The organism is Chryseobacterium sp. JM1, assembly GCF_000737715.1.
In the GTDB taxonomy this organism is placed as follows: Bacteria; Bacteroidota; Bacteroidia; order Flavobacteriales; family Weeksellaceae; genus Chryseobacterium.
In genome coordinates this window covers 1-57671 of the sequence record NZ_JPRN01000014.1, presented here as the reverse complement: position 1 = coordinate 57671, position 57671 = coordinate 1, and the positions used below count along the sequence as shown (strand labels likewise).

51 protein-coding genes and 1 rRNA gene (1 of these 52 running past the window's edge) are annotated in these 57671 nt (G+C 38.2%); 29 read left to right on the top strand and 23 right to left on the bottom strand.

The window, feature by feature from the left end; all coding sequences use genetic code 11:
• On the top strand, positions 1 to 1018 hold the 3' portion of the coding sequence (locus IW22_RS19380; RefSeq protein WP_034729984.1) for a T9SS type A sorting domain-containing protein. 35 nt of this gene lie to the left of the window's left edge; the window shows 1018 of its 1053 coding nt (coding positions 36–1053); the start codon falls outside the window, past its left edge; the stop codon is at positions 1016 to 1018.
• Positions 1019 to 1285: 267 nt separating this feature from the next.
• On the opposite strand, the gene IW22_RS19375 is transcribed toward IW22_RS19380, so the two are convergent.
• Complete coding sequence (locus IW22_RS19375) at positions 1286 to 2827, bottom strand: serine hydrolase (protein ID WP_034729981.1); 1542 nt, start codon at positions 2825 to 2827, stop codon at positions 1286 to 1288.
• A 96-nt stretch (positions 2828 to 2923) separates the two neighbouring features.
• Here IW22_RS19375 and IW22_RS19370 point away from each other — a divergent pair, with 96 nt between their 5' ends.
• From IW22_RS19370 to IW22_RS19355, 4 genes are read left to right on the top strand one after another with little or no spacing between them, the layout of a single operon-like run.
• Positions 2924 to 3346 (top strand): hypothetical protein, encoded by a 423-nt coding sequence (locus IW22_RS19370; protein WP_034729978.1) that lies wholly within the window; start codon positions 2924 to 2926, stop codon positions 3344 to 3346.
• A gap of 34 nt (positions 3347 to 3380) precedes the next feature.
• The gene (locus IW22_RS19365; protein ID WP_034729976.1) at positions 3381 to 3878 is read left to right on the top strand and encodes a metallophosphoesterase family protein; all 498 of its coding nucleotides are present in this window, start codon (positions 3381 to 3383) and stop codon (positions 3876 to 3878) included.
• A gap of 2 nt (positions 3879 to 3880) precedes the next feature.
• Entirely contained in the window at positions 3881 to 4405 is a 525-nt protein-coding gene (locus IW22_RS24200) for a Smr/MutS family protein (RefSeq protein ID WP_410492867.1), read from the top strand.
• 18 nt (positions 4406 to 4423) lie between these two features.
• Positions 4424 to 5140 carry a DUF3822 family protein gene (locus IW22_RS19355; protein WP_034729969.1) on the top strand — a complete coding sequence of 239 codons (717 nt, stop codon included), beginning with the start codon at positions 4424 to 4426 and terminating at the stop codon, positions 5138 to 5140.
• Between the two features lie 59 nt (positions 5141 to 5199).
• On the opposite strand, the gene IW22_RS19350 is transcribed toward IW22_RS19355, so the two are convergent.
• Positions 5200 to 6438: an outer membrane beta-barrel protein gene (locus IW22_RS19350; RefSeq protein ID WP_165571913.1), complete on the bottom strand. Its 1239-nt coding sequence runs from the start codon at positions 6436 to 6438 to the stop codon at positions 5200 to 5202.
• Between the two features lie 118 nt (positions 6439 to 6556).
• Between IW22_RS19350 and IW22_RS19345 the strand changes: the two genes are divergently transcribed.
• Positions 6557 to 7129 carry an RsmD family RNA methyltransferase gene (locus IW22_RS19345; protein ID WP_034729963.1) on the top strand — a complete coding sequence of 191 codons (573 nt, stop codon included), beginning with the start codon at positions 6557 to 6559 and terminating at the stop codon, positions 7127 to 7129.
• Here IW22_RS19345 and IW22_RS19340 read toward each other — a convergent pair.
• Positions 7126 to 7476 (bottom strand): winged helix-turn-helix transcriptional regulator, encoded by a 351-nt coding sequence (locus IW22_RS19340; protein WP_034729961.1) that lies wholly within the window; start codon positions 7474 to 7476, stop codon positions 7126 to 7128. The two genes, IW22_RS19345 and IW22_RS19340, sit on opposite strands and share 4 nt — an antisense overlap.
• A gap of 86 nt (positions 7477 to 7562) precedes the next feature.
• Here IW22_RS19340 and IW22_RS19335 point away from each other — a divergent pair, with 86 nt between their 5' ends.
• Positions 7563 to 8162 carry a nitroreductase family protein gene (locus tag IW22_RS19335; RefSeq protein WP_034729959.1) on the top strand — a complete coding sequence of 200 codons (600 nt, stop codon included), beginning with the start codon at positions 7563 to 7565 and terminating at the stop codon, positions 8160 to 8162.
• Positions 8163 to 8383: 221 nt separating this feature from the next.
• On the opposite strand, the gene murI is transcribed toward IW22_RS19335, so the two are convergent.
• From murI to IW22_RS19310, 5 genes are all read right to left on the bottom strand, one after another.
• Positions 8384 to 9214 (bottom strand): glutamate racemase, encoded by an 831-nt coding sequence (gene murI / locus IW22_RS19330; protein WP_034729948.1) that lies wholly within the window; start codon positions 9212 to 9214, stop codon positions 8384 to 8386.
• Positions 9215 to 9380: 166 nt separating this feature from the next.
• A complete protein-coding gene (hemW, locus tag IW22_RS19325; RefSeq protein WP_081873984.1) occupies positions 9381 to 10505 on the bottom strand; it encodes a radical SAM family heme chaperone HemW in 1125 nt (374 codons plus the stop codon).
• Between the two features lie 51 nt (positions 10506 to 10556).
• A complete protein-coding gene (locus IW22_RS19320) occupies positions 10557 to 11507 on the bottom strand; it encodes a PorP/SprF family type IX secretion system membrane protein (protein WP_034729942.1) in 951 nt (316 codons plus the stop codon).
• A gap of 51 nt (positions 11508 to 11558) precedes the next feature.
• Complete coding sequence (locus tag IW22_RS19315) at positions 11559 to 12632, bottom strand: RluA family pseudouridine synthase (RefSeq protein WP_034729939.1); 1074 nt, start codon at positions 12630 to 12632, stop codon at positions 11559 to 11561.
• 73 nt (positions 12633 to 12705) lie between these two features.
• Positions 12706 to 13800 carry a PASTA domain-containing protein gene (locus IW22_RS19310; RefSeq protein ID WP_034729935.1) on the bottom strand — a complete coding sequence of 365 codons (1095 nt, stop codon included), beginning with the start codon at positions 13798 to 13800 and terminating at the stop codon, positions 12706 to 12708.
• A gap of 155 nt (positions 13801 to 13955) precedes the next feature.
• Between IW22_RS19310 and IW22_RS19305 the strand changes: the two genes are divergently transcribed.
• From IW22_RS19305 to IW22_RS19290, 4 genes are all read left to right on the top strand, one after another.
• On the top strand, positions 13956 to 14939 hold the full coding sequence (locus tag IW22_RS19305) for a D-alanine--D-alanine ligase (RefSeq protein ID WP_034729932.1): 984 nt from the start codon (positions 13956 to 13958) through the stop codon (positions 14937 to 14939).
• Between the two features lie 133 nt (positions 14940 to 15072).
• Entirely contained in the window at positions 15073 to 15537 is a 465-nt protein-coding gene (gene coaD, locus IW22_RS19300) for a pantetheine-phosphate adenylyltransferase (RefSeq protein WP_034729930.1), read from the top strand.
• Between the two features lie 86 nt (positions 15538 to 15623).
• The gene (locus IW22_RS19295; protein WP_410492866.1) at positions 15624 to 15926 is read left to right on the top strand and encodes a four helix bundle protein; all 303 of its coding nucleotides are present in this window, start codon (positions 15624 to 15626) and stop codon (positions 15924 to 15926) included.
• A 50-nt stretch (positions 15927 to 15976) separates the two neighbouring features.
• The gene (locus IW22_RS19290) at positions 15977 to 16609 is read left to right on the top strand and encodes a trimeric intracellular cation channel family protein (protein ID WP_034729928.1); all 633 of its coding nucleotides are present in this window, start codon (positions 15977 to 15979) and stop codon (positions 16607 to 16609) included.
• A 66-nt stretch (positions 16610 to 16675) separates the two neighbouring features.
• Here the strand turns inward: IW22_RS19290 and IW22_RS19285 are convergent, their stop codons facing one another.
• Both IW22_RS19285 and IW22_RS19280 read right to left on the bottom strand, forming a co-directional pair.
• Positions 16676 to 17245 carry a hypothetical protein gene (locus IW22_RS19285; RefSeq protein WP_034729926.1) on the bottom strand — a complete coding sequence of 190 codons (570 nt, stop codon included), beginning with the start codon at positions 17243 to 17245 and terminating at the stop codon, positions 16676 to 16678.
• Positions 17246 to 17320: 75 nt separating this feature from the next.
• Positions 17321 to 17815: a dihydrofolate reductase gene (locus IW22_RS19280; RefSeq protein WP_034729924.1), complete on the bottom strand. Its 495-nt coding sequence runs from the start codon at positions 17813 to 17815 to the stop codon at positions 17321 to 17323.
• Between the two features lie 73 nt (positions 17816 to 17888).
• Between IW22_RS19280 and IW22_RS19275 the strand changes: the two genes are divergently transcribed.
• From IW22_RS19275 to IW22_RS19255, 5 genes are all read left to right on the top strand, one after another.
• Positions 17889 to 18494: a LemA family protein gene (locus tag IW22_RS19275; protein ID WP_034729922.1), complete on the top strand. Its 606-nt coding sequence runs from the start codon at positions 17889 to 17891 to the stop codon at positions 18492 to 18494.
• A complete protein-coding gene (locus IW22_RS19270; protein ID WP_175548923.1) occupies positions 18494 to 18922 on the top strand; it encodes a TPM domain-containing protein in 429 nt (142 codons plus the stop codon). Before IW22_RS19275 ends, IW22_RS19270 begins: the two co-directional genes overlap by 1 nt.
• Positions 18903 to 19721 (top strand): TPM domain-containing protein, encoded by an 819-nt coding sequence (locus IW22_RS19265; RefSeq protein ID WP_034729918.1) that lies wholly within the window; start codon positions 18903 to 18905, stop codon positions 19719 to 19721. Before IW22_RS19270 ends, IW22_RS19265 begins: the two co-directional genes overlap by 20 nt.
• Positions 19722 to 19909: 188 nt before the next feature.
• Positions 19910 to 20431, top strand: a complete 522-nt coding sequence (locus IW22_RS19260) for an NAD(P)H-dependent oxidoreductase (protein WP_034729916.1) — start codon at positions 19910 to 19912, stop codon at positions 20429 to 20431.
• Between the two features lie 3 nt (positions 20432 to 20434).
• Positions 20435 to 22321 (top strand): monovalent cation:proton antiporter-2 (CPA2) family protein, encoded by a 1887-nt coding sequence (locus IW22_RS19255; protein ID WP_034729913.1) that lies wholly within the window; start codon positions 20435 to 20437, stop codon positions 22319 to 22321.
• A 1-nt stretch (position 22322) separates the two neighbouring features.
• Here the strand turns inward: IW22_RS19255 and IW22_RS19250 are convergent, their stop codons facing one another.
• Positions 22323 to 23150: a head GIN domain-containing protein gene (locus IW22_RS19250; protein ID WP_034729910.1), complete on the bottom strand. Its 828-nt coding sequence runs from the start codon at positions 23148 to 23150 to the stop codon at positions 22323 to 22325.
• A 59-nt stretch (positions 23151 to 23209) separates the two neighbouring features.
• Here IW22_RS19250 and IW22_RS19245 point away from each other — a divergent pair, with 59 nt between their 5' ends.
• Entirely contained in the window at positions 23210 to 25351 is a 2142-nt protein-coding gene (locus tag IW22_RS19245; RefSeq protein ID WP_034729907.1) for a M3 family metallopeptidase, read from the top strand.
• Positions 25352 to 25588: 237 nt separating this feature from the next.
• Positions 25589 to 25966: a YchJ family protein gene (locus IW22_RS19240; protein WP_034729904.1), complete on the top strand. Its 378-nt coding sequence runs from the start codon at positions 25589 to 25591 to the stop codon at positions 25964 to 25966.
• A gap of 42 nt (positions 25967 to 26008) precedes the next feature.
• Here IW22_RS19240 and IW22_RS19235 read toward each other — a convergent pair whose 3' ends face one another.
• Together IW22_RS19235 and IW22_RS19230 are read right to left on the bottom strand one after the other, a co-directional pair.
• Positions 26009 to 26509 carry a peptidylprolyl isomerase gene (locus tag IW22_RS19235; RefSeq protein WP_034729901.1) on the bottom strand — a complete coding sequence of 167 codons (501 nt, stop codon included), beginning with the start codon at positions 26507 to 26509 and terminating at the stop codon, positions 26009 to 26011.
• Between the two features lie 115 nt (positions 26510 to 26624).
• Entirely contained in the window at positions 26625 to 26876 is a 252-nt protein-coding gene (locus tag IW22_RS19230) for a VF530 family DNA-binding protein (RefSeq protein ID WP_034729898.1), read from the bottom strand.
• Between the two features lie 119 nt (positions 26877 to 26995).
• Here IW22_RS19230 and IW22_RS24485 point away from each other — a divergent pair, with 119 nt between their 5' ends.
• The 3 genes from IW22_RS24485 to IW22_RS19220 all read left to right on the top strand — a co-directional run bounded on the left by IW22_RS24485 (position 26996) and on the right by IW22_RS19220 (position 31570).
• On the top strand, positions 26996 to 27148 hold the full coding sequence (locus IW22_RS24485; RefSeq protein WP_165571912.1) for a hypothetical protein: 153 nt from the start codon (positions 26996 to 26998) through the stop codon (positions 27146 to 27148).
• A 177-nt stretch (positions 27149 to 27325) separates the two neighbouring features.
• Positions 27326 to 28531, top strand: coding sequence for an exonuclease SbcCD subunit D (locus IW22_RS19225; protein ID WP_034729895.1), 1206 nt, complete (start codon positions 27326 to 27328; stop codon positions 28529 to 28531).
• A gap of 3 nt (positions 28532 to 28534) precedes the next feature.
• Positions 28535 to 31570 (top strand): AAA family ATPase, encoded by a 3036-nt coding sequence (locus tag IW22_RS19220; protein WP_034729892.1) that lies wholly within the window; start codon positions 28535 to 28537, stop codon positions 31568 to 31570.
• Between the two features lie 52 nt (positions 31571 to 31622).
• Here IW22_RS19220 and IW22_RS19215 read toward each other — a convergent pair whose 3' ends face one another.
• The gene (locus tag IW22_RS19215; protein WP_034729889.1) at positions 31623 to 32648 is read right to left on the bottom strand and encodes an LLM class flavin-dependent oxidoreductase; all 1026 of its coding nucleotides are present in this window, start codon (positions 32646 to 32648) and stop codon (positions 31623 to 31625) included.
• 107 nt (positions 32649 to 32755) lie between these two features.
• Between IW22_RS19215 and IW22_RS19210 the strand changes: the two genes are divergently transcribed.
• Positions 32756 to 33562: a hypothetical protein gene (locus IW22_RS19210; protein ID WP_228384074.1), complete on the top strand. Its 807-nt coding sequence runs from the start codon at positions 32756 to 32758 to the stop codon at positions 33560 to 33562.
• 268 nt (positions 33563 to 33830) lie between these two features.
• Here IW22_RS19210 and IW22_RS19205 read toward each other — a convergent pair whose 3' ends face one another.
• A complete protein-coding gene (locus tag IW22_RS19205) occupies positions 33831 to 35972 on the bottom strand; it encodes a S9 family peptidase (RefSeq protein WP_034729883.1) in 2142 nt (713 codons plus the stop codon).
• 604 nt (positions 35973 to 36576) lie between these two features.
• Between IW22_RS19205 and IW22_RS19200 the strand changes: the two genes are divergently transcribed.
• From IW22_RS19200 to IW22_RS19190, 3 genes are all read left to right on the top strand, one after another.
• A complete protein-coding gene (locus IW22_RS19200; protein ID WP_034729881.1) occupies positions 36577 to 37089 on the top strand; it encodes a YceI family protein in 513 nt (170 codons plus the stop codon).
• A gap of 159 nt (positions 37090 to 37248) precedes the next feature.
• Positions 37249 to 38076 carry a 4,5-DOPA dioxygenase extradiol gene (ygiD, locus tag IW22_RS19195; RefSeq protein WP_034729877.1) on the top strand — a complete coding sequence of 276 codons (828 nt, stop codon included), beginning with the start codon at positions 37249 to 37251 and terminating at the stop codon, positions 38074 to 38076.
• 290 nt (positions 38077 to 38366) lie between these two features.
• The gene (locus tag IW22_RS19190) at positions 38367 to 39536 is read left to right on the top strand and encodes a carboxypeptidase-like regulatory domain-containing protein (RefSeq protein WP_034729872.1); all 1170 of its coding nucleotides are present in this window, start codon (positions 38367 to 38369) and stop codon (positions 39534 to 39536) included.
• 35 nt (positions 39537 to 39571) lie between these two features.
• Here IW22_RS19190 and IW22_RS19185 read toward each other — a convergent pair whose 3' ends face one another.
• From IW22_RS19185 to hutH, 3 genes are all read right to left on the bottom strand, one after another.
• Positions 39572 to 41065: a S8 family peptidase gene (locus IW22_RS19185; RefSeq protein ID WP_034729870.1), complete on the bottom strand. Its 1494-nt coding sequence runs from the start codon at positions 41063 to 41065 to the stop codon at positions 39572 to 39574.
• A 117-nt stretch (positions 41066 to 41182) separates the two neighbouring features.
• Entirely contained in the window at positions 41183 to 41629 is a 447-nt protein-coding gene (locus tag IW22_RS19180; RefSeq protein WP_034729866.1) for a GNAT family N-acetyltransferase, read from the bottom strand.
• Positions 41630 to 41765: 136 nt separating this feature from the next.
• The gene (hutH, locus tag IW22_RS19175) at positions 41766 to 43256 is read right to left on the bottom strand and encodes a histidine ammonia-lyase (protein ID WP_034729863.1); all 1491 of its coding nucleotides are present in this window, start codon (positions 43254 to 43256) and stop codon (positions 41766 to 41768) included.
• Between the two features lie 136 nt (positions 43257 to 43392).
• Here hutH and IW22_RS19170 point away from each other — a divergent pair, with 136 nt between their 5' ends.
• Together IW22_RS19170 and uvrC are read left to right on the top strand one after the other, a co-directional pair.
• Positions 43393 to 44154 (top strand): hypothetical protein, encoded by a 762-nt coding sequence (locus tag IW22_RS19170; protein WP_034729860.1) that lies wholly within the window; start codon positions 43393 to 43395, stop codon positions 44152 to 44154.
• Between the two features lie 262 nt (positions 44155 to 44416).
• On the top strand, positions 44417 to 46213 hold the full coding sequence (uvrC, locus tag IW22_RS19165) for an excinuclease ABC subunit UvrC (protein WP_034729857.1): 1797 nt from the start codon (positions 44417 to 44419) through the stop codon (positions 46211 to 46213).
• Between the two features lie 49 nt (positions 46214 to 46262).
• On the opposite strand, the gene IW22_RS19160 is transcribed toward uvrC, so the two are convergent.
• The 4 genes from IW22_RS19160 to IW22_RS19145 form a co-directional block, all read right to left on the bottom strand.
• On the bottom strand, positions 46263 to 49139 hold the full coding sequence (locus IW22_RS19160; protein ID WP_034729855.1) for a T9SS type A sorting domain-containing protein: 2877 nt from the start codon (positions 49137 to 49139) through the stop codon (positions 46263 to 46265).
• A 74-nt stretch (positions 49140 to 49213) separates the two neighbouring features.
• Positions 49214 to 49972, bottom strand: coding sequence for a hypothetical protein (locus IW22_RS19155; RefSeq protein ID WP_034729852.1), 759 nt, complete (start codon positions 49970 to 49972; stop codon positions 49214 to 49216).
• 23 nt (positions 49973 to 49995) lie between these two features.
• Positions 49996 to 51078, bottom strand: coding sequence for a PorV/PorQ family protein (locus IW22_RS19150; protein WP_034729849.1), 1083 nt, complete (start codon positions 51076 to 51078; stop codon positions 49996 to 49998).
• Positions 51079 to 51095: 17 nt separating this feature from the next.
• Entirely contained in the window at positions 51096 to 51980 is an 885-nt protein-coding gene (locus IW22_RS19145) for a DMT family transporter (RefSeq protein ID WP_034729844.1), read from the bottom strand.
• A 395-nt stretch (positions 51981 to 52375) separates the two neighbouring features.
• Here IW22_RS19145 and IW22_RS19140 point away from each other — a divergent pair, with 395 nt between their 5' ends.
• Both IW22_RS19140 and IW22_RS19135 read left to right on the top strand, forming a co-directional pair.
• Positions 52376 to 54004: an acyl-CoA carboxylase subunit beta gene (locus tag IW22_RS19140; protein ID WP_034729841.1), complete on the top strand. Its 1629-nt coding sequence runs from the start codon at positions 52376 to 52378 to the stop codon at positions 54002 to 54004.
• A gap of 126 nt (positions 54005 to 54130) precedes the next feature.
• Positions 54131 to 57124 carry a zinc-dependent metalloprotease gene (locus IW22_RS19135; RefSeq protein WP_034729837.1) on the top strand — a complete coding sequence of 998 codons (2994 nt, stop codon included), beginning with the start codon at positions 54131 to 54133 and terminating at the stop codon, positions 57122 to 57124.
• 406 nt (positions 57125 to 57530) lie between these two features.
• Here the strand turns inward: IW22_RS19135 and rrf are convergent.
• Positions 57531 to 57638, bottom strand: a 5S ribosomal RNA gene (rrf, locus tag IW22_RS19130).
• Between the last annotated feature and the right edge of the window lie 33 nt (positions 57639 to 57671).

Genomic DNA, 57671 nt, shown 5'->3' with positions numbered 1-57671 from the left:
GCTTTTAGCGGGAAACAAATTGTATTCTCAAGCTTCAGCCAATGTATTTATTGAAAATCTTGGAACACCCAATCCAATGGTTATTGACGGTAATACGATGTATATCGGTATTTATTATCTGGACAAAGTCGTAAAAGTAAATCTTGATGATCCCAGTGCACCGCCAGTTGATGTGGTAACCGGAGTGAACCGTCCTTATGGTCTTGCCTTAAAGGATAATATTCTATATGTTTCAGAATTTGGTGCGGGTAGACTTTCAAAAGTTGATCTTACCACTTCTCACCCAATTCCGCAGGTCATACTGGGTGGAATAAGCAGTCCGCTTGGTCTTGAATTCGTAGGAAATGAACTGTATATGGCTCTTGAAGGAGATAATAAAATTGCTAAAATAGATGTAAGCCAGCCTAATCCTCAGCTTATTGATGTGATCCCGGCAAAATCTCCGTTTGAAATCGAGATTATTAATAATGTGATTTATTTTACGGAACGGTTTGAAGGAAAACTTTCAAAATTCGATATGACTACATCAACCGGTCCTACTACGATAGCACAGGGATTAAGCTACCCATCAGGTCTTGCTTTCCATGGAAAAGATCTGTTTATCTGTGAAGCGGGTGCTTCTAAAGTGTCTAAAATTAATATCAATCAGCCCAATTCAACGGTTTCCACGGGTCTTGTTTCTACCGGATTTGATTATCCTTCCGGGTTAGCTGTGAAAGACAATCTCATCTATGTCACTGACTTTTTTGCAGGTTCTGTCTTAAAAGCAGACTTGGCCGCTTTATCAGTTTCAGATCAAAAAAACCGTGACCGCAAAACATCAATTTATCCCAATCCGGCTAAGGAAACCTTAAAAGTTATGAATGCTCCGTCACAGGATTATAAGATTTTCGGGATGGTTGGAAACCTTGTACTTTCAGGAAAACTGGAACGTGATTCTATTGACGTAAGCCAGTTGACAAAAGGGGCTTATATTATCCAGATCGGGGATGTTATTAAGAAATTTATTAAGAATTAAAAGGCTGGAAGCTGGAAAAGGGAGGTTTGAAGTTACGATTAGACTTAATAGTTCATACAGTCATTCTTTCTAGAATCTAAGTGACTTCTTTCTTCCACTTTTTACTCACATATCATCTATTACATCGGAAGAGCTCCACCGAATATTGGAGCTCTTTTTTTAGGATTTGGCTAAAGTCTGTTTGCCTGTGATTAATAAAAAAACGGGCTAAAGCCCGTTCCTATTGAATATTATTAAGTTATTTAATTAATTTAAATGTATCCTTATTTATCTTCTCAGATCCAGATCATCAAAATCGAAGCTGAAGTCGGTGACATCTGAAATCGGTTTTAATTTGGCAGATTCTGCTTTTCCGGTTTCATCATAATTAAAAACAATGTAAGCATCGGCATCATAGCTTCTGTCGTCCCACTTAACGATGAATGAATTGTTGGAATAAGGAAGGAGTTCTCCTTTCAGACGCGGAGAATTTTTACATGAAATTCTATAGGTATTTCCCTGCTGCGAAATTTCTACATCTCCAAACCATTGATCATTGTATTTTCCTACGAACTGCTCTGCTTTCGGCTGAAGATTTTTTTCTTTTTTAAAGGCATCGGATTTAGCAAAGGCTTCTTTTTTCTGCTTATCATACTCAGCATTAACTTTCGTCATTCTTTCTCCGTAAGTTTTCAGCCAGTTTCTGTCTGCCACTCCAAGGTAAGAATCTTTCACCGTATTGGTGATCGAGTTGAAAGCAGCTCCTGACTGCTGGTTGGTAAGCACTACAATTCCCAATTTCAAATCCGGGATTAGTGTAAACTGGGTAACCGTTCCGATAAGACCTCCTGTATGCTGAATCTGCTTATGTCCTTTTACATCACTCAGGAACCATCCCAATCCATACCCGTAAAAGCTGGTATCATATGGATTTTTCATAGCCACTCTGTCCGGAATCTGTAAACTCCATAACTGTTGCACATTTTTATCGGAAACCAGTTTTTTTCCGTCTTTCGTGGTAAAATTATTTAAAAGACAATCTGCCCAAGTCGTCATATCTTTAATGTTACTCATAATTCCTCCTGCTGCATTTCCTGTTTCATTCCAGTCGTGTGGAACGGCAATAGCTTTTCCATCTACAGGAGCATGAGCATCGATCTTGTTGGCTACAGCTTTGGCTCTGCTATAACTACCAAAACTTGAAGTCATACCAACCGGTTTCATAATTCTCTGCTCGATAAATTCCGCCCAGCTCAGTCCGGAAATCCTGTGGATCACTTCTCCGGCAACGATAAACATCACATTATTATAGTCTAATTTAGTTCTGAAAGGATTTTCAGGTTTCAGATATCTGACGTTGTGAATAATATCATTAACGGTCATACTTCCACCTTCAGGAAAAAACATCAGGTCGCCCTGCCCCAAACCTAATCCGGCTCTGTGCGTGATAAGATCTTTTATGGTTACATTTTGAGAAACATAAGGATCGTACATCTGAAATTCAGGAATATATTTTGAAACTTTATCGTCCCAGTTCAATTTTCCTTCATCCGCTAAAATAGCCAGGGCAGTACAGGTAAAACCTTTTGAGTTAGAAGCGATTCCTACCAATGTATTATCATCCATCGGTTGTTTGGTGGCTAAGGAGCGTTGTCCGAAACCTTTGGAATAGATCACTTTTCCATCTTTTATGATCCCAACGGACATTCCGGGTACATCGAAAGTTTTTAAGGTATTCTGGATCAGTTCATCCAATTTTTTTTCTTCAACCTGAGCATTGAAGAGCCCTACCGCTGCGAGAAAAAGTAAAAAAGAAAATTTCTGCTTCATTTTTTTTAATTTTCTCAAATTTAGTAAATATTCAGCGACCCAAATTTTGTAACAGAGAAAAATTTATCTATTTTCCCTACTTTCAATTGTATCTGAATGAAAAAATCAGTTTATAGCCTTTTATTCGTATGTTTCGCAGTTCTTTCCTTTAAAAGTCAGAATAAGATTGATGCTTCATTTCTCTTCCACACATGGAAGCTGGCAAAATTAGATAGATTGACTTACATCTATAAAAGTCAGAAAACTTTTGATCAAAAATGGGGTGGAATCCGGTTTAAAAAGAATGGAACAATTGTATCACTTAATGCGGAACCGGCATGTGCCACGGCAATAATAGAAAGAATTGAAGCTGACAAATTAAAGCTGTATCGCCATCGTGGAATCTGGGAAATGGATTCTGACACCACCATCATCATAACCAACCCCAAATTTCCAGCAATTAATGGTAAATTTATAGTATCAAAACTTCCGGATAATAGCTTGGTGTTAAAAAGATTTATTAAAATAGCTGAGAAATAAATCTTTCCTAACTTTGCACAAATTTCAGATCTTCATGACAAAAATCCTTCTGCTTTCCGATTCCCACTCTTATATAGATGACCGTATCTTAGAATACGCGTCTCAGGTCGATGAAATCTGGCATTGCGGAGATTTTGGAAGCATCGAAGTTATTGAAGAACTGGAAAAGATAAAGCCATTAAAGGGAGTTTACGGAAATATAGACAACGCAAAAATCAGGGCAGAGTTTCCTGAAGTGAACCGTTTTTTCTGTGAAGATCTTGAAGTTCTGATGATCCATATCGGAGGTTACCCAGGAAAATATACGCCGCTCACCAATAAGGAAATCTCTGAAAAGGCTCCGAAGCTATTTATTTCAGGACATTCTCATATTCTGAAGGCGATGTTTGATCAAAAGAATAATCTTCTTCATCTGAACCCGGGAGCCTGCGGAAAACAGGGATGGCATAAGGTGAGAACCATGATGCGCTTTGTGGTGGAAGGCGATGAAGTGAAAGATCTTGAGATCATTGAACTGGGACCGAAGAACTAATTTTGAAAATAATAAAAGAAGAGGCACAATACATGAAAATCGGGGACAAAGTTTCTGTGGTAGATGAAAATTTAAGCGGGACAATCACTTCTGTGAAAGGCAATATCGTTGTTTTTAAAGATGAATATGGATTCACCTATCAGTATTCAAAAGAAAAGCTGGTTCCAAAAGATGCCGATCTTTATGAAAACATTCGCGTAGTTAAAAAAGCAGAACCGAAGAAAGTAGTTTCTAAAAAGCATCAGAAAAATCACATGGTTCTCGACCTGCATTTTCATCATATGGTTAAAAATCCCAGTGATTATGACAGTTTTGAAAGGCTGTTCATTCAAAAAGCAAAATTAATGGAAGTCCTTGATTTCTGTAGAAAACATAACCTGAAAAGGTTAGAGATCGTGCATGGCATTGGTGACGGAACGCTGCAGAGAATGGTTATGGATGTTTTGGAAAGCCAGTCGGATATTGATTTTTACAATAAGGAAATACTTCACCATCAATCAGGTGCCGTTATGATAGAATTTCACTAAATTTGCATCAATTGAAATATGAACGTACTTAATTTACTTTTTACCAAAGACGGATTAATCTGCCAGATTGCAAAGAACAAAAGCATTCTGGAGGAAAAGTCTTATTTCGTTACTGAAGAAACACCGGAAAATCTCATCGAGGATAGACTTGATGAAATTCTTCTTAAACAAAGGTTTGAAGAGATCCATGTGATCTCTGCACTGAATCATTTTACCCTGATGCCGGAAGGGTTTTCAGAACATGATGCGGGGTTTGAACTGATTGCCTTCAATGCTCCTGCAGACAAGGAGAAAGAAGAGCTGATGCTTTCTGTGAATAAAAGATTCGGAGTACAGTTTTATTATACGTTCCCTAAAAACTTTTATAAGAAAATAAAAGAGCTGGCGGTTCCGGTTCATTTTAATTTTTCGGGAGAGAAGTTTTTAAATTCTATCAATAATAAAAACAATAAAGAAATTCATATCAATTTATACCACAACCAGTGTGAGTTTTTTGCCATCGATAACAGGAAGGTGATTTTATACAATAATCTGGATGTGAATTCTGAAGTAGATTTTCTTTATTTCGTGATGTTTACCCTCAGTAAAATTGGCTTTGGAATCAATGAAACCAACTTTTATGCGTACGGTGAGACTACGGAAAATGAAACTTTTATTTCTGAACTTCAGAAGTTCGTCAAGAATATGAAAATTGTTTACGACAACGTTCCCAATAAGAATTTTATCCTTAATTAATCATATAAAAAAAGGTACCGTTTGAAACGGTACCTTTTTTACATTCTTTATGTGTTTAATTAAAATAGAGTGTATCCTAATATAACAGAGAAGTTTTTGTAGTCTGCAGAATACGTACTGCTGTCATCTTCAAATATACTTCTTTTCGTGTGCATATTGAATTCTACACTGAATCTGTCATTGTATTTATAACCTACTCCAAATCCGAAATTGGCCGCAGATCCTATCTTTATTTTTTCGTCAGCAAACTGATACCTTTGGAATACCGCTTCAGATTCTCCCACAGGGATATCAAAAATAAATGAAGCATTGAAGAACAATTTAGATTTCTCACTTAGAAATGCGTAATATCTAACACCAACAGGAATTTCAACTGAAGAATATTTTACGGTTGCTTTGTTTGATACAGTTTCACCTAAAATCGTAGTAGTAGGAACATCTTTTTCTGTCTTCTTGAAATACTGATAAGTAGGTTCTAATATAATTGCCCATTTGTTATTGTTAAACGGCATTACATATTCAAGCTCTACCCCGATTCTGAAATTCGTCTGGCTTCCAAAATCTGATGAGAAAATATCTGCTTTTTTCTGATTGGTAATCTCTAAAGATGAAAAGTTCGCTCCCGGTCTTAGCGACACATGGAAAAAGCTCTTCTTCTCTTTTTCCTCAAAACTCTTATAATCTGCGTTTTTACAGCTGTTGAATTTGATGAAAAGATCTCTCAAATCACTTTCTCTGTATTCAAGACCTGATATTTGCGAAGCTTTAACGTTTTCACAGTTTGATAAAGCTTGTAGTTGCTTGATGTATGTATTATTTTTAGCAATACTTGATCCTGAAATCATGTATCTTTTAAAAACCAACGGTTCTTTTGTATCTTCTTTCTGATAGAAAAAACGTTTTATGTTTTCATTACTGTATCCATATAAAGTATATTCTCCCTCAACAATAACTTTAAGAAGGACCGTCTTTTTAGTGTATGAAGGTTTTTCCTCATCATCCAAAGAGCTGGTATCATCACTGGACATATCAATCTCCACCTCAGATCTTACGTATTTTGCCTTTCCATCTACTTCAAATTCTTTTATAGCATCAATCCCTACCAGCTTGGAAACTGCACTGTTATCCTGCTTGAATTCTATCTGGATAGGAGACCTGTTCCAGTCCATATTTTTAATCAATCCTTCGACCTTGCTGCCGTCATTGTTAATAATATAACCTTTTTCAAAGTTATTTTGCGCAGATAATTGTACGCATAAAATGACACCCAATAAGAATGTCAACAATTGTTTGTTCATAATCATTATTTTTTCAACCGCGAAAATAACCATTATCAACCGACTATAGAATATTTTCTGACTAAATTATTTTTATTAGCCAACATTTAGTAATTTCGTTGCCTAATATTTTTTCAGTATGTACAGAATAATCTCAGGCAAGTGGAAAGCCAAAAAAATAGCCGCTCCTAAAAATTTTGACGTAAGACCTACAACAGATTTTGCTAAGGAAGCGCTATTCAGCATCCTGGAAAACAAATATGACATGCAGTCTATTTCGGTGCTTGATCTTTTTGCAGGCATCGGTTCTATCACTTTCGAATTTGCATCCAGAGGATGTCAGGATGTCACTTCCGTGGAACTGAATCCAAAGCACACAAGTTTTATTAATTCTACGGCTTCAGAGCTGGATATGTCTCAGCAGGTGAATGTTCAGCGAGGTGATGTTTTCGACTGGCTTAAAAAATTCAGAAACAAGAAAAGTTTCGAGATCGTATTTTCTGATGCTCCTTTTGAAATGGAAGAGAAGAAATATTACGAACTGCTGTCTTTAGTTCTGAACAATAAATATGTGAAGGAGAACGGTGTTCTGATCATAGAACATCAGAGCAGGATGAAATTGGAACACCCCAATTTAGTAGATACCCGAAAATACGGAAATGTAAGTTTCAGTTTTTTCGAAGCAAATAAAGAAGATAATCAGGAAATTTAATTCCTGATTATTTTTTTTACGGAAAGATCCGGCGCAGCAATTCCCCAATTCGTAATCGCTTCAATCACCGGGAGCAGTGTTTTTCCGAAATCCGTCAATGTATATTCTACCATCAAAGGTGGCTTTTCCGTATATACTTTCCTGTTGACGATATGATCTTCTTCCAGCTGTTTCAGCTGCAGACTTAAGGTTCTCTCTGTAATCGTAGGAATTAATTTCCTTAATTCATTATATCTTTTGGCACCATCCGTCAGATGAAATAAAATTACAGCTTTCCATTTCCCTCCTATAAACTTCATCGTAACGCTGGTGCAGCACGGATATTCTTTGTTATCTATTGTATACATTTTTATACTATCCTTTTTTACCGTTATTGCAAAGGTAATAAACTTAAATTACTTTTGTAACTATAAAAATGATAGTACAATAATTTATGAATTTTTTAGAACAAATGAAAAAGAGGTATACCGTAAAAAAGTATAATCCTCAGGGAAAAATAAGTGCAGAGCAGATTGCAGAATTGAAAGAGATTCTTAATTTAAGTCCATCTTCTATCAACAGCCAGCCATGGAATTTTATTTTCGTGAATACGCCCGAGCTGAAGGAGCAACTGGCCGAAGCATCTTATTTTAACAAAGAAAAAGTATTGGAAAGCAGCCATGTGGTTGTATTCCAAATGATGAAAAATCCGGAAGAATTTGAAAGACAGATCGAAGAAAACCTTCCTGAAGGTTCCGTGAATTACTACAGAACTATGGTAAAGCCCAACGGCGAAGAGGCTATCCGTTCGTGGTTTGGGCATCAGGTTTATCTATCGCTGGGTGTATTTCTTTCCGCATGTGCAACGATGGGAATTGATTCTACTCCGATGGAAGGAATTGAGCCTGAAAAATATGATGCTATCCTGAAAAATGATTCTTACGAAACACTTTTCGCTGTTGCGATTGGTGAAAGAGCAGACAGTGACAGCAATCATCCGGCAACAACACCTAAAAGAAGGCTGAATCGTGAAATGGTTATTTTAGAATCTTAAATTTTTAATCGTTAGTAAGGAAGCCAGAAGCTCGAAGAGGGAAGTTATTGAAGTCCAAAGATAGAAATACAGGGTGCCTTTATTAATCTTTTTAAAACTACTTCAATACATTTAAGTGGGATTGTTGAGTACTTACTACCCAACAGTAACTTCCATCTTCAAGTCATTGATGATATTTCCTCGAAAAATAAAAGCTGTTTCAGGAGAAACAGCTTTTTGTATTATAGTACTTTCAGTTCAAGATCTATGGTCTTTCCGAAGAATTTCTTGGAGATTTTCTCAAAGTTTTTCGTCAGATCCGAAAGATAGAAATGGTAGTTTGGTTTTGGATTATGATCATTCAGAAGGTGGTATTTATCCAGGATGATCTTCAGATGATTGGCTACAATATTGGGAGAATCGATTACTCTGACTCTGTTTCCGTAATACTGCTTGATCTCATCGATTAATAATGGGTAATGCGTACAACCAAGAATTAGGGTTTCAATATTTTTCAGCTTTTTATTGCTCAGATAATTATAAATGATCGCATGCGTGATCGGGTGATTCTTGAATCCTTCTTCAATGGCAGGAACCAGCAAAGGTGTGGCAAGTTCATCTACTTTGATCCATTTATTCTGCTTTCTGATGCTTTTTTTATACAGTCCTGAATTCACCGTTGCTTTCGTTGCAATTACGCCTACATTATTATGAATCTCATAGGCTACTTTTTCAGCAACCGGATTAATAACGTCAATGACAGGAACCTTTCCGTTCACCGACTGCATCACTTCGTTCAAAGCATTGGCTGTAGCTGTATTGCAGGCAATAACAATCGCTTTACAGTTCTGCTGAAGCAGGAAATTGGTGATCTTGGTAGAATATTCAATGATCGCGTCTTTGGACTTTTCACCGTACGGAAGGTGCTTGGTATCTCCGAAATAAATCAGGTCTTCATGAGGGAGAAGTCTTTTGATTTCTTTGGCTACGGTAAGTCCTCCCACCCCACTATCGAAAATACCGATAGGCTGGCTTGGTGAAAGATGTGAATAGTCTTGTTTTTTAGTTTTCAAGTGAGCTGAAATTTTACACAAAAATACGAAGATTTTTAGATTTCTGTATTCCTGATTCCGGACTTTATTTGTACAATACTAGTTATTGCGCTTAGATATTATGCTTCGACTTCGCTCAGCATGATATCACTAATACTGTTTTGTTTTGAAAAGTATTCAATTGTACTTAAACAATAAACAGATCAGAAGCAATTCCATCCGCCATAAACCAATGTTTTTCCGGGATTTTAAGGTGATTGTTTTCTGTAATCAGAATACCTTCTTCTAGCTTAGATTGTATCTCACGTCGGAAATGTTCAAGAGTCTGCTCGCTGAACTTACTGTTAAGGCTTTCAATATCTACACCCCAGATTGTTCTCAACCCGATCATGATCATTTCATTAAACTGATCGTTCTGTGACAGGATTTCTTCTTCTTTGGCAAGAATACCACCATCAAGCTTTTTAATATACTGCTGGTTATTGGCTACATTCCAGCTTCTGACATCAAATCCGTTGTAAGAATGTGCGGAAGGACCTATTCCAAGATACTCTTTATACTTCCAATATGAAGAATTATGTCTTGAATAGAAGCCTGGTTTCGCGAAATTGGAAACTTCATAATGCTCAAATCCGTTGTCTTTTAAGAAATCCGACAGATAATAGAACTCTCTATTCTGTTCTTCTTCCCTCGGACTGGCGATTTTTCCTTTCGCTATCCAGTTTTCCAAAGCCGTTTTCGGTTCAACGGTCAGGGCATATGAGGAAATATGGGGAACTTCGAGGGCTATGGTTTTGTTTAAATTCTCTTTCCAGATCTCCAGATTGGAGGTTGGTGAGCCATAAATCAAATCGATGCTTAAATTTTCAAAGCCAAAATCCTGTGCTCTTTTGATGGAACCTTCTGCTTCGGAAGCGTTATGGGCACGGTTCATTAACCTTAAATCTTCATCAAAAAAACTTTGGGTACCGATAGAAAGTCTGTTAACCGGAGATTTTGCAAGTTGCTGAAGAAAATTTTTATTCAGATCATCGGGATTGGCTTCTAAGGTAACTTCAATATCCCGGTCAAAACTGAAATATTTTAACACTTCATCGATCATTGAGCTGATCTCATCTGCAGAAAGAATAGACGGTGTTCCGCCTCCAAAGTACAGTGACTTTAAGTTTTTATTCTGCAGTTCGTCTTTTCTCAGACGGATTTCGGTCTTCATAGCACTGATCATTTCATCCTTAAAGTTCAAAGATGTGGAAAAGTGAAAATTACAGTAGCTGCATTTCTGTCTGCAAAACGGGATGTGAATGTATATCATAAAAAAAGCTCTGAAAATTTCAGAGCTCAAATTTATTTAAATTAAATCAGATTAATATCTATATCCTCTATGATTAATAAAGTTATCGAAGTTATAACCTAAGCTCAACATAAAGCTGTTTCCACCATACGTCTGGATATCAGACATTCCGATGTTATAAGTTGCTCCAATCATTAATTTATTAATTCTTACTTTAACAACCGGTGCCACCTGTAACTGCTGGCTGTCGAATCTGTTCTGTACCGTTCTGTAGCTTACACCGGCAGAGAATGAATTGATGTCGTTAAAGAAAGTTGCCATTAAGTTGTAGTCGATCATTCTTGTTGAATTCGTATTCAGGTTGATCAACGCTGATGGCGTTACGTAGATATTGTCAGCAAAATGCCAGTCATATCCTAAGTTTAAGAAGAATTTAATTGGTGAAGGCTCGATTCCGTTTACGATAGCCTTGTCATTGCTTAACGCGATATCATTTACAGAGATTCCTGCAAAGATGTTTCTGTACGTTGCAGCTGCACCAAAGTTGGCATAAGCCATAAAAATATTCCCTTCTTTCCCGATCAACAATGGATCGTAACCATCTTCAACATTCACTGAAGTATAGTCGAAGTTCATATTATAAAATGAAACACTAGTACCGAAAGAGAATTGGTCTTTTCTTTCTCCTTCACTGCTTAGTGGAATAAAGTATGAAGCTCCCGCTGTAATACCGCCTGCAGAAATAGGTCCATTACTGTCTCTGAAAATAGAGAGCCCTGCTCCCACTCTGTCGAAGATGTTCCCGTTGATTCCTATAGACTGCGTATTTGGAGAATCGCTAAACTTGTCAAATTGTTTGTGGTAATTAGCATTGAGCTGTACGTAATCGGTCTTTCCGTACTGAGCTGGGTTGAACAGAAAATCACCATCCAAAAGATATTGCTGATAGTATGGTAGTGATTCCTGTGCTTTGTATGCATTTGACAAAAGAGCTAAACATACGATAGCATATAGTTTTCTCATAACAAATCTTGATTTCAATTCAACAAATATAAAAAAATTCTCAATATATTTTTAGTTTTCTAAATAATTTCTCCATTTTTTTACAGCATCCGCCATATCTTTGGGCATTGGGCTCTCAAAATATAATTCCTTTTTCGTCGTTGGGTGTATAAACCCTAAAGTGTGGGCATGGAGTGCATGCCTTGGAAGAATTTCGAAAACATTTTTTATAAACTGCTTATACTTAGGTATATTCACTCCTCTTAGAGGCGTATGACCTTCATATCTTTCGTCATTAAACAGCGTATGGCCAATATGTTTGAAATGAGCACGAATTTGATGCGTTCTTCCTGTTTCAAGTTTACATTCTACCCATGTCATATATTTGAAACGCTCCAATACCTTGTAATGCGTCACCGCATGCTTTCCATGGCTTCCGTCTTCATAAACCGACATCTGCATTCTGTTTTTGGGATGTCTCCCGATATGCCCCTTAATGGTCCCTTCATCTTCCTGAGGATTTCCCCAGACAAAAGCCCAGTATAATCTTTTTGTCGTTCTGTTAAAAAACTGTTTCGCTAAAAAGCTCAGTGCATATTCATTTTTTGCAATCACCAGAAGTCCGGAAGTATCTTTATCAATTCTGTGAACCAGCCCTACTCTGTCCAGATCAGATTTTTCACCGCTCTTTTCGAAATGGAAAGCCAGTGCATTTACTAAAGTCTTATCCCAGTTTCCGTGTCCGGGATGCACTACCATTCCCGGTTCTTTATCCACCACAACCAAATCATCATCTTCATAAATGATATTTACAGGAATATCCTGAGGAATGATCACATTTTCTCTCGGCGGATGAGCAAGAAGCACTGAAATCTGGTCACCGGGCTTCACGCGGTAATTTTGTTTTACCGGAGCTCCGTTTACCACTACATTTCCGGCTCTGCAGGTTTGAGAAATTTTATTCCGCGAGGAGTTTTGTCTGTATATTAATAAGAACTTATCAATCCTTAACGGCTCCTGGTTTTTATCGACTTTGATGTTTACATGCTCATAGAGTCCCTTATTTTCCTCATCAATATCGATGTTCTCGAGACTGTCGGACTCTATTAATTCTTCATCTAAAAAGTCTTCGTTATCTTCTGCCATTGTTTTATCTTTTTTACGCAAAAGGCCCCAACATTTTGCAGTTGAAGCCTATATTTTATATAATAAATCGTTATTATTCTACGACTACTTTTTTAGCTTTTGGCTTTTGAGCCGGTTGCTGAGTGGTTCCTGTGGTAGCCGGTTTATTTCCTGAACCCTGACTGCTTGATGCAGTGGATTTAGGTTTTTCAGCTGTAGTTCCTGCAGGCTTAGGCCCGGTAGCTACGCTGGTCTTAGCCGGTTCTGTTTTAGCCGGTTCCACTTTAGGAACTTCTTTTCTAGGAACAGGTACTGCTGCAGGCGGATCATAGCTTGGTTCCGGATGGTTGGGAACTTCGTCATAATGTACCGGAGGCAGTGAAGTATCTACCTTCATACGGTAAATCGCATTCAGCTGTTCTACTTTCGCTCTCAGTTCAGCAGGAGTTCTCTTACTGGCCCAAAGGTCAATCTGCATTCCCTGGTCTCTTACATCACCTGAAGCCGGATCCTGATAATAGATAATATCAGATTCGTCTTTGCTTCCGTCTTCATGTTCTACCAGTCCTACTTCAAACATACTTTTCAAAATAACGGCTCTCGCTTCTTTTACAGAAAGCCCTACCACACTAGGAATAGAAATGTTTCTCATAGGTCCGGATCCCACGACTACATCGATTACAGAGAATCTTGGAAGACGTGATCCTGGATTTACAGCATTACCTTTATATAATACTCTTAAAAGAGCATCTTTCTGAATACTCGGTTCGTAGATGGTATCGCCAATCTTCAGACCTACCTGATCCAATCTCTGGAACGCAAGTCCTGAATATTTGTTGATCACATCCGGAACGGTAATTGGAGCCCAGGTTCTTGGGTTAACAACAATTCTCACCAGCGATCCCGGCTTTACACGGGAACTGGATAAAGGGTGCATCTTTAAAACCTGAAAAGGCTTATATTTAGGGTTATACTCTGCACTGTCTACTTCATATTCAAGACCTGTATCCTCTAATATTTTTACGGCATCGTACACCGATTTATTAATAACATTAGGCACAGGAATTTCCTGACCGTGCTTGGTATGATATTCCAACCAGCGGAAAGTAAGCCACACCAACCCCACAAAAACACCGATGGCGACTACTAAATTCAGTAAAACTTTCCAATTGAAAAGTGATTTAAGCATACTTAAAAATACTTTAATTATAACGGCAAATATAGCTAATAATTTTAAATGTCCTTTTATTTAACACAATTCATTTTGAATTTTAAAATTTCTGAATTTCCCTTATTGCATTACATAAAATGATTAAATTTGCCTTAATTGATACTATAATGGTTATGAGCAAAAAAAGTGTTGCCGTTGTCATGGGAGGCTATTCAGATGAATATGTAGTTTCCTTAAAAAGCGGTCAGTTGATCTACGATTCTCTGGACAGAAATCTATATGACGTATATAAAGTAGTTATTCTAAAAGATGAATGGTATTTTTTAGGAGACAACGACAAAAAATATGAAATCAACCGCGGAGATTTTTCAGTGACATTAGATAATAATGAACAGCTGAAATTCGATGCCTGTTTCAACATTATCCACGGAACTCCGGGTGAAAACGGAATTCTTCAGGCCTATTGGGATGCCATCGGGCAGAAATATACCGGTTGTGATTTCTACCAAAGCGCTTTAACCTTCAATAAAAAAGATACTTTAGCGGTATTGTCCAAATACGGAATTCCTTCTGCTAAAAGCATTTATTTAAGAAAAGGAGAAGAGATCAATACAGACGAAATCGTTGAAAGTCTTGGGCTTCCGGTTTTCGTTAAACCTAATCAATCCGGATCCTCTCTGGGAATTTCAAAAGTAAAAGAGAAATCAGAATTAATTGCTGCCACGGAAATCGCTTTCAAAGAAGATAACGAAATTCTTATCGAAAGTTTTCTTGACGGAATGGAAGTTTCTGTAGGCGTTATAGATTTCAAAGGTGAAACCATCGTTTTGGGAATCACCGAAATTGTACCTACCAATGAATTCTTTGATTATGAAGCTAAATATGAAGGCGCTTCAGAGGAAATTACCCCTGCAAGAATTGATGATGCGACCAGAATCCGGGTGGAAGAAATTTCAAAAAGAGCTTACAATTCCCTTGGTATGAGTGGTTTTTCAAGGAGTGAATTCATCCTTATGGACGGCATTCCTTATATGCTTGAAATGAATACCAATCCTGGATTCTCTCCGGCCAGCATTCTTCCGCAACAAGCTAAAATTTACGGAATATCCATTACAGACCTTTGCGGAAACGAAGTAGAAAAAGCGTTGAATAAATAATAATAGAAGTTGGAAATCAGAGGTTAAAGGTTAGTGGATGGAAGTTTGAAAAGAAGATACAGGCAACAACCAACCAGTATCCCCAAACTCACCACTTAACTCGCACCCCATAACTCATCATAACACGTAAAACATGAAAATTGCTGTTTTCCCCGGATCATTTGATCCTATCACCCTGGGACATTATGATATTATTGAAAGAGCGGCTCCGCTTTTTGACAAACTGATTATTGCGATCGGGCAGAATTCCCAAAAAAAATATATGTTTCCCCTTGAAAAAAGGATGGAATTTATCCAAAATTCTGTCGCCGAATTCCCCAATGTGGAAGTCGATTTTTTTGAAGGATTAACGGTAGATTATTGCTTTGAAAAGGATGCACAATACATTCTGAGAGGCTTAAGAAATCCTGCCGATTTTGAATTTGAAAAAGCCATTGCCCACACCAACAGAACGCTGGCTCACAAAAAACTGGAAACCGTATTCCTCTTAACCTCATCCGGAAAATCTTTCATCAGCAGCAGCATTGTAAGAGAGATCATCAATCACGACGGAGAATACGAACTGCTGGTTCCGGACTCTGTCAGGGTGAAAAAATAAGTAATGAGTAATAGGTAATGAGTAATTTGGGAAATATGGATTACAATTAGGTTTTTCGGGAAAGGACTAAAAACTTTTCCATTCTTGTGATCAAATCCCTCTCTTCATTACCTTATTCAGATGATGTCTCGGTCATAAGGAAACAAATCATAAGATCTTCCACTTCAGTAGCTGCAAATTACAGAGCTGTTTCAAGAGCAAGATCTGAAAAAGAAAAATTTGCTAAACTCTGCATTGTTGTAGAAGAAATTGATGAAACTCAACTTTGGCTTGAAATCATTGAGGAACTGGAATATTTAAGTCCTGAAAAAATGATACTTTTAAAATCAGAATGCGAAGAACTTGTAAAGGTGATGACCAAGTATAAATTTAAATTATCCCAGCTTTAAATGGCATAATTTTTATTACTCATTGCCCATTACCTATTACTGATAAATATATGCACGAACAGTTCAATTTTGCCATAGAGGTACTCGGAACCATTTCCTTTGCGATGTCGGGAAGTTTTGCAGCGATGCAGAAACGCCTGGATCCGTTCGGGGTACTGATTATCGCATTCGTCACTTCTGTGGGCGGAGGAACTGTAAGAGATCTCCTGCTGGACATTCCTGTTTTCTGGATGCATGATCTTTTAACCTGTGCATTAATCCTCGGAACAAGTATTTTTGCCATGATCTTCAAATCCATTGAAAAGAACTTCAAGGTAACCTTATTTATTTTTGACAGCTTCGGATTGGGATTATTTACCATTATCGGCGTTCAGAAAGGACTCAATGCGGACATTCATCCATTGATATGTATCGCACTGGGAACCATCACCGGCTGCTTCGGAGGGATTATACGGGACATTCTCCTCAACCGGATTCCATTGATCTTCAGGAAAGAAATCTATGCAACAGCGTGTATCGTCGGAGGATCTGCATTTCTTCTGATGACGAAGTTTATCCCGCTTTCTTATACACTTATCCAGATCTTCACCATTTTACTGATTGTAGCCATCAGAACGCTTGCCGTGAAATACCACTGGCAGATGCCTAAATTTTATGGGTATGATCATAATTCAGAAATGTGATGTAAAATGAGTTTAAAATAAAAAAAGCACCTGAATCAGGTGCTTTTTTCGTTTTGTATAGTGTTCTTAGAAGAATTTTCCTCTCTGTCTCATATTCGGGTTGTGCATATGTTTCTGCATAGAAGGCATTTTCAACTGATCTTTCATCATTTTGATCTGATCTGTCATCATTCCTGCCGTGTCTAATCTCTTAGCCTCATCCAGAAGCTTCTGCCCTTCCTGTTTTCTTCCTTTAGAAATGGCTGCTGCGGCAAGATTCAATGTGGCCATTGCTCTGTCGTGCTTCATATTCAGACCATATTCCAAAGCTTTTTTCATCAACGGTTCCACTTTCGCAGGATGTTCCTGAGCTTGGGTTAGTCCCTGTAAATAGTGGAAATATCCATACTGGGATTTATGAAGCTGCGCCTTGTAGTTGGTGATTCCGTTTAACCATTTTGAAGCTTTTTCCATATTCTGTTTTCTCAGCTGCCAGAAGGCAAGAAGGATATATTCATTTTTGATGAAAAGTATAATAGGCAGTGCTGCAAGAAGGAATACTACAATCCCCCAGCCCAGACTTCTTGTGAAAATCATCATATAAAGTCCTAAAAGGATAAGAACTGCTGCAATTACAATTTTTATGTACTTATTCATTGTTCAATTTTAAGAGTGCAAAGATAGAAAATTTAGAGGTTAGAAGCTAGAGGTTACCCGTTAGAATTTTCATAACTACTCAGTCTTGATTCGCTCATACGTTTGAAAGGAGAAATCATATTCATTCTTTTCGTCTTTTTCATGAAAGATCTCTTCCGTTTTTTTCCATACTTTCGGATTGATCTTTGGAAAGAAAGTATCAGCCTGAAGATCAGCTTTCACTAAAGTCACTTCCAGTTTATCCACAATCTCCATTGTCTGTTCATAGATATTTCCACCACCGATGATGAATACATTTTCATCGATTTTCTTAGCAAATTTTACGGCTTCTTTAATGCTTCCCACGATCAGAATCCCTTCCTCAAACCAGTTTTTCTTTCTGGAAATAACAATGTTTGTACGGTTCGGCAACGGTTTCCCTATACTTTCATAGGTCTTTCTCCCCATAATAATAGGATGTCCCGAAGTTATATCTTTAAAGTGTTTCAGGTCTTTCGGAAGATGCCACAGCAGTTTGTTTTCAAAACCGATCTCGTTCTTCTCACCCATAGCCACCACTATTGTTGTCATTCTAATAATTTTTTACAAAATTAGCACATAATTTGTATATTTGATTAGCACAAAAAATTAAAAAAAATAAACTATGAAAAATAAAGGCTGCCTGAGCGCAGGAACTATCGGTATTGCTCTGCTAATCATTGTAGGTGTACTATTCTTCTGGGGGAAAAACGGTTATAATAATTTTGTTTCGAAAGAACAGAACGTAAATTCCAAATGGTCTAATATTGAAACAGTATATCAGAAAAGGGCCAATCTTATTCCAAATCTTGAAAGAACCGTGAAATCCTATTCAAAATTTGAACAGGAAACATTAACGAAAGTGGTTGAAGCTCGTTCAAAAGCGACTTCTATCCAAATCGACCCTTCGAATATGACAGAAGCTGATCTGGCGAAATTCCAGGCTGCACAGGGAGAACTTTCCGGAGCATTAAGCAGATTAATGGCTGTGGTAGAATCTTATCCGAACTTAAAAGCGGACCAGCAGTACATCAACTTCCAGAGAGAATTTACAGCGATAGAAAACAGCATCAGAACCGAAACGGTTTATTATAATGACGCTGCCAAAGATTACAATACAACGATCAAAACGTTCCCGAACAATATCCTGGCGAACTTTACCAACTTTAAAGAAAAACCATTCTTCAAGGCTGAAGCCGGTGCAGAAAAAGCGCCTGAAGTATTTAAATAATGAGCCGTTTTCTGACAAATCAGCAAATCACTTCTCTTGTGGAAGCGATACAGTCGGCAGAAGAACATTCTACAGGCGAGATCCGTATACATATTGACTCGAACACCGAAACCCAGAATGCACAGACTGCATTTGAAGTTTTCAAAGAACTCTGTATGAATAAAACTGCCGACAGAAATGCTGTGCTTTTTCATGTGAATTTCGAACAGAAATATCTGACCATCATCGGCGATATCGGAATCCATGACAAAGTACACCAGTCGTATTGGGATCACCTCCACGATTATATTACCGCTGAATTTGCCAAAGGAAATTATTATAAAGCTTTAAAAAGCGGCATCCTGGAGACCGGTCTTGAATTAAAAAAATATTTTCCTGTTCAGGGAAAAAATCCCAATCAGCTCTCTAATGAAATTACGTTCTCTTAAACTTGTATTTTCATTCATACTCTTCTGCTTTTACACTTTTGTATCAGCACAATACACGATTCCGCAAAAACCTGCGGTTCTGTATCCTGTGTTTGATGAAGCAGGACTGTTGACACAACAGCAAAAAGATGAGCTGAACAACAAACTGATCAAGTTTGCAGATTCCACTTCTACAGAAATTGAAGTGATCATTATTCGTTCTACCAAAGGAGAAGATGTCAATTTTCTGGCGACCATGTTCGGTGAGCAATGGAAAATTGGGAAAAAAGGTGTAGATAACGGGGTCGTTTTCCTTGTTGCAACAGAAGACAGAACCATGTCTATCCAGCAGGGACGCGCCGTAGAACAATACCTTACCGCTTCTGTGGCGGGACAAATCCTTGATTATATTGTCACACCCAATTTCAGGCAAGGACAGTGGTATGAAGGTATCAACCGTGGTACCTCAGCCATTATGGAGGCTGTGCAGGGGAAATTCAAACCTACGGAAACCTCAGCGCCTTCAGGCAAAGGAAATACTTTTAAAATCCTTCTGATTGCCTTTGTCATTTTTATCATTATAGCCTTTCTCTTCGGAGGTAGAGGCGGCGGACGTGGCGGCGGCAATAATGATGACGATGATGTGATTATCACCAGAAGAGGACGCAGAAATTATCCAGGTGGATTCTTCCCATTCCCGGGCAGCTTCGGAGGAGGCGGTGGCTTTGGTGGTGGAAGTTCCGGTGGCGGCGGAGGTGGATTCGGTGGCTTTGGCGGCGGAGGAAGCTTCGGTGGAGGTGGCACTTCGGGCGGATGGTAAATAGAAATAACAAAATTCAATATAATCGGGCTCATGGCCCGATTTTTTATTTAATACGCTAAAATACCATCATTTCTTTGCCTTATTTTAATACTAAATTCAACTTTACATATTAAAAAAATAACAAAACCACTTAAAACCCGTCTTTTAACTAATTTTTTTTCATTATATTTACTGAAAACAGGTTTATGAAGAAGACGCTGGTAGTTTTTGCACATCCCTATTTAGAGCACTCCAATTCCAACGTAGAGCTTTTTAATTTCTATGTCCGTCACCAGCACTTTACCCTCAGAGATCTTTACGAAGAATATCCTGATTTTCATATCGCGGCATTCAGGGAGAGAAAAAGGTTAAGAAATTATGACCGTTTTATTTTTCAGTTCCCTCTGATCTGGTTCGGAATGCCTCCTTTATTAAGATTATGGATCGATGAAGTTTTCGACAGAGACTGGCTCAGAGAAGGTGAAACCAATCCTCTGGAAGGAAAAGAAATCTACATTCTGATCACCACCGGTGGAAAAGAAAGATCGTTCACTAAGACCGGGACATACCAGTACACGGTGGAAGAACTCGTCAGCGGCTTGATCGTCTCTTTAAAGGTTTTCAAAGCGGATATCAAACATATCAAGATCGTTTACGAAGCCAATAAACTGAGCAAAAAAGACATTATTTTACATAAAAAAGAATTTACAGAACTACTCAATCAATAGCGTATGGAGTCCAGCTTAGCGATGAATACATTACTTTTCTTAGGTGTAGCCATTATTATGGTTCCGCTGGCCAGAAAATTTGGGTTAAGCTCAGTGATTGGCTATATTTTAGGAGGTATCATCATTGGTCCTTATGTGCTGCGGCTTACCGGAAAAGATGTCAATGATATTATGCACGCCAGCGAATTTGGGGTGATCATGCTGCTTTTTTTGGTGGGACTGGAACTTGAGCCCCGGAAATTCTGGGAAATGCGGAAGAAAATTATGGGCCTCGGACTGACGCAGATGTTGCTTACTATTTCACTGTTGTTTCTTGTTTTCATCAGTGCCGGATGGCGGATCGACAAAGCCATTGCCATCGCGATTTGTTTTGCCCTTTCCTCTACTGCTATCGTACTGCAGACACTTCAGGAAAAGAATAACTTTAAAACCATGGCCGGAGAAGCCTCATTCTCTACCCTTCTGTTTCAGGATATTGCCGTGATTCCTATCCTTGCTATCCTTCCGATTATTGCGAATTATAAAGCCAGTCATCACGATAATGAAATTCAGATCATCATCCAGAAACTTCCGGAATGGCTGCAGGCCGGGACTGTGATTTTAGGGGTTGCTATTTTGATTCTTTTGGGCAGATATGTATTTGTCCCATTTTTACGATATGTGTCAAAGTCAGGAATGACGGAATTGCTTACTGCCTCTTCCCTGTTCCTCGTGATTGGGGTTTCAGAGCTTATGGCTGCAATTGGGCTTTCTCCTGCTTTGGGAGCTTTCCTTGCGGGCGTTATGCTTGCCAACAGTGAATTCCGGCATGAGCTGGAAGCGCAGATCAATCCTTTTAAAGGACTGCTTCTTGCCGTATTCTTTGTGAGTGTTGGGTCTACCATCAATTTTAATATTATTCAGCAGGATCCGTTATTTATTTTCTCTACTGTTTTTGCCGTGTTGGCTATAAAATTTATGGTCCTGTATGCAATTGGAAAGTTTTTCAAAATAGATACTCCGCAGAGTTTATTTTATGCTTTTGCTCTTTCTCAGGTGGGAGAATTTGCTTTTGTTTTAATCAATTATGCTTCGGATCTTTATCTGCTAAGCCCGGAACTCAATGCCCAAATGATGGCCGTTACAGCCATTACCATGTGCATCACTCCTATCCTTCTGATCATTAACGATCGATTCATTACGCCTAAATTTATCAAAGAAATTCCTGATGAAGACAATGATTTCAACATTCTCGATAATAATGTAAGCCAGAAGAAAATCATTATTGTAGGTTTCGGACACTTTGGAAGTACAGTAGGCCGTCTTTTAAAAGCGAATAAAATATCAGCAACTGTTCTGGACAGAGATTCTGACCGGGTGAAGCTTCTGCGAAGTAATGGTTTTAAGGTCTATTACGGAGATGCTACAAGAATTCCCGTTTTAAGGGCTGCGGGCATTGAAGATGCGGAAATTTTAGTTTTGTGTCTTGATGACCGGGATGACAATAAATTCATTGCAGATCTTGTACGTGAACATTATCCAAAGGTGAGAATTTTTGTACGGGCTAAGAACAGAATAGATGCTTATGATTATTTAAACAACGGCATTGAAAATATTTACCGTGAAACATTGGGAACAGCCGTTGATATGGCAGTAGATGTTCTTCATGAAACCGGGATGAGAAAATATGCAGCAAGACGTCTGGGACAGAGATTTATGGCTATAGACAAGGCTTCTATCCGAAGATTGGCCAAAGCAAGGGGTGACGATGAGATTTTAAAGTTTACCACAAAAGAATTCCTCCAGCGTGAGGAGGAATTATTAGCTTATGATAATCTTAATTTTGATAATAGAGACTGGGAAGGCTCCTCGTCAGTAGATGACGATAATGACGAGGAAACTCCCAATTGATTTATTGAATACTGACGCTTCCGCCACTGCTTTCCTGCTTGGTTACGTTTTTAAGTTCTCCTTTTTTGGAAATATCTACGCTTCCTCCTGAAGATGCTTCGGCATTTACTGAATTCACAGCACTTACCTGAAGGCTCGCTCCACTGGATGCATCTGCTTTTACATTGTCTGCAATAAGATTTTTGGCTGAAACACTGCTTCCTGATGAAGAACTGATGTCCGCATTTTTGCTTTTCCCAGAAATATCAAGACTTGCAGCTGAAGATGCTTCAATATCAAGATCCACCGCCCATACTTTTCCACTGTAGCTGCTGCTGCTTCCCGCTGAGATATCGAAATCGTTGGCTTCCAAATCACCGGAAACGCTGGCTGCACTGGAAATATCAATGCTTACTTTATCCTGTGTAAATTTATCTTTGATGCTGATGCTTGCTGCAGAATTGGCCGTAAGCTTCGAGAAATCTTTTGTATAGATCTTAGCCTTTACATTATGGCTGTTCATCACTCTGATTCCTTTTTTGTAGTGGATATGAAGCTTTCCGCCATCGTTGTCCACAAGAATTTCGTTGATGATATTTTCCGGTGCGGAAATCACCACTTTCTCGACATCAGATTTGATCACCTCAGCATCGATCGCCTGGGAAACTTCTATTTCGTCAAAATCTCCGTTGAATGTTTTTTCTTTCACCGGGCCATTGTCTTTGTCGATTACTTTGTCTACCCACCCGTTACCATTATTGTCATTATCATTGTTCCTTTTATTATGATTTTCATTGCATGAGGCCATCAGCGCGAAAGCTGACAGCATAAAAAGAGTTGTTGATTTCATGTTTACTGCGTTTATAAATTAAGTTTTTAATATCTTTATACTTTAATAACAACTAATTTATGAAAAATATTTCATCGGTATTGTTAATTTCTGCGCTGGCACTTAACCAATCTTGTACTACAATGAAGAAAACCGATACTCAACAGGAGATTCCTGTTACCGATCCATCCTTATCTTCAAACCCTTTTATGAAGAAAAGCAAGCTTCAGTACGAAGCTCCGGAATTCGATAAAATTAAAAATGAACATTTCAAACCTGCTTTCGATTTTGGACTGAAACAGCATGATGCTGAGATCCTGAAAATCGCCAACAATCCGGAAGCGCCTACTTTTGAAAACACCATTGTAGCCCTTGAAAAAAGCGGTGAAGTTTTAAAAAGAGCCACTATTGTATTTTCTAATCTTACAAGCGCGAATACGAACCCTACCCTTCAGGCTTTAGATGAAGAATTTGCTCCTATTTTTGCAGCACATTCCGATAAAATGTACCTGAATGAAAATTTATATAAAAGAATCAAGTCTATTAAAGAAGATGGCTTAGACTCCGAAGGAAAAAGACTTGTACAGTTTTACAAACAGAATTTTGAGATTGCAGGAGCGAATCTTTCTGCAGCGGATAAAGAAAAATTAAAGCAGATCAATCAGGAGCTGGCTTCACTTTCTACGCAATACGCCAATAAATTACTGGAAGCAAGAAAACAGGGCGGTGTATTCTTCTCTGATGCCAAAGAACTTGACGGACTTTCTGCAGATGAAATCGAAGCAGCAGCAACGGATGCTAAAACGGCAGGACAACCGGGAAAATATCTTCTTGCTCTTCAAAATACAACCCAGCAGCCACTTCTTCAGAATCTGAAAAACAGAGCTACAAGAGAAAAATTGTTCAAAGCCTCATGGCTGAGAGCTGAAAAAGGCGACGGAAATGATACCCGCGAAACCATTGAAAAGCTGGCTAAATTAAGACTTAAAAAAGCTCAGACCCTTGGAAAGAAAAGCTTCGCTGAATGGAAACTTCAGGACCAGATGGCTAAAACGCCTGAGGCAGCAACCAAACTAATGAACCAGATCGCGACTCCTGCTGTGGAAACAGCAAGACGTGAGGCTAAAGATATTCAGGATCTGATCGATCAGCAGAAAGGAGGTTTCAAAGTAGAACCATGGGACTGGAATTTCTACGCAGAGCAGGTAAGAAAAGCAAAATATGATCTTGATGAAAACCAGATCAAACCTTATTTTGAAGTGACTACTGTTTTGGAAAAAGGTGTTTTCTATGCCGCTGAAAAGTTCTACGGTCTTACCTTTAAAAAGAGAACAGATCTTCCGGTTTATCACCCGGATGTAGTAACATACGAGGTTTTTGACCACGATGGAAAATCTATCGCGATCTATTATCTAGATTTCTATACCAGAGATTCTAAAAATGGTGGTGCATGGATGAGTAATTTCGTTGAGCAGTCTTATCTTTTAGGAACAAAACCTGTGATTGTCAACTGTTATAATTACCAGAAACCAGCTCCGGGAAAACCTTCACTAATCAGCTATGATGACGTTTCTACAATGTTCCATGAATTTGGACACTCTATCCACGGAATGTTTGCCAGCCAGAAATATCCATCTCTTTCAGGAACAAGCGTTCCGAGAGACTTTGTGGAATTTCCGTCGCAGATCAATGAGCACTGGGCTTTAGATCCTGTGGTTCTTAAAAATTATGCCATTCATTTTGAAACAAAGCAACCGATTCCTCAGACTTTAGTTGAGAAAATTAAAAAGGCTGCGACATTCAACCAAGGATATATGACGACAGAACTTGTTTCTGCAGCAGCTCTGGATATGGATTGGCATACTGTAACAACTGAAAGCCAGCTCATTCCTGTTCTTGATTTTGAAAAACAGTCATTGGCAAGCCACGGATTTACTCTGGCTACCGTGCCTCCAAGATATCACACGCCTTATTTTGCACACATCTGGGGCGGTGGATACTCAGCAGGGTATTATGCTTATTTATGGTCTGAAACCCTTGACAACGATGCATGGGAATGGATTAAAAGCAATGGCGGTCTGACCAGAGAAAACGGTGACCGTTTCAGAAAATATATTCTTTCTGTAGGAAATTCTGTAGACCTGAATCAGGCATTCAGAGATTTTACAGGACATGATCCGGATATCAAGCCTTTATTGAGAAACAGAGGTTTTATAAAATAAATTCTTAAAAGCATTCGTTTTCGGATGCTTTTTTTATTTAACCACAAATCACACTAATATTTTCACTAATAACACCATTATTCTCACACAAATTTTGCAGGTCATACAGATGTTTTCGTTATAATTTTTTTGTTGTTTTAAATCTGTGCGATCTGCAAAATCTGCGCGAAACAAGTAAAAGGTAATCGTTTTAATGAAATAAAAAATCGCGTAAATTTGTGCTTTAAAATGTATAACATGAATTGTCCCTGCTGTTCAGGAAAATCTTATGAAGAATGCTGCAAGCCGTATCACACCGGAGAAAAGCATGCGCCTACTGCGGAAGCCTTGATGCGTTCCCGTTTTTCTGCATTTGCTATTCCGAACGGAAAATACCTGATGGAAACAACGTTTCCTCCAAAAAGGAAATATCACAATACAGAAGATCTGCAGGAGTGGGGAGAAATTAATGAGTGGACAAAACTGGAAATTGTAGATAAGCCTTCCGTGAGTAAAGTTGAATTTAAAGCTTTTTATACGGATGAGGAAGGAAAGAAACAGCTCCATCACGAATTATCAAAATTCAAAATGATTCAAAACCGGTGGTTTTATGTAAGTGGAGAGTTTTTAGAATAAAGAAAAAAATGTCCGGAATTTTTTCCGGACATTTCTTATAGTTTAGTGAGCGTCAGTTCCGTCAATTCCATGAGCGTGACCGTGCGTCAATTCTTCTTCTGTTGCAGGACGTGTATTTACAATTTCCACCTGGAAATCTAAAACTTTCCCAGCCATTGGATGGTTAAGGTCTGCGATTACTGCTTCAGGTGTAACCTCTACTACAAATGCCTGGAAATTATTTCCCTGACCGTCAGATAAAGGTAAGATAGCTCCTATTGGAGGTACTCCTGATTCCTGAAACATATCGATAGGCAACTGCGTGATAGAGTTCGGATCCTGTTCTCCGTAAGCTTCTTCCGGCTGAATAACGAAAGCTGCTTTATCACCAGCTTTAAGGCCAAGGATATTCTGTTCAAATTTTGGAATCATCATTCCTACACCATATAAAAATGTAAGTGGGTTTTCTGCTGTTGTTTCTTCTACAAGAATCTTACTTCCATCTTCTTCGATCGTGTGAAGTATGTAGCTTACTGCTACAACATGGTTGTTTTCAATTGTCATATTTTATCTTTTTTTTCGCGATGTTTTTCACGATTAACGGCACAAATATACTATTTTTGAAATGATTGACTATTTAAAAACTGTTAAAACAAAAATCTCAAAACAGCCTCTTTTTTTACTTTCCGTTTTTTGTTTCGTTTCGTTTTTTCTGTCTCAGTACAAAGAGGTACAGACTTTCTACTTTCGCTCTCGCCCAATCTGTTTTTCTTAAAAATTTCAGAGAAGACTTGATGCTCGGATTATCTGTAAAACACTTGATATTGATCTGTTCGCCCAGTTTCTCGAATCCTTCATAGTATTCTACCAGTTCCTCAAGAATGGCGTCGAGTCTTTTTCCGTGCAGAGGATCTTTTGATTTTTCTTCCATAACGCAGTAAAATTAAAATATTTTATCTGACTTAGCGACTAAAATTGTTTAAACTCCCAATCTTTAGTATTTTTGATGCGTGTATTTTTACCGAAAAACGATTCATTCCGAAAATAAATATGAGCAAAAATAACGAAGCCAACCGGCAAAAACATAAAAAGAAAATTGATCAGAAAAAACGTAAAATACAAAATGCTGAAGTAGAAAGAAAAGCACGTTTAAAACAAATCCGGGAGGATTTTAAAGCTAGAGAGGCCGATAATAAACCTTAACAGTCATTCCTGTTTTAAACTTTATAAGTTTTAAACCCCATTCGGCTAAAAACTGCCAATTGTCTTTTGCTACAGACAGGATTATTTTTCCTAAATGTAATTTGCTGCTTGTAACAGTGTAAACCTTATCTTTAAAATTACATTTCCTATTTACTTTAAAACCATAATAGAATTTTCATGAAAATCCTCCACACCGCCGACTGGCATTTGGGAAAAAGGCTGGACAGATTCTCCCGTCTGGAAGAACAGGTTTCAGCAATGGAAGAGATCATCAGTATGGCTGATGAAGAGAACGTTGATCTTATTCTTGTCGCCGGCGATCTCTTTGATAATTTCACGCCTGGTGTAGAGGCTGCTGAACTGTTTTATAAAACCCTGAAACGTTTATCTCACAATGGAAAACGCCCGGTTATCGCTATTTCCGGAAATCACGATTCTCCTAACCTGATTAATGCTCCTGATCCTCTGGCAAGAGAATGCGGTATTATTTTAATCGGTCATCCTAAAGCGGAAATTCTTCCTTTCGGGACTGATCATTTTAAGATTGTCAATTCAAAAGAAGGTTTCATAGAGCTGGACCTTGAAAATACAGATTTCCCGGTGCGGATTTTACATACACCTTTTGCCAATGAAGTCCGTCTGAAAGAATATTTCGGAGAGAATAAGGAAGAAGAAATCAATAAGGTCCTTTCTGAGACCTGGAAAGAACTTGCAGATCAGTATTGTGACGCTTCCGGAGTGAACCTTCTGACGGCTCATTTATACATGAACAAAAGAGGAACTGAAATTTTAGAAGAGCCGGATGGCGAGAAACCTATCAAAATAGGAAATGCAGACCTCATCTTTTCGGATAGTATTCCGGATCAGATTCAATATACGGCATTGGGGCATTTACATGCCTTTCAAAATATCGGAACTCCGGAAAAGCCTGTTGTCTATTCATCTTCGCCATTATGTTACAGTTTCAGTGAAGCGGGACAGACCAAGTATGTTTCCATTATTGAAGCGGAACCGGGACAGCCTGTATCATTCATAAAAAAACCTCTTAAAAGCGGACGAAAATTGGTAAGAAAGACCTTTACTTCCGTTGAAGATACCGTTCAGTGGCTGGCTGAAAATCCATATACGTTTATTGAACTTACCCTGGAAAGTGAAACCTTTTTAACCGCTGATGAACGAAGAATGATCTATCAATCCCACAACGGCATCGTTCACCTGATCCCGAAAGTTAAAAGCAAGGGACTTACCGAGCAGGAAAATATAGAAATTAATCTGAATCAGGATATAGAGCCTTTGTTCAGAGATTATTTTAAGTCTAAAAATGGCGGCCAGGAAGCCAATGAAGAACTGATGAATTTGTTTAACGAAATTTTAAATGCCTAAGCCATGATACCTGTTCAATTAACGATCGAAGGTTTGTATTCCTATCAGGAGCGACAGACCATAGATTTTAAAAACCTTACCGATGCCGGGTTATTTGGTATTTTCGGCGCTGTAGGTTCCGGGAAATCATCGGTACTTGAGGCTATTTCGTTTGCTCTTTATGGCGAGACCGAGCGTCTGAATATGCGTGATAAAAGGGCTTATAACATGATGAATCTAAAGTCAAGCAGTTCTTATATCGAGTTTGATTTTATCAATTATGAGAATAAAATGTTCCGGGCAACCAGAGATTTCAGACGAAATTCTAAAAAATTTGAAGATGTAAAACCTTATTCTGTTACGTTTTATGAAAATGTCGAGAACAAATGGATTCCTCTGGACCATTCCAATGCGGAAGCTATTATTGGCCTGAGTTATTCGTATTTCAAACGGACCATCATTATTCCGCAGGGCCAGTTCAAAGAATTTCTGGAATTGGGCGCTGCTGAAAGAACCAATATGATGAAGGATATCTTTAATCTTCAGCGCTATGATCTTCAGAATAATGCTTCTGCTCTGTACGGGAAAAACAGGTCTGAACTGGATCAGCTGGAAGGTCAGTTAAAAGGTTTTGAAGAAATCAATGAAGACAACATTCAGCTTCAGAAAGAACTTCTGGTGGAGGAACAGAAGAAGTTCGAAGAATCCAATCAAAAATTTGAGAAGATTTCAACGGCTTATCAACAGCTGAAAAATTTAAAGACAGATTTTGAAGGTTTAAAACAAAATAGAGCGAATTTTAATAATTTATCTGAACACAAACCCCGAATTGATGCTTTGGAGCTGCAGACAGAGCTTTATGACAGAGTATTTCGGGTATTCAATCCTTTAATTGCTGAGAAAAATAAGCTTTCAAAAGAGATAGAAGCCAAACAGATTGAAAAGGAGCACCAGATAAAAACTTTACAGGAAACTGAAAAAGATTTTAAAGCCATTACAGAACAACTCAGTGTACTTGAACCGCAGTTTAAAGCATTGGAACAGTCAAGAGCTCAGGAAAACGACCTGAATCTGATCGTAAAGATCCTGACCTTTTCCAATGAAATAAAAGCACTTAAAGACAGAACCCAAAAAGGTTCGGAAAAGTTAAAAGAAGTAGAAGAAAACAGAAACAGTATTCAGAAAAAAATCGATTCCCTTTCCAAAGATGCAGATATTCTGAAGGCACAGAAACTGGATTCGGCGGTACTTTCAGCGGTTGGAAACTGGTTTATTCAGCAGAAAAACTTCAAGAAATCACAGCAGGAGCAGATCAGCAAAATAGAAAACCAGCAGAAACAGATCACAGAAATTTCTGAGGAACTGAAGCATTTTTCTTACCATGAAAATTTTAAGGAAGACTTCAGAAGTAAAAAGGAAGCGCTGGAAAAAAAGAAAAAAGAGCTTTCGCAAAAACAGGATCATTTAAAAATCCAAAAGGAATTATCGCGTTTTGCCAGTGAACTTCATGACGGTGAAGCCTGCCCGCTTTGTGGCGCTTCGGAACATCCGCATATTGTGGAAATTCAGGATGTAAATGTTGAACTGCAGGAAATCCAGGAGAACATTCATGTTGCAGAACAGGAGATTTTAAAAAATCAGACACAGGAAACTGAAATTGAAAAAATATTAGCCCGAAAAAAAATATTCGAAGAGCAGTTGGCTAATGAGCAGAAAGCCTTGATTGAGATTCAGAAAGATATTGAAAATCACCTTCAGCAATTCGTCTGGACATCATTCAGCGCAGATCATGAGGATGAATTTGAGAAAAAACGCTCAGATTCTTTTGCCATCGAAAAGAAGATGGAGGAAAATAACCAGCAAGTTGCTTTGGAAAGGGAAACCTTGGAAAGAGAAACCAAGACCTTGGATAAATACAGAAGCGCTCTGGAAACTTTCAGACTGGAAGAAGCTGCGAAACAGGAACAGATCAATATCAGCCGTTCCAATCTGAAGACACTGGACTGGAACAGCTATGAACAAAAAACTGTACAAGAGGTTGAAGATGCTTACCACAAGCTATTACAGTTGAATATTGAAACGGAACAGAATTACCAGAAAGCATCACAACAGGAAAAAATACTTGCACCCAAACTGGCAGAACAAAAAACGCTAGTCGCTCAATCTGAAAAACAGCTGACAGAACTTGAAAAAGAAATATTAGACAATAAAGAAGCCATCACTTTAGCACTCATTGAACAGAATTTTGCGGATTTTAAAGAAGCCGAACATATTTTACAACAGGAAATCAATGTACAGGATGCCAGAGCTGAGATTCAAAAATTTAAAATTGATTATGAAACTTTAAAAAAAGTCATTGAAGGTCTGGAATTAAAGTTGAAAGGTCTTTCCTTCGATGATGAGCAGTTTTCTATGGCTGAAAAACAGTTCACTGAAGCCCAGGCTGATCTGAAACAGATGAATGATGCTGTTGTCAAAATCAGGGCCGAAATTGAAAGACTGGAAAAGGAATTCCGGAAGAAAGAAGATTTGCTGAAGAATCTCGCGAACCTTCAAAAGCGTTCTGAGAATTTAAAACTGATGATGAACCTGTTCAAGGGAGCCGGTTTTGTTCAGTACGTTTCCTCTATTTACCTAAGACAGTTGTGTGATCACGCAAATATCCGTTTCCACAGGATGACAAGAAATCAGCTGAGTCTTCAACTGAATGAAAGCAATGATTTTGAGATCATCGATTATCTGAATGAAGGAAGAAGCAGAAGTGTAAAAACCCTTTCCGGCGGACAAGCGTTCCAGGTTTCACTGAGTCTGGCTCTTGCTTTGGCGGAAAGTGTTCAGTCTCATGCGAAGGCTGATAAAAATTTCTTTTTTATAGATGAAGGCTTTGGAACTCAGGATACGGAATCAGTCAATATCGTTTTTGAAACCCTCACGAATCTGATGAAAGAAAACAGAATTGTAGGGATTATTTCTCATGTGGAAGAGCTTAAAGAAAAGATTCCAACCGCTCTCAATATCGTGAAGGATGAAGAAAGGGGAAGCCTGATTGAGATTGTTTAAACTTTAAAGACCATAAAAAACCTCTGCTGTGAACCAGCAGAGGTTTTATTTTTTATAGATCCTGAAGATTCGGTTTTACTTCGTCTCCAAACAGCTCAATAGATTTCATCATGATATCGTGAGCAGGATCACCAATGTCCATATGCCCGATGAATCTTGTGATTCCAAAAATCTCCTTCATGTAGGCTATTTTATCCGCCACTTCTGCCGGACTTCCGATGAATAATGCACCTTCTCTTGCTCTTCCGCCATCATACTGCATTTTCGTGTAAGGAGCCCAGCCTCTGGTGGCCCCGATTCTGTCCATCTGAGATTTATAGTTATTGAAATAACCGTCTACTACAGCCTGATCATTACTTACAAACGTATGGGAATGAATTGCAATCTGCATTTTGGATACGTCATGTCCCGCTTTCTGATATTCCTGCTTATAAAATTCTATCAGACTTTTAAACTGTACCGGCATTCCTCCGATGATGGCTACCACCAAAGGCATTCCTAATTTTGCTGCACTTAAAACAGATTGCGGAGTTCCGCCAACTGCTCTCCAGATCGACAGTTTTCCGTCATTTTTGGCTCTCGGATAAACCGTTTGGTTCTGCATCGGTGCACGAAGTTTCCCTGACCACGTCACATTTTCTTCTGAGTTGATCTTTAAAAGCAATTCTAATTTTTCGTCAAAAAGTTCTTCATAATCATTCAGTGAATAGCCATACAACGGAAACGACTCGATAAAGCTTCCTCTTCCAACGAATATTTCAGCTCTTCCGTCTGAGATCAGATCTAAGGTTGAAAAATCTTCATATACTTTCACGGGTTCCGAAGAACTTAAGACCGTAACTCCACTTGCCAGTTTTATATTTTTGGTGATACTTGCAGCAGCAGCCAAAACCATTTCCGGTGACGAAACTGCATAATCCGGACGGTGATGTTCTCCCATCGCAAAAACATCAATGCCCACCTCATCCATTAATTTTACCTGATCCAGTATTTCACGGATCTTCACACCTGCATCTCTATATTTTCCAGTAGCCTGATCAAAAGCCAGGTCACCAAACATTCCTATTCCTAATTCCATATTTTTAGATTTTAGATACACAAAATTACGGATGAAAAAGCTCAAAAACATTGATGTTTGTTAAGAACGGATTTTACCTATATTTGGCACTTTCTATAATGATAAAAATGAAACATACCTTAACAGCGTTCTTACTTCTCCTGACCGGCTTCTGTTTTTCACAAAGCAAAACCGAAATTTACGTCATCGGCAACATCCATGACAGTGTGCCCAATTATCATCCTAAAATACTCTTCGAAATACTCGATAAAGTAAAACCGGATATCATCCTTCATGAAGTAGACAGCCAGGGAATGAAAGACTATGAAAACGGCATTAAGATTACAGAAAACGAGATCAAAGCAAGCAATGCCTATCTGAAAAAATATCCGAAAACATTAAGGTTCGCTTTTGATTTTGAAGGCAGAAATCAATACAGAAAAGACAGAGGAATGGTTCCTACGGATAATTTATCGGTAAAACTGATTGACAGTTTGTATAAAGCAAAACAACTGGCTCCTTCGGAAGTGAAGATCTATGAAAATTTCAACAATCTCACGAAAGACCTGATGAAGATTGCAGAATTAGCTCCGGAGAATTTTAATAATGCCACGACCGACCAGCTCTCAGGAAAGAGACAGAATGCCCAGTATTCTGAGCTTTTAAAGATCATTGAAGCAAGACCTGAATTTGCGAAGAGATTTGTGGTAAAGCCCAATGGTGAAAAGATCAGCTACAGAGACGGTTTTAAATTAATGTCCGGATTCTGGGACCTCCGAAACCAGACTATGGCTAAAAACATTAACAAAGTCGCAGAAACCCATCCCGGTAAAAAGATCGTTGTGCTTACAGGTTTCCTGCACCGGTATTATATATTAAAAGAGCTGAAAAGAATCAATGACGGCAAGTATTTGACAAAGGAATTTTATGATTAACCTGAATTCGGGTTATAATTAGAGCCTGTTTAAAATTTATATTAATCTTAATAACCTTTAGCTTATTTATAATTTAAACATTAAGGATTTAAGCAATACGCTTACTGTTGAATGAAGAAATCAATAAATTGATTTTTTTAAGTTCTTTAAGTATCAAACCTTTTAAAAGCTTAATTTCTTAATGTTTAAAAAAATAAATCTCCAAGAAATTAAAAATACATTCTAATACTAAAAACAAAAAATCCAGCCTTTCGGCTGGATTTTTCTATTATTTCTTCAGGTACTGGTCAAAGTAATCCGTCACTTTCTGCATCAGGTGAACTCTGTCTTTCCCGATCACATTATGCGGATGTCCCGGATAAGCAAAGTAATCCAGCTGAACTCCATTGTCTACTGCAGATTTGATAAATTTAATGGAATGCTGCCATACCACCACATCATCCTGAGCTCCGTGGATCATCAGTAATTTTCCTTTCAGGTTCTGAACTTTATCCAGAAGATTCGCTGCAGCATATCCCTGAGGATTTTCCTGTGGCGTATCCATATATCTTTCTCCGTACATGATTTCGTACATTTTCCAGTCGATTACCGGCCCTCCGGCAACGCCTACTTTAAATACATCCGGCTTGCGAAGCATGAAACTTGTCGTCATAAATCCACCAAAGCTCCATCCGTGGATTCCCATTTTCTGAGCATCTACATAAGGAAGAGATTTTAGGTAGTCTACTCCTTTCATCTGGTCATTCATTTCCGTTGTTCCCAGATTTCTGAAAACAGCCTGCTCAAACTTCATTCCACGGTTGGCAGAACCTCTTCCGTCCATCGTGAAAATAATGTATCCGTTTTGAGCCATATATTCGTACCAAAGGTTTCCTGATGCCGGGAACGTATTCGTTACCAGCTGAAGGTGCGGTCCGTTGTACAGATACACAATCACCGGATATTTTTTGCTTGCATCAAAATCGGTTGGAAGAATGATCTTTCCGTAAAGCGGAGTTCCGTCATCAGCTTTTAATTCTACATTTTTAATTTCAGGTCTCTGATAGTTTTTCAATGTATTTTCTGCCGTCAGGATATTCGTAGATTTTGCCGTACTGGTATTGATAATGTTTATAGATCTTGGAGTACCTGCATTACTGTAAGTATCATACAGATAATTTCCATCGCTGCTTAAAACTCCTGTGTGTACACCGGCTGCATCATCCAGACGCTGCATTTTGAAGTTCGTCCAGTTGATCTTATATAAATGTTTTTCTGTAGGAGTTTCCTTCGTAGAAGTGAAATAGATCTCCTTTTTCTTTTCGTTAAAACCTAAGATATCAGTAACCAGCCAGTCTCCTTTTGTAATCTGGGAAACCAGTCCTTTCTCAAGGCTGTAGTGGAACAGGTGATTGTATCCGGTTCTCTGACTCTGCCAGATGAAGTCTGTATTCGAATTCGGGAAGAACGTAAGCGGATGCTGAGGCTCAACATATTTGTCATTGCTTTCCTCAAATAACGTTTTGATCAGATTTCCTGTAGTGGCATCGTACTGATTCATTTTTACATGATTCTGTCCGCGGTTCAGAACGCCTACAAAGATGTATTTTGAATCCGGGCTCCAGGTAACTGCCGTTAGATACTGATCTTTTTCACCTTCTATTTTAAGGAAAGTGGTTGATTGATTTTTAATATTATAAACACCCAAAGTGACTTCATGAGACTTCTGCCCTGCCATAGGATATTTAATGTTGTGATTCACAGCCGGCGTTACAGACCAATCGATGATCGGATAATCCGCCACCATCGTCTGATCCATTCTGTAGAATGCTACCGCTTCAGAATTGGGAGCAGGGAAAATTCCTGTATCAATTCCGAATTCATTTCTGTGAACTGCTGCCCCGCCGTTGATGATATTTTCATCAGAATCATTGGTTACAGCAATTGTTTTTCCGTTTTTGTTGACAAATAAATTATTCTTTACTGTAAAAGCAAAAGTCTGGTTATCTCCGAACATTTTCACGTTAGAAGCATTTCCTTCTACAGCAGCAGCTGATTTCACTTTCCAGTCGTTTCCGGATTTTTCGATCCAGAACATTTTGTCGTTGGCATTGAAATAACCATTTGAACCGTTTGTAAATTTAATCTGGGGAACCGCTTTCAGTTTAGCATCAGAGAATGATTTGTTCAGTTGCGTCAAAGATACTAAGGTATCCTGCTTATTCGTCTTAAGATCGGTGATCAGATAACCGCCTTTTACTGCCTGGATATAAGATTTACCATCCGCAGCCCATGAAAATTGGGAAATATTTTTCACGGCAAGATTCGTTCTCAGTCCGTTTACTGCCTCCGCCATTGTGAATTTTTGGGTCTGAGCAAATGCAGAACTACCCAAAACCAGCATCAATAAAGAAAATTTATGTAATTTCATTGTATAAAATTGAATCCCTCAAAAATAAGAAATAAAAGTCATCCGTTAATAAATGTTAAATTAAAACATTCATAAAACAGGATTAATGTACTGATAAGAATAAATTCTTAACTTAATAGTAGGAAAAATGAAGGGAAACGGATGTGAATAGTGAATCGTCAATTGTGAATTTTATAGCCTCAATAATTGACATTTCACTTGCGAAGCAAAATTGACATTTCACAGAAAATATTTTGTGAATTGTGAATCGTCAATTGTGAATTTTTCAGCCTCAATAATTGACCTTTCACTTGCGAAGCAAAATTCACCTTTCACAGCAAACATTGTGTCAATCGTGAATCGTCAATCGTGAATTTTTCAATCTCAATAATTGACATTTCACTTGCAAAGCAAAATTCACCTTTCACAGCAAACATTGTGTCAATCGTGAATCGTCAATCGTGAACTTTTCAGCCTCAATAATTGACCTTTCACTTGCGAAGCAAAATTCACCATTGACAGTTCAAATTCACACAAAAAATCATTTCTTATCCTAAATCAATGACCCGTATATGTTCTCTGTCTTAGATTTGCAGTATCAATAACAAACAAAAAATACAATACAATGGCAACAAAATGGAACCTAGACCCAACGCATAGTGAAATTACTTTCAAAGTAAAACACATGATGATTTCTAACATCAAAGGAAACTTCAGAACATTCAATGCTGAAATTGAAGCTGATGATGATACGTTCAAAAACGCTAAAACAACGGCTACGATTCAGACTGATTCTGTATTCACCAATAACACAGACAGAGATAATCACCTAAAATCTGCTGAATTTTTCAATGCAGAAGAATATCCGTCTATCACATTTGAATCTCAGGCTTTAAATGATACCATAACTGGAAACCTTACGGTAAACGGTGTTACAAAACCAATTACTTTAGATGTAGACTTCGGTGGAATCAACGTTGACCCTTGGGGAAATACAAAAGCAGGTTTTTCTTTTGAAGGAAAAATCAACAGAAAAGATTTCGGACTGAACTGGAACGCAGCTCTTGAAGCAGGAGGCGTAATGGTAAGCGAAGACGTAAAAATCGCCGGAGAATTACAGTTTGTAAAACAGGCATAATAAAAACGGAGTTTTTGGCGTAGAAAGGGAGCCACGAAGTGGCGACTTAACCAGGAATAGGATGCCATCCTATTAAACAAAAATTATCCAATTCATAACATAAAAGGTTCAGGGATTTTTCTAAAAGCCTTGAACCTTTTTTCTAATTACAACCTCATTATGAACCTCAACGATCTGCAAAACATCAGCAACAATTTTGGAAATACCCAAAGAATGCCCGTTTTATTTCTCGGGCACGGTTCGCCGATGAATGCTATTGAAGAAAACCAGTTTGTACAGGGATTCAGAAAAGCAGCACAGGAAATTCCAAAACCTAATGCGATTCTGTGTATTTCCGCACACTGGTACACGCAGGGAACTTATGTCACTGCGATGGATATGCCGAGAACCATCCACGATTTCGGCGGTTTTCCAAAGGCTTTGTTTGATGTGCAGTATCCTGCTCCGGGAAGCCCGGAACTGGCCAAAGAAACAGTTGAACTTTTAGCTCCGGCTTTGGTAGAAGAAGATCATAACTGGGGACTTGATCACGGCGCATGGTCGGTAATTAAACATATGTACCCGGATGCTGATATTCCAGTGATCCAGCTGAGCATTGATTATACAAAACCTCCTCAATATCATTTTGACCTGGCCCAAAAGCTGAATAAGCTTCGTGAAAAAGGCATTCTGATCATCGGAAGCGGAAATATTGTACACAACCTCCGTCTGATCGACTGGAAAAACATTGATACAGTAGGTGCCGGCTGGGATTGGGCAATAGAAGCAAGAGAAAAGACCAATAACTGGCTTCTGGACGGAAATTTCCAGAATATCATAGACTATCAGAAACAGGGAACATTCCTTCAGTATGCTGTTCCTACACCGGATCATTACCTTCCGTTGATCTATTCATTAGGCTTAAAAGATAAAGCGGAGAATCTGTCTTTATTTAATGATGAACTAATCGGTGGGTCTCTAAGTATGACGAGTGTAAGGATAGGATAAACCTGTATTAAACTGAGTTCGGGATAGAAATTAAGAGTAAAAGGTTGAAAGCTGGAGGATGGAAGTTACTGTCGGGCAGTAAGTATTTAACAATTTCTTTTAAATGTATTGAAGTAGTTTTAAAAGATTAATAAAAACAGGCTGTATTTCAGTCTTTGGACTTCAATAACTTCCCTCTCCGAGCTTCTGACTTCCTTCCATACTGATAAAAACGGAAATGTAATATCCCGAAATCACGTTGTTTTTAAGAGTCTTTTTTTATCACTAGAAATTTAGTAATATTGTTTACCATGAAAAAAACGATATTACTATTTTTGTTTATACTCCCTCTGTATTTTGTAAGCGGTCAGATTATTAAAGGCCGTGTAGTCAGTGATACCGGCAATCTCATTCCCGGCGTAAATATTTATATTGACGGAACCAAAACAGCAACAGTTTCAAAAGAAGACGGAACCTTCAGTCTTAGTATTTCCTCTGCCAATCTGGGAAATGTTGTTTTTCAGAAGGACGATTTTGAAACTTTTACGACACCCGCTTCGGAGGTTATCAATAAAAATCTGAAAGTGGTTCTGACAAAAACCACTGCTATTGAAGAAATCAGGCTGGTTCCCTATACTCCGGAAGCTTATAGAAGTTATATCAATTATTTTCTGGAAACTTTTATCGGCAGTGACCGCGAGCACGTAACAATCAAAAACCAAAAGTCGCTAAAGTTTTCCTACGACAAAAAGAATAAGTTCCTGAAAGTAAAAGCTCCGAATACTTTAATCATAGAAAATAAAAATCTGGGATATGAGATTCAGTACAGTCTGATCAACTATTCGTCAGACTTTAATACCCATATGGTTAATTATACAGGAACAAGTTTTTTCAAAGAAACAAAGAGCTCCGATAAAATCAAACTTAACCGGATGAATGCTTACGATGGAAGTCAGCTTCATTTTTTCAGAAGCATTTACAATAATCAAGTCCCAGAAGAAAAGTTTATTGTGAATCATGTGGTAAAAGTTCCCAATCCGAAATATCCAACGGAAGAAGAACTGAAAATCCTTGATGATTTTAAGCAGATTGTAAAAAGTTCGGCAATGCTGAAAATACCCGAAAACATAAGTGATATTTCCCAAAGGAAAAACAACCAGAAACCTTATGCACTTGCCATTGTAAAAACACAGATCCCTGATTCTGCATACGTGGAAAGAAAAGATGGGAAGGTGCTGTTCAGTTTTAAAGATATGCTGCAGGTGAACTATCAGAAATATTTTTACGGAATTAAAGGAAAAGAATTTACTAAAGAGGGATTACCCATTACATTGTCTTCCTATCTGCATCCCGAAGGCGAAGTCTTTGAGGTAACAAAAGAAGGGAATATCACCAATCCGGACCTGCTCATCAACGAAGGTGATTTTACAAAAAATAAAATTGAAAACCTGCTTCCGTTAGATTATCAGCTGGGAGACTGAGATATTCCCTTCGAAATTTTTTATTAAAATGGAACTTATTGTACTGCTTTCAGAACATTGATGTTTCCGTACCCGTAGCTTGAATTAACCGTAGGATAATACGTAGCAGACTGTCTCATTTTATTCAGTACCTGATCTCTCGTCCATGATGGGTTTTTAGACCAGACAAGAGCTGCAATACCAGCCGTAGCTGCTGTTGCCACTGATGAACCGCCTACATAATCAGACTGATTGTTATAATAACTTAAAACAGGAACTGTATTTCCATTAGCTCTTTCCATCTGGAATGTAAAATCGATCTGACTTCCGGAATGGCACACATCACATTTCTGATTAGATGTTCCTTCCTTTACACCGGTTACAGCCTGTGTTTCGGACATACTTGCAGGAAAAATAACTCCAACAAAATTAGTAAAGCTCGTAGAAGTTCCTCCTGCACAGAAGATTAGCTTTCCTTTAGAATAAGCATATTTTACCCCGTCTTCAATTTTTCCGACAGAGAAAATATGTCCCATCGACATTGAAATAATCTTCACACTGGTATTATTGGCCAGATCTGTAAATGCTGTTTTCACCCCATTCTGCTCGCTGGAAGTTTCCAGTACCACATTGGAAGCCGCACGGTAAGTGATCAGATTGGCATTGTAAGCCACACCTACAGGAAGTCCTGCATTATTTTTCGGGGCTGCCATTACAGAAGCCATTTTTGTCCCGTGGCCGCACTGATCTGCCGGTCCGTCTGTAGTAGAACCATTTACATATGATCCGAACTTGCTGATCGTTCTTCCGGAAGAAGCTCCTGTATTAAAACTGCTTCCCAGTAAGGTCTGTTCCGGTGAAACTCCTGTATCGATAAGGCCTATCGTAACTCCGGCTCCTGTGCTGTGACTCCATGCGTTAGGAATATTATGTTGGGTAAAAGACCACGGCACTTTAGCATTCGGTGTTGTAGTAGTATAATCTGCAGCACTTAAAGCAGTAGATTCAAAGCCGCATCCTGAAGAAGAACCGCTGGATTTTGCATTGGGATTAAGCCCGTTTTCTATTGCAAAATAATGATAGTCTCCCGGTTCTACATACCTGATGGTTTTCATCTTTCTCAGGGCTGTGATCGTTTCCTCTTTTTCTACGATGACATCAATCTGATTAAGATACTGATCTGAAGCCATCAGAAATCTTTCCTGACCTGCATTTTCATATTTTTTGATCAGATCCAGAACTTCAGCTTCCATGGTTTTACTGTCTGCAGAAAGGCTTCTGTCAAAATCATCCTTTGAAGACCCGAATCCGATGGACACCATCCTGTTTCCTCTGAAAATGGCGCTCCAAAGCAAATGATCGGAAGCATTTTTCCAGTTGAAAGACCCGGTGTTTTTGATCGAGCTGTTAATTTCTGCGTTGATCTGTTTTCCCGTTAAAGGATCTTTCTGAACATTTTCAATGGTGGGATTTTCATTTTGAAGTTGGTCGCTGGTACATGAATTCATGACAAAAAAAAATGCCAGTAGGTAAAATACACTTTTTCTCATAGTTTTAATTGTATGGTTTGGACTCCCAATATAACACTTTGATGGGAATTAAAAGCTTAGAAAAAATGAATTTACTATTACAAGAATATGAATCCTTACCGTGAGGCTTTGAACAATTTATAATATTTTATCATAACAGACACTTTTATCCACACCAATATACGGTCCATAGTTAGGAATTCTGCAATACCCGCTTTTCTTGTAGACGGAAAGGGCTTCATTCTGTTCAAGTGAGCTTTCCAGAATGGCTTTTGCATACCCTGATTCTCTGGCCCAGGATTCCAGTTCCTGTACAATAGCTGTGGCCAGACCTCTTTTCCTGAAATCCGGATGAGTGTACATCCTTTTGATCTCTACCGTATCTTCAGAAAACTTTTTGAAAGCTCCGCATGCCGCCGGCTTTTCATCAATATAGATCACAATACAGTTTTTGATATTGTCAATTTTATTAAACTGGTCATAGAATGAATGCTCATCTCCATTACGGATGGCAAGATCTGCATCGAGAAGTTTAACTAAATTCTGAAAATCTATGTGGGAGGAATCTGTTCTTGTGGTAGTCATTTTTTTGGATTTAAAAATTTAATTGATTTAAAGATTTAAAAATTGGGGTGTAATACAAAAGCTTCCCCGGTGAGAGGAAGCTTGGGATTTATTTATTTTTTAGGAGTGATGGCTATCACTGCTTTTGGCTTTTTTATTAAACTTCTACCTTGAATTTTCTTTCATTGATAAGCTCTGCAATCGCCAGCATATCTTTTCCGATCAGTCTGTCATCTTCCAGCTTCTTCACTTTTGTGCGGATAATAGTAAAGTTTTCTTCAATGATCTTTGAACATTTGGAAGGTCTTCTGAATTCTAATCCCTGAGCTGCAAACATCAATTCCACAGATAAGATATTCACCAGATTTCCTAAAACCTGATTGAATTTTCTACCGGAAATACTTCCCATAGAAACGTGGTCTTCCTGTCCTAAACTTGTAGGAATAGAATCTGCCGATGCCGGGAAACACAATGTTTTATTTTCCGTCACCAAAGCCGCAGAAGTATATTGAGGAATCATAAATCCTGAATTCAGTCCTGAGCTTTCCGTCAATAATCTTGGAAGTCCGTATTTTCCTTCTAACAGTAAATAACTTCTTCTGTCTGAAATATTTCCTAATTCAGCAGCAGCCAGTGTAGCATAATCCAATGGAAGTGCCATCAGCTGTCCGTGGAAGTTTCCTCCGGAAATAGATTCTTCGGCGCTTAAAACAATTGGGTTGTCTGTTACAGAATTCAGTTCTGTTTCAGCCATCAGCTTAAGGTGTTCAAAAGCATTTCTGCTGGCACCATGAACCTGAGGAACACATCTCATGGAATAAGGATCCTGCACTCTTTCGCATTCTTCATGCGCTTTCATGTTTTCAGAACCTTTTAAAAACTTAACCATTCTCGCCGCCACTTTTTTACTTCCCTCGAAAGGTCTGATCTCGTGAAGTTCTTTTTTGAACGGGCTTTCAGAGCCTCTGTACGCTTCAATACTCATAGCCGCGGTCATATCAGCCAGGTTCAGTAAATATTCAAATTTCTCCAAACCTTTAATCGCGTGAGCCAAAATAAACTGGGTTCCGTTGATCAGTCCCAAACCTTCTTTCGGGCCTAATACCAACGGTTCAAGACCATGTCTTTCTAAAACTTCAAGGGTTTCGAAAACCTCATCTCCTTCCCAAACCTGTCCTAATCCAAGCAATGGAAGCACAAGGTGAGCAAGAGGAGCTAAATCTCCGGATGCCCCTACAGAACCTTGCTCCGGAACAACCGGAATAATATCTTTTTCAAGCATCAGGATCAGTCTTTCGATCACTTCAAGAGAAACTCCTGAAAAACCTTTAGACAAAGCATGAACTTTGGCAATGATCATGATTTTGGAAAACTCCTTATTGATAGGCTTTCCAACACCTACTGCATGGGAAATAATAAGGTTATACTGCAGCTGGGCAGTTTCGTCAGCAGATATTTTAGTATCGCAAAGGGGGCCGAAACCCGTATTGATCCCATAGACACATCTATCGGATTCTACTATTTTCTGAACGTTTTTCTGAGATTTTAGGATCTGTTCTTTGGCTACTTTATTAAGTTTAGCTTTATTGGGTTTTTTACAGATTTCCAGAACATCATGGAAAGTGAAAACATCTACACCGTATATCATTTCTAAAAATTTCCTTAAAATTACGCATTTAACGATAATTGTAAAAGCTAAATTTCACAGTCTTATATTTTTCTGACAATACGTCAATTAATTTCCTATTTTTACCGCCAAAATTAAAAACAATTATCAATAACTTATGAAACTTAAAACTCTACTGCTTACGTTATGTCTTGCAGGTACAGCCACTTTCGCCCAGAAAGTAAAATACTCCAAAGAAGACATCAAAAAAATGGAAACTTATCTCTTCAACGAGGGCTTCAATACACCATCTCCTAAGAAAACATCAACCATTGTTTTAAAAGACGGAAGCTCTCATAAAGGTTTCTGTGGCAAGATTGAAACAAAAAAAGGACAGATTTATGAAGTTTCTTTGAAAGACAGCATCACGAAAAAGAATGAAGTCTTTAATGCTGAACAGATCAACGAGATGTATGTATACCCTACCAATGCTGAAAAAATAGCAAAAGTTGGAAAGTATATGGGAAACATCAGAAATTTCGGCACCAAAAAACTGACGAAGAATACAGCGGGTGGCAGAATACATTTCGTCAATCAAACCGTTTCCCTGAAAAACAAAAAAGATGATAAGGAATTCCTTATGCAGCTGATCAACCCTGACTTCAGTGATATCATTTCTGTCTATCATGATCCTAGAGCTAAAGAAACCGGAGGTTTTTCTATGATGGGTTCTCCTCAGCTTGGTGGTGGCGTTATCAAATCTTATTATGTAAAGAAAGGTGATAAGGTGATGTGGCTTCACAAGGATGACTTCGAAGATAATTACGATTTCCTTTTTGGTGATAATGCAGAATTCATGAAGAAATACCCTAAAAACTCTGTTGAGTGGGATTATTTAAGCTTCCTGATCAATGAATACACTGCGATGAGCAACGGATAAAATTTAATTTTAATCTGAGTTTGGGATGAGCAAACTAAGAGTCAATCGTGAATTTTGCTTCGCAAGTGAATGGTGAATTTTTTGAGTAGATATAAGATTTCAGATATTGTAAGACCTGAAACATTCATGTCAAAACTTTCAAACCCTAAAACGCTCCGACTCTCAAACCCGGATCTGATTTACATATACCTCATAAAACTGCAGAAAATTCTGCAGTTTTTTTGTTCTTTTAAATCCCGGATGGATTCCGTAATTTTGTTATATGAATCCTTCTTTAGAATTACAGCTTAAAACTTTACCATCAGAACCAGGCGTTTATCGTTATTATGATAAAAACGATCAATTGCTGTATGTAGGAAAGGCCAAACACTTAAAGAAAAGGGTTCTCTCCTACTTCAACAAAAACCTTCCGGGCTACCGTATTAAAATAATGGTAGGAAAGATTGTCCGTCTGGAAACGACGATCGTTAACAGCGAATACGACGCTCTTTTACTGGAAAATAACCTGATCAAGGAGCACCGTCCTTTTTACAATGTATTGTTGAAGGATGATAAAACCTACCCGTGGATCTGTATTAAAAACGAAAACTTTCCAAGAATCTTTCTCACCAGAAACGTGATCAAAGACGGATCTGAATACTATGGACCTTACGCCAAAGTACGTCCTGCAAAGATTCTACTGGATACCATTAAACATATTTATAAGCTCAGAACCTGTAATCTGAATCTTTCGCCGGCTAAAATAGACGAAGGAAAATATAAAGTCTGCCTGGAATATCATATCAAAAACTGTGAAGGGCCTTGCGAGGATCTGGAAAGCAAAGAAGATTATGATGAAAAGATCGATGCCATCCGTGGAATTATCAAAGGAGATTTCCGGAAAGCAAAGGAATATCTGGTGAATCAGATGATGAAACATGCAGAAAACCTGAAGTTTGAAGAAGCACAGATCATTAAGGAAAGACTGGATATTTTAGAAGATTATCAGGCTAAAAACACAGTGGTGAATCCCAATATTGATGATGTGGATGTATTCGGAATGACCAGTGATGAAACGGCTGCTTATGTGAATTTCTTTAAGATCAGAAACGGAAATATCATCCAGAGTTTTACTACGGAAATCAAAAAAATCCTTGAGGAAACCGATGAAGATATTATGGAAGAAGCGCTCATCGAGATCCGACAAAAGTTCAGCTCGGATTCTAAAGAGGTCCTGCTTCCGTTCCATCTTTCGGTAGAGATTCCGAATGTAAAACTGATTGTTCCCAAAGTAGGCGATAAAAAAAGGATTGTAGAACTGTCCGAGAAAAACGCCAAGGAATACCGTTTGGAAAAATTAAAGCAGGTACAGATTGTAGATCCAGAAAGACATACCAACAGAATCATGGCAGAAATGCAGAAACTGTTGAGAATGCCGGTAGAACCAAGACATATTGAAGGTTTTGATAACTCGAACATTCAGGGAACAAATCCTGTCTCTGCCTGTGTTGTATTTAAAGACGGAAAACCAAGCAAAGCCGACTATAGAATTTTCCATCCGAAAACGGTAGAAGGAGCCAATGACTTTGCTACCATGGAAGAAGTAATTTACAGACGCTATAAAAGACTGCTGGATGAAGGAGAAGATCTTCCGCAGCTGATTCTGATTGACGGTGGAAAAGGCCAGCTTTCTTCTGCTGTAAAAAGTCTGAGGTTATTGGGACTTTACGGTAAAATTACCATTGTAGGGATCGCGAAGAGACTGGAGGAAATATTCTTTCCTGAAGATTCTATTCCTTTGTATCTGGATAAAAAATCAGAAACCTTAAAGATCTTGCAGCGCGTAAGAGATGAAGCTCACCGTTTCGGAGTAAAGCACCACAGAACGAGAAGAAAAAACTCGACCATCAAATCTGAGCTGGAAGAAATTCCGGGTGTGGGTGAAAAAACGATTGAACTGTTACTTTCCAAATTGAAATCCGTTAAACGGATCCGGGAATCAAGTATGGAGACACTGGAAGAGATTCTGGGGAAAAGTAAGGCGAAGGTTATTTACGATTATTTCAATGGTAATTCGTAACCGCATAAAACAAATAAAAAAGGCTCTTTCGAAAGAGCCTTTTTTGTAATTATTTTTTGATGATCTTACCGAGATGTTCTCCTTTATCAGTTTTTATTCTAATGAAATAAATTCCTGAAGAGATATCTGATACATTAATCTTATCAGTAGTGTTTGTGATATTTCTGATCAATTTTCCAGAAGCATCATAGATCTTCACGGTTTGGATCTTACCATCTCCTTTTGCCTTTACTGAGAAATATTCTGTTACAGGATTCGGGTAAATCTGAATATCTGCCGCTGTATTTTTCCCATCGGCTCTACGAATATCGTCAGTAGCCAAATATACCGGCAGGGTATCTGTGATTTCGTACAGCTCACTTCCGTGATTTTTTGTTGCAATAGACAGATATAGTCTTTCGCCGTCAGTTGTTAATTTTTCAATATTTTCATTCGCCAGCAGCTGACTGTCATCATTGGTTACAAAAATATCCATCGGGATTGTATTAGAGGCTGTACCATTGGTTTTCCATACCTTCTTGGAATCCCCATTCAGAAAATACAGATAATTATTGACACAGATCATCTCTTTTACAGACGATAAATTGGAAGATAGACTGAACGTACCACTAGCGGTTCCATCTGTTCTCCAAAGCTGTGTACTATTGTTATTGGTAAAAAATAACTGGTTTCCACATTTTTTAAATTTAGTTTCGCTGAAAAAATTACTGCTTAAGATCTCAGTAGTTCCCGCCACAGTACCATCTGTTGAGTGAAGACCTGAAGGGTAGCCTGTTGTGATATAAAACAATTTATCATTTAAAACTTCAGTTTCTCTGGAAATATTACCACCACCAGAAGGTATCGTATAATCTTTTAATAAAACTGCAGAAGCCTGATCTCCATCTGAAGCCCATAGTTCATTTTGGGCATAGCTTGAGTTATTTTCTTTTCTTTTTGTGAAGAAAAGTTTGTTATTAAAACTCTTTAATACCTTGATATCTCCATCATCTCCACTCTGATAATTAAACTGAATGGCTTTTGAAGTTCCCGCAGAAGTACCGTCAGATTTCCAGATTCCCAGTTTTCCATTTTCTTTGGCTACAAAATAGGCAAAACCATTCAGAACCGCTGTCTGAGAATCTGTGTTATACATGCTTCCCATATCATCCGTTGAAATATCTTTTACCAGTACTGCAGTATCGGAAGTATTATCAATTTTCCAGAGCTCAGTTCCCAGTACGTTGTTGTATCCGGAAAACAACAGGGTATTGTCATTCAGACTGACAAAAAAAGATTGATCATAGGTTGACGTTCCGGGAGAGGTAGATACTTCCACTGAATTGGCTGCTGTACCGTCTGTTCTGTACAATCCATTCATTGGGTTCGGGCTACCGTTTTTGGTATACAGATAGTTTCCTACTTTAAAAAATGTATCTTCAGGTCTGGAAAACATTCCTACAAATGAAGATCCTCCAAAGCTGGAAAGTCTTTCAAGCTGGGTCGTATTTTTGTTTCTTTTATACAACTGATTATTATACTGGCGATCTGCAGCAACAAAGATGAGTTCATTATTCAGAACGCCGAAAGAATGCGGGGCAGAATTTTCAAACCTGCTGATATCAGAAGCTAAAGCAGAATTCTGAGAAACCGGATCTACAGAGAAGAGTTCCGTTCCATTTTTTGGATTATTTCCCGTGAGATAAATCTTAGAATTCAGATCTACAAAGCTGTTGTTATAAGGCATCCCAATATCTGTAATTTCAAATGTCTGAGATGAGTTTCCGTTCGTTACCCAATATCTGTTTCCATAATTAGGTTTCGTAAGAATCAGATGCTTACCATCTGAACTTTTGCCGTACAGCTCAGTTTCAGGTGGTGTATTGAATACAACAGTTCCAGCTTCAGTACCGTCTGTTTCCCAGATATAGTCTCCATAAGCCGGGCTTACTCCATTACTATTGCTGTCAAAATATATTTTATTGTTAAGTCTGATAAATTTGCTGTTCGCCATGGAACTTGTATTTCCCGGCATTATATTTTTAAGCATCTTCGTTCCGGCAGCGGTTCCATCGGAGATCCAGGGTTCCATTCCTCCTGCATCAGGATCAAATCCTTCAAATACGAAATAATTATCTGCCGCAACTCCGTTTAAGCGAGGTGCTCGTAATGGTTTTACAGGAACTGTTCCGGCTTCTGTTCCATCACTGGCATAAAGTGCATATCCAGTTCCCAGATTAGCTATAAAGTAAAATTTACTGTTAAGAAGCAATATATTAAAGTCTCCTGAAATACTGCTTCCCGTATTAGGAGCAATATCTTTAAGTAAAACAGTCCCGGCTAAAGTTCCATCCGACTTCCAAATCTCTTTTCCATGAACTCCGTCATCGGCAGCCAGTATCAGTTCGCTATTAAATGAATACATTTTTACGTCTCCGGAATACACAAAAGTCTTCACTTTCAGCAGATCCTTTGATAGGGTATCATACGACCACAATTCATTTTGGACATAATAGAAAATTTTATTTCCGGCTACAACGAGATTCCCGATAGAATAGTCTGAAATGAGGTCTTTTTCTTTTTCCGTTCCAGCTGCAGTTCCATCCGTTACCCAGATCTGATTCCCTGAAAAACTTTGCTTCGCCAGAAAATATATTTTGTCATTTACTTTTACAAAAGACGGGGAACCGGACATACCACTGTTGTGACCCGGAAAAATATCTTTCAGCAGTGAAGATTTTTGAGTCACAGAATTAAAGCTCCACAATTCTGTTCCTTCATCACTGAATCTTGTAGCTGGAAAAATGATGAAATCATTCAGTTTAATTAAATCACCGGGGGTGCTGGAGGAACCGAAATTAATTTCATGCAGTTTGGCATTAAAAACATTTTGTGCACTGGAGTATACCGACAGCGCTACCAATAAGGAAACATAAATCTTTTTCATAGATAATAAAATTAATCCTTAACTCATTCTTACGTTTGAATTAAGGATAATATATGGTTTATTTAAATGTATTTTTATTTTGATGAAAATACTTCTTTGGAAAACTCTCCGTTAGCTTGTGGCATATCAATAATGATATTTCCATTTTCAAAATAACCGATGGTATAAGTTCCGTCTGCCAGTTTTACTCTGAAGACCTCTTTTTTTGAAGACGTTTTAAAAACTGCGAACGGTACAGAACTTCCGCTGTCCGCAAGAATAAACTGACTATTGTCTACCTGTATTTTCTGAAGGTTCCACTTCCCGTTTGAATACTTCCCTGATTTATTTTCTGAAACAGGTGCGGAAGAGACAGGAGTATCATTTTTAACTACAGATGATGTGGCTACTGGTTCTGCTGCTTTTACGGCTAAATTTGTTTCTGAAGGATATGAAACAGGAACAGCTATGACAGCCTGTTTAAGAGCATCCTGAAATCCGTCCTTAAAATCTTTAATATTGGAAGAGCCTTTGGAAGTGAAAATAGCTTTATCATTACAATCCTTCACTTCAATGCGTACTCTGTTCTTTAAAAAATTGCTGTCGTCAAAAACATTAGCGTATGCAACACGGCAAGGATTTTCCCTGATATCAGCCGGCCAGTCTTTGATATTCTGTACAACGCTATATTTTTTATTGGTCAGGCTCTTGGACAATAATGCTTCAAGCCCGTAAGGATCTTTATCAAAATCTTTAAATTTTTCCGGAACGGAAATATATTTATAATCAGAAATCTTCTGCCCAAAAACAGCTGTTACCAGGAAGAAAGATGCCAGTATTGAAATTTTTTTCATTGCTTTTAAATTACATGTCAAAGTTAATCATTTCTGAATGCTCCCATATCCAGCTTAAGAGAGAAAAAATTAGAATAGAAATTAGATCCTCCTATTCCTGAATTGGTGATGGCGTAATCCAGTGTAAGTCCTCTGTATTTTATCCCGATACCTGCGCTCGGCTGGAAAGAAACTTTTCTTTTTAGGTCCTCAATATCTGTGATAGACTGGAATCTGTTTACCCCAAGTCTTACGAAAATCATTTTCTGATAGCCAAGTTCAGCCCCTGCGTAAGGCGTAAGGCTGGCAAAATCTGTAGAAACCAAAGCGGCCGTTTTCGCGAAATCCACGTTAATTCCTGCTTCCGGTAATACATAAAGGCTGCTGTTGATATTGAATATTTTACTTGCCCCAACATTCAGTTTAGGCATGGTAAGCTCCATTTTATCTTTTGGTGCCGGGTTAAATTCTTCTCCGTTTACCACAGTAGAAAGCTCCTTTTGATTGATGCTCCAGAAGTTGACAGTGGTTGTTGCATCACGCAACATACCCCCAAATTTCCATCCGTTGTCTGCTTTATAAATAGCACCGATATCAAAACCAAAACCATAACCGTTGGCAAATTTCCCTACATTTCTATAAACAATCTTAGCATTGACCCCCACATCCAGTTTCGGATTTCCGGCAGGATGAAATGCATAGGAAAGGATGGCGGCATAATCAGACTGGGAAAATTTTGTGATTTTATCATAGTCAATATTCCCCTCTGAATCGATCATCTGTGTAGTGTTCAGGATATTGTCTACCCCTAATCTTACTACAGAAACTCCGAATACACCTTCTTCCAGTACTTTTGCGTAGGCTAAATAATCATATTTTGCAATAGATTCGAAATATTCTGCGTGCATTGCTGCGCCCTGCCAGTCTCTTTCGATAGCCATTAAACCTGCGGGGTTCCACATCGAGGCGTATACGTCGTCCTGATTGGAAATTACAGCTCCACCCATGGCCAGTCCTCTTGCTCCAGCTCCTATATTTAGAAATTCATTGGAGTATTTTCTTATGATCTGAGATTGAGACAGCCCAAACAGCAGTGAAAATGCAAGTAAAAAATATTTCTTCATCATATAAATTTGATGCTTAGTTAAAGTTTTTTTAGTTTTTTAGTTTTTCTGGATTTCATCAATCCATTGACAATGATTGCCAGTATCATAACGCCTGAAGCTCCATAAAATACTGGACTCATTTCTTCTGATTCCCCAAAGATAAAAAAAGCTAGTATAATTCCGTAAACAGGTTCTAAATTAACTGTTAAAATTAGAGTAAACGGCGAAATATACTTCATCAGGTTTACAGATTCCAACATTGGAAACGCCGTAAAAACACTGGCCAACAAGCATATTAACGCCAGATCTCTGTAGTTTATTTCATCCATGTGAAAAATCTGCCCTGTCCCCATATAAAATAGAGCAAGAACCAGCCATCCACAGAAGATTTCATAAAATATAATATTTCCGGAACTCGTTTTTCCAAACATCTTCCCGTTAAAAACAGAAAAGATGGTCCCGAATATGGCACAGAGGATCCCATAGATGATCCCTTCTTTAAAATGAAACTCTGTTTTAAAGATCAGTAAAATACAGGCAACAATCACGACACCCATGATGACTTCTGATATATCGATCTTCCTTTTAAAAATAATGGGTTCAAGTATTGAAGCAAATAAGGTAGAAAGAGAAAGGCAGCTTAATGCGATGGAAACATTCGAAACTTTAATGGAATAAAAAAAGCAGTACCAGTGAAGCGCCATGGCACACCCGATACCTGCCAGCTGAAAAAAGATCTTCTTCGATACTTTTATACTCTCTTTTTTATAGATCCTGATAAATATAAATAGGAATATGGCCGCAAACAGCATCCTGTAAAATACGAGAATCTGAGCATTGGCATGAATCAGTTTTCCCAAAATTGCAGTAAACCCCCACAAAAAAACAATCAAGTGCAACCTGAAAAGTGCTAATTTTTGCATATCCTAACTTCTATAAATTTTTAACAGGCAAATTTACAAATAGCATTTAGAAATAGTGCTAAAAAGATAAGTTTAGTGAAATAAAAAGCAGAAAATGTGAAATTCTGCTCATCTATTTATTATGGGGACGTAAAAAAACCCTGAAAATTTGTTCAACGTTCAGGGCCTTCAAATAATAAACTATTAAAAAAATAAACTAGGAACTTAGAGTATTTAGCAGGGAATATCATCCCTTTAACTCTGTAGTAAAGTTAGAAAAAATATCAGTAATTTAAAAATAATTTTTTGTTAAAAATTTCACAAATTTCTGAGAACCAATATATTAAACACTTGTTTTACTTCAGTGTGTATTCTTTATAAAAATAGTATCTTTAGGCGTAAAAAATTGAAATTTTATGGACCTTGAATTCAACAAGCGGGAAGATCAAAATAGATTAAAATTATCCGATCTCAATCAATTGCTCGCTGAAATAAAAAAAGGAGGCGGTGAAAAGAGGCTTCAAAAGCTTCGCGACGAAGGAAAAATAACAGCAAGAGAAAGAGTGGAATATCTTCTCGACAAAGGTTCAGATTCCATAGAAATCGGTGCATTTGCTGGCTATGAAATGTATAAAGAACATGGTGGATGCCCAAGCGGAGGAGTTGTGGTCGTGATGGGGTATGTTTCAGGCAGACAGTGTCTGGTTGTGGCGAATGATGCTTCCGTAAAAGCAGGTGCATGGTTCCCGATTACCGGAAAGAAAAACCTGAGAGCCCAGGAAATTGCCATGGAAAACAAACTTCCGATCATTTATCTGGTAGACTCTGCGGGTGTTTATCTTCCTATGCAGGATGAAATTTTCCCTGATAAAGAACATTTCGGACGAATTTTCAGAAATAATGCTAAAATGAGTTCCATGGGGATCATTCAGATCTCTGCGGTGATGGGAAGCTGTGTAGCAGGAGGAGCTTATCTCCCTATTATGAGTGATGAAGCGATGATTGTGGATAAAACAGGTTCTATTTTCCTTGCCGGAAGTTACCTTGTAAAAGCAGCCATCGGTGAAACTATTGATAATGAAACATTGGGAGGCGCTACCACGCACTGTGCTATTTCAGGAGTGACGGATTATAAGGCTAAAGATGACAAAGATGCTTTAGACAGAATCAAAAACATCATGAAATCTCTTGGAAGTACTGAAAAGGCTGGATTCGACAGAATAGAAAGCTTTCCTCCAAAAGAAAACCCTGATAATATTTTCGGTATCGTTCCTGTTTCAAGAGCGGAACAGTATGACACTTACGAGATCATTAAATGTTTAGTTGATAATTCAGAATACGAAGAATATAAACCGGATTACGGTAAAAGCATCATCTGTGCTACCGCAAGAATTGATGGCTGGTCCGTAGGAATTGTAGCCAACCAAAGAAAGCTTGTAAAAAGCGGAAAAGGCGAAATGCAGTTCGGAGGCGTAATTTATTCGGATTCTGCTGATAAATCAACAAGATTTATCGCTAACTGTAACCAGAGAAAGATTCCTTTGGTATTCCTTCAGGATGTTACAGGATTTATGGTAGGGTCGAAATCTGAGCACGGTGGTATTATTAAAGATGGGGCTAAAATGGTGAATGCCGTTTCTAATTCTGTAGTTCCAAAATTCACAATCATTACAGGAAATTCCTACGGAGCCGGAAACTATGCGATGTGCGGTAAAGCTTATGATCCAAGACTGATCGTAGCATGGCCTTGGGCGGATCTTGCTGTAATGGGTGGGTCTCAGGCTGCAAAAGTTCTAGTGCAGATTCAGGAGTCTACCTTGAAAAAACAGGGTAAAGAAATCTCTGAAGAAGAGCACAACGAAATTTTGGATACCATTACCAAAAGATATCAGAAGCAGACAGAAGCTACTTACGCTGCTGCAAGGCTTTGGACGGATGCTATTATCAACCCTACCGATACGAGAAAATGGATTTCTATGGGTATTGAAGCAGCTAATCATTCTCCGATTACGGAAAAATTCAATCTAGGAGTTATCCAGGTATAAAAATATTCACAACATACAAAAACTAAGTTTATTTTTTTAATAAATCTTATAAAACGGCAATATGATAAATAATTCATATTGCCGTTGCTTTTTATTGATTAACTTTATTAAAAGAATCACTTTATTATGAAAATTAAATTAACCTTTTTCCTATTAATTGTTTTTAACATTTTTTGGGGACAGAACATTTCAAAAGAAGCCTCCTTACCAGGCAGCGTTTTCCCTTTTGACTTCCAAAGATTTGATAGCCAGTTTCGGCAAAGCCGATTAAAAAAAGAGAAAATCTCAAAGGTCTGGATCAGCATTCCTGCAGAAAACGGGAAAAGTATAAGATTTAATCTAAGCGAAAACAGTCTTACAGAGCAAAGGCTTAATTCAATCCTTACTTTTGACGGTGTAAGTGAAGATCGCAGTTCTTCTTTAAAACTGTCTGTCTTTAAAGATCACTTTAATGCCATTATTAAAAATGATGAAGGTTATTTTATTGTAGAACCTTACAAAACATCTCCCGGCGAGTACAGGATATACAATGCTTTCTCTCAATTTGATGAAAGATTTACCTGTGGGGTAGAAGAAAATGATGTGATTAAGGAATTAGCAGTAGTTAAACAGTCTTTAAACTCAAAATCAGCGGTCAATTTTCCATTTGGAAACCAGATCAGAAAATTCAGACTGGCGGTTGCTACGACTGGTGAATTTACCCAAGCCTTTGCAGGAAATACAGATGATGCTTTGGCAGAAGCTGTCAATATGGTCAATCTGATTAATAAAATTTATGAATCTGAGGTTTCAGTAACATTCGGTCTTATCGCTGATACGACTAATAAAACTCTGATATTTACTGATCCTGCTACAGATCCATTTACTGTGGATCCTTCTTTTGCCAGTGCAGCCAATTCTCAAACCGGTTTTAATACTTTGAACACCAATACGACCCTTGTTTATAATAAATATGATATAGGGCATACATTCAATATTCTAAGCAGTGGCGGAGCTCAGGGCCAGGCTGGTCCGCAACCGTGTAACAATACTTCAAAATCAAGGGCATGGAGTCAATGGGCTCTGACAATGCCTAAGGGAATTGTTGCCGGATTAATTGCTCATGAAATGGGACACCAATTCTCTGCAGGACATACTTATAATGCCGTTGGAGGAAGTGCTAGTAGTCCTACTTTTTGTACAAGCGGATGGAATGCAGGTGCTGCCATTGAACCCGGTGGAGGATCAACGCTTATGGGATATTCAACTAACTGCTCAACCCCAAATAATCAAACAAATACAGGAAATAATAATCTAAGTTATTTTAATGCAAGAAGTTTAGATCAAATTTTGGCTTATCTGCAAACTCCTGCGAACTGTTATACTATTGTAGCCAGTACCAACCAGGCTCCTTCTGCCAATGCCGGAGTAGATATTACCATCCCGAAAAATACACCGTTTAAATTAAAAGGAATCTCCTCTGACCCTAATGACAGTAACCTATCTTATACCTGGGAACAGGCTGATATAGCTACAGCGAATGATAAAGGAGCATTCGGATCCACAATTACCGGAACAGGTGGCTATACCGCTGTAAACAGTACGACTGCACCATTGTTCCGTTCTGAACAAACGGTTTCCACTACAGAAAGATATTTTCCTAAGATGCAGTTTGTCTTGAATAATCAAAACAATCCACCTACAAATGATGCCGAAGCTCTACCTTTGGTAGCAAGAAATATGAAATTCCGTTTTACCGTAAGAGATAATAATGCAACAAACGGAGGACTGGATTCTGATGAAATCATTGTAACGGTTAGCAACAATGGACCATTAACTGTTTCATATCCGAATGCTACAGGTATTTCCGTAGCCTCAAACACAAATATGAACATTACCTGGGATGTTAATAATACCAATACAATTAAAAGTAATGTTGATATTTTACTATCTATCGATGGAGGAGTATCGTTTCCTTATACATTAGGATCCAATGTTCCGAATAACGGCAGCTACAGCGCTACTATTCCTTATATTCCATCTACCGATAAAGCAAGAGTGAAAGTAGTTGGTGTTATCAATCCTTCTGCTGAATTTTTCGATGTCTCTGACAATAATTTTACCATTACATCGGACTGTGCAGCTTATTCCACTTATATTACTCCACAGACTGCAGCTACAGCTGTTGCGGGTAGTCCGGCATCTAATCTTAATATGATAGCTCCACCAGCGGCAGATGCAGCATATTCTTCTAAAACTTTTGTATATAATGTAGGAACCAGTACAAATAACGTTATTGTATATAGCAGTTCTGCAATGACAGCTCCTGTTTCTGCAAGCAGCAATTCTGTAACCAATACATTTAAATTCAGAGTTACGGAAACCGGTTCATATGTTTTCTCCAAATCATCCGGATTTCTAATTACGTCCGTACATTCTGGAAGTCCTGCTACACTGGCTAACTTTTTAACTTCAAATGCTTATTATAACGGCTCAAATTATACCTCTGTAACATCTGCAAAAGCTGTTGTATTAAATGAAGGAGTTGATTATTACTTTGTGATTTCAAATTTTTCCAATCCAGCGAATGCAACCAGTTATACGCTTACGGCTGCCGGCCCCGGAAGTTTGTATGAGACTGCTACAACACCTGCAGGCTACAGCTACACATTTGTCGCCATTAATAATTCGACTGGTAAAATTCAGGCAGTAAGCCCAACGGCAAACTTCACAACTCTTCCAGCCGGTACTTTTACTGTAAAAGGGATCTCTTATGTCAGTACAGCCAATGTATCAAGCTTTGTTGGAAAAAGTGTCGCTGAACTTGTTGCTTTAAATATATGCTTAAATGAGAGTAAAAATTCCAGAGTACTAACACTTACTTCAAGTTTAGGCACAAAGGAGTATCAGAATGTTAGTGATATCAAAATCGTTCCTAACCCTGTGAAAGATATTCTTTCTGTGATTACTGACAAACAGGTTACTCATTACGAACTATATGATATGTCCGGAAGAAATATGACAGGTAGAGTGAAATATTCAGGAAACATCAGTTTCACAGAATATTCAGCAGGATCTTATGTATTGAGACTTTTCGATAAAGAAGGTCTGATCTATACAACGACTGTTATTAAAAAATAATATTAACTTTTAAATACAATAAGAAGAGATGGTCGAAAGGCCATCTTTTTTGTTCTATATATTAATTAAGCTAAGATTTAACAAGAATTAAAGATCTTCGATCTTTATGAAAACCCTTAGTCTAAGTTTCGGCTAAAGCCTTTGCAATGGATATACAATGCAAGCTAAAAAATCCGGTACACTTCTGTACAGGACTTTGCTTATGGCTTATGGCAAATGTAAAGATAAATGATGATTGATGAAAGATGATTGATATTCTGTAGTAGTAGTAGTAGTAGTTTCTGCTCCCTCATTACTCATTACTCATTACTCATTACTTATGTTTGGTTTGGGTATTGGTTGGTATTGGTATAGTTATAAAACAAAAAAAAGTCTCACACATTGCTGTATGAGACTTTTAAATAAAAACTGGCGGCGGCCTACTCTCCCGCTTTCGCAGTACCATCGGCGCTGGTGGGCTTAACTTCTGTGTTCGGAATGGGAACAGGTGAGCCCCACCGCTAAAACCACCCTAAAGAAGGTATATATTGTAGAATGTCGGATGTAT

What these genes read in the sequence shown, in the direction of transcription:
- IW22_RS19375 (WP_034729981.1), bottom strand. Translation starts at nt 2,827, where the DNA reads ATGAAGCAGAAATTTTCTTTTTTACTTTTTCTCGCAGCGGTAGGGCTC.
- IW22_RS19370 (WP_034729978.1), top strand. Translation starts at nt 2,924, where the DNA reads ATGAAAAAATCAGTTTATAGCCTTTTATTCGTATGTTTCGCAGTTCTT.
- IW22_RS19365 (WP_034729976.1), top strand. Translation starts at nt 3,381, where the DNA reads ATGACAAAAATCCTTCTGCTTTCCGATTCCCACTCTTATATAGATGAC.
- IW22_RS19355 (WP_034729969.1), top strand. Translation starts at nt 4,424, where the DNA reads ATGAACGTACTTAATTTACTTTTTACCAAAGACGGATTAATCTGCCAG.
- IW22_RS19350 (WP_165571913.1), bottom strand. Translation starts at nt 6,438, where the DNA reads ATGAACAAACAATTGTTGACATTCTTATTGGGTGTCATTTTATGCGTA.
- IW22_RS19345 (WP_034729963.1), top strand. Translation starts at nt 6,557, where the DNA reads ATGTACAGAATAATCTCAGGCAAGTGGAAAGCCAAAAAAATAGCCGCT.
- IW22_RS19340 (WP_034729961.1), bottom strand. Translation starts at nt 7,476, where the DNA reads ATGTATACAATAGATAACAAAGAATATCCGTGCTGCACCAGCGTTACG.
- IW22_RS19335 (WP_034729959.1), top strand. Translation starts at nt 7,563, where the DNA reads ATGAATTTTTTAGAACAAATGAAAAAGAGGTATACCGTAAAAAAGTAT.
- hemW (WP_081873984.1), bottom strand. Translation starts at nt 10,505, where the DNA reads ATGATATACATTCACATCCCGTTTTGCAGACAGAAATGCAGCTACTGT.
- IW22_RS19320 (WP_034729942.1), bottom strand. Translation starts at nt 11,507, where the DNA reads ATGAGAAAACTATATGCTATCGTATGTTTAGCTCTTTTGTCAAATGCA.
- IW22_RS19315 (WP_034729939.1), bottom strand. Translation starts at nt 12,632, where the DNA reads ATGGCAGAAGATAACGAAGACTTTTTAGATGAAGAATTAATAGAGTCC.
- IW22_RS19310 (WP_034729935.1), bottom strand. Translation starts at nt 13,800, where the DNA reads ATGCTTAAATCACTTTTCAATTGGAAAGTTTTACTGAATTTAGTAGTC.
- IW22_RS19305 (WP_034729932.1), top strand. Translation starts at nt 13,956, where the DNA reads ATGAGCAAAAAAAGTGTTGCCGTTGTCATGGGAGGCTATTCAGATGAA.
- coaD (WP_034729930.1), top strand. Translation starts at nt 15,073, where the DNA reads ATGAAAATTGCTGTTTTCCCCGGATCATTTGATCCTATCACCCTGGGA.
- IW22_RS19290 (WP_034729928.1), top strand. Translation starts at nt 15,977, where the DNA reads ATGCACGAACAGTTCAATTTTGCCATAGAGGTACTCGGAACCATTTCC.
- IW22_RS19285 (WP_034729926.1), bottom strand. Translation starts at nt 17,245, where the DNA reads ATGAATAAGTACATAAAAATTGTAATTGCAGCAGTTCTTATCCTTTTA.
- IW22_RS19280 (WP_034729924.1), bottom strand. Translation starts at nt 17,815, where the DNA reads ATGACAACAATAGTGGTGGCTATGGGTGAGAAGAACGAGATCGGTTTT.
- IW22_RS19275 (WP_034729922.1), top strand. Translation starts at nt 17,889, where the DNA reads ATGAAAAATAAAGGCTGCCTGAGCGCAGGAACTATCGGTATTGCTCTG.
- IW22_RS19270 (WP_175548923.1), top strand. Translation starts at nt 18,494, where the DNA reads ATGAGCCGTTTTCTGACAAATCAGCAAATCACTTCTCTTGTGGAAGCG.
- IW22_RS19265 (WP_034729918.1), top strand. Translation starts at nt 18,903, where the DNA reads ATGAAATTACGTTCTCTTAAACTTGTATTTTCATTCATACTCTTCTGC.
- IW22_RS19260 (WP_034729916.1), top strand. Translation starts at nt 19,910, where the DNA reads ATGAAGAAGACGCTGGTAGTTTTTGCACATCCCTATTTAGAGCACTCC.
- IW22_RS19255 (WP_034729913.1), top strand. Translation starts at nt 20,435, where the DNA reads ATGGAGTCCAGCTTAGCGATGAATACATTACTTTTCTTAGGTGTAGCC.
- IW22_RS19250 (WP_034729910.1), bottom strand. Translation starts at nt 23,150, where the DNA reads ATGAAATCAACAACTCTTTTTATGCTGTCAGCTTTCGCGCTGATGGCC.
- IW22_RS19245 (WP_034729907.1), top strand. Translation starts at nt 23,210, where the DNA reads ATGAAAAATATTTCATCGGTATTGTTAATTTCTGCGCTGGCACTTAAC.
- IW22_RS19240 (WP_034729904.1), top strand. Translation starts at nt 25,589, where the DNA reads ATGAATTGTCCCTGCTGTTCAGGAAAATCTTATGAAGAATGCTGCAAG.
- IW22_RS19235 (WP_034729901.1), bottom strand. Translation starts at nt 26,509, where the DNA reads ATGACAATTGAAAACAACCATGTTGTAGCAGTAAGCTACATACTTCAC.
- IW22_RS19230 (WP_034729898.1), bottom strand. Translation starts at nt 26,876, where the DNA reads ATGGAAGAAAAATCAAAAGATCCTCTGCACGGAAAAAGACTCGACGCC.
- IW22_RS24485 (WP_165571912.1), top strand. Translation starts at nt 26,996, where the DNA reads ATGAGCAAAAATAACGAAGCCAACCGGCAAAAACATAAAAAGAAAATT.
- IW22_RS19225 (WP_034729895.1), top strand. Translation starts at nt 27,326, where the DNA reads ATGAAAATCCTCCACACCGCCGACTGGCATTTGGGAAAAAGGCTGGAC.
- IW22_RS19220 (WP_034729892.1), top strand. Translation starts at nt 28,535, where the DNA reads ATGATACCTGTTCAATTAACGATCGAAGGTTTGTATTCCTATCAGGAG.
- IW22_RS19215 (WP_034729889.1), bottom strand. Translation starts at nt 32,648, where the DNA reads ATGGAATTAGGAATAGGAATGTTTGGTGACCTGGCTTTTGATCAGGCT.
- IW22_RS19210 (WP_228384074.1), top strand. Translation starts at nt 32,756, where the DNA reads ATGAAACATACCTTAACAGCGTTCTTACTTCTCCTGACCGGCTTCTGT.
- IW22_RS19205 (WP_034729883.1), bottom strand. Translation starts at nt 35,972, where the DNA reads ATGAAATTACATAAATTTTCTTTATTGATGCTGGTTTTGGGTAGTTCT.
- IW22_RS19200 (WP_034729881.1), top strand. Translation starts at nt 36,577, where the DNA reads ATGGCAACAAAATGGAACCTAGACCCAACGCATAGTGAAATTACTTTC.
- ygiD (WP_034729877.1), top strand. Translation starts at nt 37,249, where the DNA reads ATGAACCTCAACGATCTGCAAAACATCAGCAACAATTTTGGAAATACC.
- IW22_RS19190 (WP_034729872.1), top strand. Translation starts at nt 38,367, where the DNA reads ATGAAAAAAACGATATTACTATTTTTGTTTATACTCCCTCTGTATTTT.
- IW22_RS19185 (WP_034729870.1), bottom strand. Translation starts at nt 41,065, where the DNA reads ATGAGAAAAAGTGTATTTTACCTACTGGCATTTTTTTTTGTCATGAAT.
- IW22_RS19180 (WP_034729866.1), bottom strand. Translation starts at nt 41,629, where the DNA reads ATGACTACCACAAGAACAGATTCCTCCCACATAGATTTTCAGAATTTA.
- hutH (WP_034729863.1), bottom strand. Translation starts at nt 43,256, where the DNA reads ATGATATACGGTGTAGATGTTTTCACTTTCCATGATGTTCTGGAAATC.
- IW22_RS19170 (WP_034729860.1), top strand. Translation starts at nt 43,393, where the DNA reads ATGAAACTTAAAACTCTACTGCTTACGTTATGTCTTGCAGGTACAGCC.
- uvrC (WP_034729857.1), top strand. Translation starts at nt 44,417, where the DNA reads ATGAATCCTTCTTTAGAATTACAGCTTAAAACTTTACCATCAGAACCA.
- IW22_RS19160 (WP_034729855.1), bottom strand. Translation starts at nt 49,139, where the DNA reads ATGAAAAAGATTTATGTTTCCTTATTGGTAGCGCTGTCGGTATACTCC.
- IW22_RS19155 (WP_034729852.1), bottom strand. Translation starts at nt 49,972, where the DNA reads ATGAAAAAAATTTCAATACTGGCATCTTTCTTCCTGGTAACAGCTGTT.
- IW22_RS19150 (WP_034729849.1), bottom strand. Translation starts at nt 51,078, where the DNA reads ATGATGAAGAAATATTTTTTACTTGCATTTTCACTGCTGTTTGGGCTG.
- IW22_RS19145 (WP_034729844.1), bottom strand. Translation starts at nt 51,980, where the DNA reads ATGCAAAAATTAGCACTTTTCAGGTTGCACTTGATTGTTTTTTTGTGG.
- IW22_RS19140 (WP_034729841.1), top strand. Translation starts at nt 52,376, where the DNA reads ATGGACCTTGAATTCAACAAGCGGGAAGATCAAAATAGATTAAAATTA.
- IW22_RS19135 (WP_034729837.1), top strand. Translation starts at nt 54,131, where the DNA reads ATGAAAATTAAATTAACCTTTTTCCTATTAATTGTTTTTAACATTTTT.